Annotated in this window: 49 protein-coding genes and 1 other RNA gene (2 of these 50 only partly in view); 16 read left to right on the forward strand and 34 right to left on the reverse strand. The window is 60.0% G+C overall.

All coding sequences use genetic code 11. The annotated features are described in order from the left end of the window. The 16 genes from ftsZ to BLW36_RS06210 form a co-directional block, all read right to left on the reverse strand. Positions 1–467: the 5' end (the start) of a cell division protein FtsZ gene (gene ftsZ, locus BLW36_RS06135; RefSeq protein ID WP_091386166.1), read on the reverse strand. The gene continues 742 nt to the left of window position 1, outside the view; 467 of the gene's 1,209 nt are visible here — the first part of the coding sequence; its start codon is at positions 465–467; the stop codon falls past the left edge of the window. Positions 468–569: 102 nt separating this feature from the next. Beyond that, positions 570–1,805, reverse strand: coding sequence for a cell division protein FtsA (ftsA, locus tag BLW36_RS06140; RefSeq protein WP_091386168.1), 1,236 nt, complete (start codon positions 1,803–1,805; stop codon positions 570–572). A 114-nt stretch (positions 1,806–1,919) separates the two neighbouring features. Beyond that, positions 1,920–2,819, reverse strand: a complete 900-nt coding sequence (locus BLW36_RS06145) for a cell division protein FtsQ/DivIB (RefSeq protein ID WP_091386170.1) — start codon at positions 2,817–2,819, stop codon at positions 1,920–1,922. Continuing rightward, a complete protein-coding gene (gene murC, locus BLW36_RS06150; RefSeq protein WP_091386172.1) occupies positions 2,755–4,218 on the reverse strand; it encodes a UDP-N-acetylmuramate--L-alanine ligase in 1,464 nt (487 codons plus the stop codon). The genes BLW36_RS06145 and murC overlap by 65 nt, the downstream gene beginning before the upstream one ends. 18 nt (positions 4,219–4,236) lie before the next feature. Then, entirely contained in the window at positions 4,237–5,346 is a 1,110-nt protein-coding gene (gene murG / locus BLW36_RS06155; RefSeq protein WP_091386173.1) for an undecaprenyldiphospho-muramoylpentapeptide beta-N-acetylglucosaminyltransferase, read from the reverse strand. Beyond that, positions 5,346–6,569 (reverse strand): putative lipid II flippase FtsW, encoded by a 1,224-nt coding sequence (ftsW, locus tag BLW36_RS06160; protein WP_244506145.1) that lies wholly within the window; start codon positions 6,567–6,569, stop codon positions 5,346–5,348. The genes murG and ftsW overlap by 1 nt, the downstream gene beginning before the upstream one ends. Further along, on the reverse strand, positions 6,566–7,972 hold the full coding sequence (murD, locus tag BLW36_RS06165; RefSeq protein ID WP_091386175.1) for a UDP-N-acetylmuramoyl-L-alanine--D-glutamate ligase: 1,407 nt from the start codon (positions 7,970–7,972) through the stop codon (positions 6,566–6,568). Before murD ends, ftsW begins: the two co-directional genes overlap by 4 nt. Positions 7,973–7,997: 25 nt before the next feature. Then, the gene (mraY, locus tag BLW36_RS06170) at positions 7,998–9,083 is read right to left on the reverse strand and encodes a phospho-N-acetylmuramoyl-pentapeptide-transferase (protein WP_091386177.1); all 1,086 of its coding nucleotides are present in this window, start codon (positions 9,081–9,083) and stop codon (positions 7,998–8,000) included. Beyond that, positions 9,083–10,462 (reverse strand): UDP-N-acetylmuramoyl-tripeptide--D-alanyl-D-alanine ligase, encoded by a 1,380-nt coding sequence (locus tag BLW36_RS06175; RefSeq protein WP_091386179.1) that lies wholly within the window; start codon positions 10,460–10,462, stop codon positions 9,083–9,085. The genes mraY and BLW36_RS06175 overlap by 1 nt, the downstream gene beginning before the upstream one ends. After that, on the reverse strand, positions 10,459–11,997 hold the full coding sequence (locus BLW36_RS06180; protein ID WP_091386181.1) for a UDP-N-acetylmuramoyl-L-alanyl-D-glutamate--2,6-diaminopimelate ligase: 1,539 nt from the start codon (positions 11,995–11,997) through the stop codon (positions 10,459–10,461). The genes BLW36_RS06175 and BLW36_RS06180 overlap by 4 nt, the downstream gene beginning before the upstream one ends. Beyond that, complete coding sequence (locus tag BLW36_RS06185) at positions 11,994–13,754, reverse strand: peptidoglycan D,D-transpeptidase FtsI family protein (protein WP_091386183.1); 1,761 nt, start codon at positions 13,752–13,754, stop codon at positions 11,994–11,996. Before BLW36_RS06185 ends, BLW36_RS06180 begins: the two co-directional genes overlap by 4 nt. Before the next feature lie 41 nt (positions 13,755–13,795). Then, positions 13,796–14,047 carry a cell division protein FtsL gene (ftsL, locus tag BLW36_RS06190; RefSeq protein WP_244506146.1) on the reverse strand — a complete coding sequence of 84 codons (252 nt, stop codon included), beginning with the start codon at positions 14,045–14,047 and terminating at the stop codon, positions 13,796–13,798. Positions 14,048–14,067: 20 nt separating this feature from the next. After that, the gene (rsmH, locus tag BLW36_RS06195; RefSeq protein WP_091386187.1) at positions 14,068–14,994 is read right to left on the reverse strand and encodes a 16S rRNA (cytosine(1402)-N(4))-methyltransferase RsmH; all 927 of its coding nucleotides are present in this window, start codon (positions 14,992–14,994) and stop codon (positions 14,068–14,070) included. A 12-nt stretch (positions 14,995–15,006) separates the two neighbouring features. Next, a complete protein-coding gene (mraZ, locus tag BLW36_RS06200) occupies positions 15,007–15,450 on the reverse strand; it encodes a division/cell wall cluster transcriptional repressor MraZ (protein WP_091386189.1) in 444 nt (147 codons plus the stop codon). Between the two features lie 558 nt (positions 15,451–16,008). Next, the gene (locus BLW36_RS06205; RefSeq protein WP_091386191.1) at positions 16,009–16,455 is read right to left on the reverse strand and encodes an RrF2 family transcriptional regulator; all 447 of its coding nucleotides are present in this window, start codon (positions 16,453–16,455) and stop codon (positions 16,009–16,011) included. Between the two features lie 2 nt (positions 16,456–16,457). Continuing rightward, positions 16,458–16,943, reverse strand: coding sequence for a YbaN family protein (locus tag BLW36_RS06210; protein ID WP_091386193.1), 486 nt, complete (start codon positions 16,941–16,943; stop codon positions 16,458–16,460). A 128-nt stretch (positions 16,944–17,071) separates the two neighbouring features. Between BLW36_RS06210 and ytfE the strand changes: the two genes are divergently transcribed. The 3 genes from ytfE (at position 17,072) to BLW36_RS06225 (ending at position 21,436) form a co-directional block, all read left to right on the forward strand. Beyond that, a complete protein-coding gene (gene ytfE, locus BLW36_RS06215; protein WP_091386195.1) occupies positions 17,072–17,734 on the forward strand; it encodes an iron-sulfur cluster repair protein YtfE in 663 nt (220 codons plus the stop codon). A gap of 12 nt (positions 17,735–17,746) precedes the next feature. Beyond that, positions 17,747–20,035 (forward strand): nitric-oxide reductase large subunit, encoded by a 2,289-nt coding sequence (locus BLW36_RS06220; RefSeq protein ID WP_091386198.1) that lies wholly within the window; start codon positions 17,747–17,749, stop codon positions 20,033–20,035. Between the two features lie 210 nt (positions 20,036–20,245). Continuing rightward, entirely contained in the window at positions 20,246–21,436 is a 1,191-nt protein-coding gene (locus tag BLW36_RS06225) for a low temperature requirement protein A (RefSeq protein WP_091386199.1), read from the forward strand. A 290-nt stretch (positions 21,437–21,726) separates the two neighbouring features. On the opposite strand, the gene rnpB is transcribed toward BLW36_RS06225, so the two are convergent. Next, an RNA gene (rnpB, locus tag BLW36_RS06230) (RNase P RNA component class A) lies at positions 21,727–22,079 on the reverse strand. Positions 22,080–22,355: 276 nt separating this feature from the next. On the opposite strand from rnpB, the gene BLW36_RS06235 reads away from it, so the two are divergent. The 4 genes from BLW36_RS06235 to BLW36_RS06250 all read left to right on the forward strand — a co-directional run bounded on the left by BLW36_RS06235 (position 22,356) and on the right by BLW36_RS06250 (position 28,742). Beyond that, positions 22,356–23,354 (forward strand): helix-turn-helix transcriptional regulator, encoded by a 999-nt coding sequence (locus BLW36_RS06235; protein ID WP_091386201.1) that lies wholly within the window; start codon positions 22,356–22,358, stop codon positions 23,352–23,354. Positions 23,355–23,452: 98 nt separating this feature from the next. After that, positions 23,453–25,198 carry an amidohydrolase gene (locus BLW36_RS06240; protein ID WP_091386203.1) on the forward strand — a complete coding sequence of 582 codons (1,746 nt, stop codon included), beginning with the start codon at positions 23,453–23,455 and terminating at the stop codon, positions 25,196–25,198. Between the two features lie 209 nt (positions 25,199–25,407). Next, a complete protein-coding gene (locus BLW36_RS06245) occupies positions 25,408–27,531 on the forward strand; it encodes a TonB-dependent receptor (protein WP_170833137.1) in 2,124 nt (707 codons plus the stop codon). A 371-nt stretch (positions 27,532–27,902) separates the two neighbouring features. Then, complete coding sequence (locus BLW36_RS06250) at positions 27,903–28,742, forward strand: helix-turn-helix transcriptional regulator (RefSeq protein ID WP_170833138.1); 840 nt, start codon at positions 27,903–27,905, stop codon at positions 28,740–28,742. 59 nt (positions 28,743–28,801) lie between these two features. On the opposite strand, the gene BLW36_RS06255 is transcribed toward BLW36_RS06250, so the two are convergent. From BLW36_RS06255 to BLW36_RS06275, 5 genes are all read right to left on the reverse strand, one after another. Continuing rightward, positions 28,802–30,217, reverse strand: coding sequence for an NAD(P)/FAD-dependent oxidoreductase (locus BLW36_RS06255; RefSeq protein ID WP_211567141.1), 1,416 nt, complete (start codon positions 30,215–30,217; stop codon positions 28,802–28,804). 36 nt (positions 30,218–30,253) lie between these two features. Further along, entirely contained in the window at positions 30,254–32,587 is a 2,334-nt protein-coding gene (locus BLW36_RS06260; RefSeq protein ID WP_091386211.1) for a TonB-dependent receptor, read from the reverse strand. A gap of 195 nt (positions 32,588–32,782) precedes the next feature. After that, entirely contained in the window at positions 32,783–34,174 is a 1,392-nt protein-coding gene (locus BLW36_RS06265; protein WP_244506147.1) for an APC family permease, read from the reverse strand. A gap of 60 nt (positions 34,175–34,234) precedes the next feature. Further along, positions 34,235–35,662: an aldehyde dehydrogenase family protein gene (locus BLW36_RS06270; RefSeq protein ID WP_091386999.1), complete on the reverse strand. Its 1,428-nt coding sequence runs from the start codon at positions 35,660–35,662 to the stop codon at positions 34,235–34,237. Between the two features lie 143 nt (positions 35,663–35,805). Then, positions 35,806–36,768, reverse strand: coding sequence for a LysR substrate-binding domain-containing protein (locus tag BLW36_RS06275; protein ID WP_091386213.1), 963 nt, complete (start codon positions 36,766–36,768; stop codon positions 35,806–35,808). A gap of 133 nt (positions 36,769–36,901) precedes the next feature. On the opposite strand from BLW36_RS06275, the gene BLW36_RS06280 reads away from it, so the two are divergent. Both BLW36_RS06280 and BLW36_RS06285 read left to right on the forward strand, forming a co-directional pair. Continuing rightward, entirely contained in the window at positions 36,902–38,146 is a 1,245-nt protein-coding gene (locus tag BLW36_RS06280) for a Zn-dependent hydrolase (protein WP_091386215.1), read from the forward strand. Positions 38,147–38,320: 174 nt separating this feature from the next. Further along, the gene (locus BLW36_RS06285; RefSeq protein ID WP_091386217.1) at positions 38,321–39,232 is read left to right on the forward strand and encodes a dimethylarginine dimethylaminohydrolase family protein; all 912 of its coding nucleotides are present in this window, start codon (positions 38,321–38,323) and stop codon (positions 39,230–39,232) included. A 60-nt stretch (positions 39,233–39,292) separates the two neighbouring features. On the opposite strand, the gene rsmI is transcribed toward BLW36_RS06285, so the two are convergent. Then, positions 39,293–40,135: a 16S rRNA (cytidine(1402)-2'-O)-methyltransferase gene (rsmI, locus tag BLW36_RS06290; protein WP_091386219.1), complete on the reverse strand. Its 843-nt coding sequence runs from the start codon at positions 40,133–40,135 to the stop codon at positions 39,293–39,295. A gap of 50 nt (positions 40,136–40,185) precedes the next feature. Here rsmI and BLW36_RS06295 point away from each other — a divergent pair, with 50 nt between their 5' ends. From BLW36_RS06295 to BLW36_RS06310, 4 genes are all read left to right on the forward strand, one after another. Then, complete coding sequence (locus tag BLW36_RS06295; protein WP_091386221.1) at positions 40,186–42,105, forward strand: penicillin-binding protein activator; 1,920 nt, start codon at positions 40,186–40,188, stop codon at positions 42,103–42,105. After that, entirely contained in the window at positions 42,092–42,472 is a 381-nt protein-coding gene (locus BLW36_RS06300; RefSeq protein WP_091386223.1) for a YraN family protein, read from the forward strand. The genes BLW36_RS06295 and BLW36_RS06300 overlap by 14 nt, the downstream gene beginning before the upstream one ends. A gap of 68 nt (positions 42,473–42,540) precedes the next feature. Further along, complete coding sequence (locus tag BLW36_RS06305) at positions 42,541–43,131, forward strand: SIS domain-containing protein (protein ID WP_091386225.1); 591 nt, start codon at positions 42,541–42,543, stop codon at positions 43,129–43,131. Between the two features lie 3 nt (positions 43,132–43,134). Next, positions 43,135–43,725 carry a BON domain-containing protein gene (locus tag BLW36_RS06310; RefSeq protein ID WP_091386226.1) on the forward strand — a complete coding sequence of 197 codons (591 nt, stop codon included), beginning with the start codon at positions 43,135–43,137 and terminating at the stop codon, positions 43,723–43,725. 67 nt (positions 43,726–43,792) lie between these two features. Here BLW36_RS06310 and BLW36_RS06315 read toward each other — a convergent pair whose 3' ends face one another. After that, on the reverse strand, positions 43,793–44,983 hold the full coding sequence (locus BLW36_RS06315; RefSeq protein ID WP_091387001.1) for an acetyl-CoA C-acyltransferase: 1,191 nt from the start codon (positions 44,981–44,983) through the stop codon (positions 43,793–43,795). Positions 44,984–45,245: 262 nt separating this feature from the next. Between BLW36_RS06315 and BLW36_RS06320 the strand changes: the two genes are divergently transcribed. After that, positions 45,246–45,842 (forward strand): LemA family protein, encoded by a 597-nt coding sequence (locus tag BLW36_RS06320; protein WP_091386227.1) that lies wholly within the window; start codon positions 45,246–45,248, stop codon positions 45,840–45,842. A 3-nt stretch (positions 45,843–45,845) separates the two neighbouring features. Then, a complete protein-coding gene (locus BLW36_RS06325) occupies positions 45,846–47,798 on the forward strand; it encodes a M48 family metallopeptidase (protein ID WP_091386228.1) in 1,953 nt (650 codons plus the stop codon). A 71-nt stretch (positions 47,799–47,869) separates the two neighbouring features. Here BLW36_RS06325 and BLW36_RS06330 read toward each other — a convergent pair whose 3' ends face one another. From BLW36_RS06330 to zapE, 9 genes are all read right to left on the reverse strand, one after another. Beyond that, positions 47,870–48,484: a Yip1 family protein gene (locus BLW36_RS06330; protein WP_091386229.1), complete on the reverse strand. Its 615-nt coding sequence runs from the start codon at positions 48,482–48,484 to the stop codon at positions 47,870–47,872. 106 nt (positions 48,485–48,590) lie between these two features. Then, a complete protein-coding gene (locus tag BLW36_RS06335; protein ID WP_091386230.1) occupies positions 48,591–49,775 on the reverse strand; it encodes a GGDEF domain-containing protein in 1,185 nt (394 codons plus the stop codon). 135 nt (positions 49,776–49,910) lie between these two features. Continuing rightward, positions 49,911–50,306, reverse strand: coding sequence for a ClpXP protease specificity-enhancing factor (locus BLW36_RS06340; RefSeq protein WP_091386231.1), 396 nt, complete (start codon positions 50,304–50,306; stop codon positions 49,911–49,913). An 80-nt stretch (positions 50,307–50,386) separates the two neighbouring features. Next, positions 50,387–51,013 (reverse strand): glutathione S-transferase N-terminal domain-containing protein, encoded by a 627-nt coding sequence (locus tag BLW36_RS06345; protein WP_091386232.1) that lies wholly within the window; start codon positions 51,011–51,013, stop codon positions 50,387–50,389. A gap of 112 nt (positions 51,014–51,125) precedes the next feature. After that, a complete protein-coding gene (locus tag BLW36_RS06350; protein ID WP_091386234.1) occupies positions 51,126–53,327 on the reverse strand; it encodes a ubiquinol-cytochrome c reductase in 2,202 nt (733 codons plus the stop codon). After that, the gene (gene petA, locus BLW36_RS06355; RefSeq protein WP_091386236.1) at positions 53,324–53,923 is read right to left on the reverse strand and encodes a ubiquinol-cytochrome c reductase iron-sulfur subunit; all 600 of its coding nucleotides are present in this window, start codon (positions 53,921–53,923) and stop codon (positions 53,324–53,326) included. Before petA ends, BLW36_RS06350 begins: the two co-directional genes overlap by 4 nt. 304 nt (positions 53,924–54,227) lie before the next feature. Then, the gene (rpsI, locus tag BLW36_RS06360) at positions 54,228–54,620 is read right to left on the reverse strand and encodes a 30S ribosomal protein S9 (RefSeq protein WP_091386238.1); all 393 of its coding nucleotides are present in this window, start codon (positions 54,618–54,620) and stop codon (positions 54,228–54,230) included. 14 nt (positions 54,621–54,634) lie between these two features. After that, positions 54,635–55,063, reverse strand: coding sequence for a 50S ribosomal protein L13 (rplM, locus tag BLW36_RS06365; protein ID WP_073272498.1), 429 nt, complete (start codon positions 55,061–55,063; stop codon positions 54,635–54,637). A 125-nt stretch (positions 55,064–55,188) separates the two neighbouring features. After that, positions 55,189–56,292: a cell division protein ZapE gene (zapE, locus tag BLW36_RS06370; RefSeq protein ID WP_425286742.1), complete on the reverse strand. Its 1,104-nt coding sequence runs from the start codon at positions 56,290–56,292 to the stop codon at positions 55,189–55,191. Between the two features lie 183 nt (positions 56,293–56,475). On the opposite strand from zapE, the gene BLW36_RS06375 reads away from it, so the two are divergent. Then, entirely contained in the window at positions 56,476–56,934 is a 459-nt protein-coding gene (locus BLW36_RS06375; protein ID WP_170833139.1) for a Z-ring associated ZapG family protein, read from the forward strand. A 67-nt stretch (positions 56,935–57,001) separates the two neighbouring features. Here the strand turns inward: BLW36_RS06375 and sat are convergent, their stop codons facing one another. Continuing rightward, on the reverse strand, positions 57,002–57,671 hold the 3' portion of the coding sequence (sat, locus tag BLW36_RS06380; RefSeq protein ID WP_211567142.1) for a sulfate adenylyltransferase. 521 nt of this gene lie beyond the right edge of the window; only the last 670 of its 1,191 coding nucleotides appear in the window; its start codon lies off the right edge, out of view — the gene reads right to left on this strand; it ends in the stop codon at positions 57,002–57,004.

Raw genomic sequence — 57,671 nt, forward strand, 5'->3', positions numbered from 1 at the left:
TCGCGCAGCTCGAGAATCCCCTCTTCCGCCACTACCGAGCGCTTGCGGCCTTCGATCTTGAACGGGCGGGTAACCACGGCGACGGTCAGAATACCCAGATCCTTGGCGATCTCTGCGACGATCGGTGCACCACCGGTACCGGTACCGCCGCCCATGCCCGCGGTGATGAACACCATGTCGGCACCCTGCAGTACTTCCGCGATGCGCTCGCGATCCTCCAGAGCGGACTGACGGCCCACATCCGGATTCGCGCCCGCCCCGAGGCCGCGGGTGATGTTGTTACCCAGCTGCAGAATGGTGCGCGCCTCGATGTCTTTCAGCGCCTGGGCATCGGTGTTCGCGCAGATGAAATCCACACCTTCCACTTCGCTGATGATCATATGCTTCACAGCGTTGCCGCCACCGCCGCCGACACCGATCACTTTGATGACAGGTTTGTCCTGTACGCTATCGACTAGTTCGAACATCTCTGTTCCCCTTTTTTGCTCATGTCAAAATTTATAGTTCGGTCCCTAAAAATCCTGTTGAGGCTGTTTGTGCCCGCCCCGCGGCCCATCGATTAACCGTTTTTACAGATTGCCTCTGAACCAGTGCTTCACCTTGTCCCACCACTGGTTTTCTTCGCGCACCGGGCGCTGGCCGCTCTCGCCGGTTTCCTCCTGCTTCATCGCGTACATCAGCAGGCCGACGCCGGTGGAATAAATCGGGTTGCTGACGATGTCCGTTAGTCCGGCAACACCCTGCGGTACGGCCAGGCGTACCGGCATATGGAAAATCTCTTCGGCCAGCTCAACCGCGCCCTCCATTTTTGAAGAGCCGCCGGTCAACACGACGCCGGCCGCGCACAGGTCCTCGAATCCGCTGCGGCGCAGTTCCGCCTGTACCAGCGTGAACAGCTCGTCGTAGCGTGGCTCCACCACTTCCGCCAGGGCCTGACGGGACAGATCCCGCGGTGCGCGGTCGCCGACGCTCGGCACCTTGATGGTTTCCCCCTCGCGGGCCAGCTTCGCCAGTGCGCAGGCGTATTTGATTTTCAGTTCTTCCGCGTGCGGCGTCGGCGTGCGCAGTGCCATGGCGATATCGTTGGTCACCTGGTCACCGGCAATCGGAATCACGCCGGTATGACGAATAGACCCGCCGGTAAACACCGCGATATCGGTAGTGCCGCCACCGATATCGACCATGCACACGCCGAGTTCCTTCTCGTCCTCGGTCAGTACCGCGTAGCTGGAAGCCAGTTGCTCGAGGATGACGTCCTCCACTTCCAGGCCGCAGCGGCGGATACATTTCTCGATATTCTGTGCCGCATTGACCGCGCCGCTGACCAGGTGCACCTTGGCCTCCAGCCGCACGCCGGACATCCCCAGCGGCTCCTTGACGCCCTCCTGGTTATCGATCAGAAACTCCTGCGGCAGCGTGTGCAGTATTTTCTGGTCCGCCGGAATCGCCACTGCACGCGCGGCGTCTATTACCCGATCCAGATCCTGCTGCGTCACTTCGCGATCCTTGATCGCGACGATGCCGTGGGAATTCAGGCTGCGGATGTGGCTGCCGGCAATACCGGCGTAGACCGAGTGAATTTCGCAGCCGGCCATCAGCTCCGCTTCCTCCACCGCGCGCTGAATCGACTGCACGGTGGATTCGATATTAACCACCACACCTTTTTTCATGCCGGTAGATCTGTGTGAACCGATACCGACAATATTCAGCTCGCCATCGCCGGAGACTTCGCCGACGATCGCGACCACTTTGGAAGTGCCGATATCCAGACCCACGATCATGCGGTGATCGGATGCTTGTGTCATTTTTGTACCAACCTCGCTGAACTGTGCTCCGGATCGCATTCCCAATAACGGCCCAGGGCACAGCGTTCGCTTTTAAATTTTGTTGTTATCGCGGCCTTCGCGCCGCATTCACTATTACTCTTTATCGTTTTTCCACTGCACCGCCACTGCGTTGCCGTAGCGGGTATCGACACTGGCAACTTTTTCCAGGTGCGGAGCCAGCACACTCCGGCTCAGCTGCAGGAACCGGTTGACCCGCTCCAGCAGTTCGTCGTGCCCCAGGCGCAACTCCACTCCGGAAATCAATTCCAGGTGCCACCCTGCCAGGTCGTCAAAGGACAACCGTTTCACTTCCATATCCCGCGTGGTCAGCAACCCCGCGAGGGCCTGGTACTGCGACATGATGCGCTCGACCAGCTCCTCGTCACCCGCCAACTCCGGCAGGCGACCGGTATTCATCTGCGCTGGTCGCGGCAACAGCTCGCCGCTCGCCACCAGCAATTTGTCCTTGCCCCATACCGCGAGCGGCTGCGCCTCCTGCACCTCCACCTCGACCCCGCGGGGCCAGCGCCGATTTACCGACGCCGAAGTGATCCAGGAGTTCTCCAGTAGCGCCTCGCGCATGCCGCGGATATCCGCGGAGAAAAACCCTTCCTGCAAATACGGCAACAGTATTTCTTCGATCTGCCGCTGGGTCACCGCATTGAACGGCCCCTTGACCCTTACGTGCTCCAATGCATCGACCCGGCTGAGTTCCTGCACCGGCGTACGCTGCCACAACCACAAGCCGCCGTAACTCAGGCCGGCCAGGACAGCGACTGCCAGCACCGCCGGCAACAGCGGCCGCCAGTTGCGTCCGCCACCAGTGCCCTCAGCCTTGTCGGCAATCGGCCGCGCGCCGCGCACTGGTTTTTTCTTCTTGCGCTCCGTTTTTCGTTCTTTCCTGTCGGCTGCCGCTTTCACCGCGCTGTCAACCTTCTGCCGTTGTTTCGCCCAGGCGCCACTGGGCCAGCTGCTGTGCCAGCGCGCCCACATTACCGGCACCCTGCGTCAGCACGATATCACCGGGCTCCAGCAGATCCGCCAGGATCGGCGGCACCTGCTCAATTGTCTCGACAAAAATCGGATCCACCTGCCCGCGGTTGCGCAGACTGCGCGCCAGGGTGCGGCCGTCCGCGCCCGGAATCGGCGTTTCGCCGGCGCTGTATACGTCGAGCAGTATCAGTTTGTCTACCTGCGACAGCACCTGCACGAAGTCCTCAAACAGGTCCCGCGTACGCGTGTAGCGATGTGGCTGGTAAATCATCACCAGGCGGCGCTCCGGCCAGCCGTCGCGGACCGTCTTGATGGTCGCAGCCACTTCCCGCGGATGGTGACCGTAGTCATCCACCAGCATGACCTTCTCGGCACTGGCTTCGTCGCTGACGGCATAGTGACCGAAGATCTGGAATCGACGACCGACACCCTGGAAGCCCTCCAGTCCCTTGCGGATTGCCTCGTCGGCGATACCTTCGTCCGTCGCCACCGCGATCGCGGCAGTCGCATTCAGTACATTGTGAATACCCGGTGTGTTGACACACACTTCGAGCAATTTGCCATCCGGCCGCTGTACGCTGAAGTGGCTGCGCAGCGGTTCCTGCTTTACGTCGACGATGCGGAAGTCGTTCCCCTCTTCGAAGCCGTAGGTCACGATCGGGCGCGAAAACTTCGGGATCACTTCCTGAATATGTTCGTCGTCACCGCAGACAACCGCGAGGCCGTAAAACGGCAGATTGTGTACGAAATCGATAAAGATCTGCTTTACCTTTTCGAAATCACCGCCGTAGGTTTCCATATGATCCGCATCGATATTGGTGATCACGGTCACCATCGGCTGCAGGTGAATAAACGACGCATCGCTCTCGTCGGCTTCGGCAATCAGGTAACGGCTCTCGCCCAGGGCCGCATTGGCTCCCGCCGCATTCACCAGGCCACCGATCACAAAGGTCGGATCCTTCTTGTCCGCGGCAAATATCGACGCGATCAGGCTGGTAGTCGTCGTCTTGCCGTGGGTACCGGCGACCGCAATGCCGTAGCGGTAGCGCATCAGCTCGCCGAGCATCTCCGCGCGGCGCACCACCGGGATGCGTTTTTCGAGTGCTGCCACGACTTCCGGGTTATCGCCATGCACCGCGGAGGAATTCACTACCACGTCGACACCGGAGATATTTTCCTCACTGTGCCCGATCTGGACCTTGATACCCAGCTTGCGCAGCCGCTCGGTCACCGAAGACTCGCGCAGATCCGAGCCGGACACTTCGTAGCCTTGGTTCTGCAGTACCTCGGCAATACCGCTCATGCCGGCGCCGCCGACGCCGATAAAATGGATACGGCGGATTCGGCGCATCGTGGGTACGCTGTAACGCTTCTGTGTAGCCGTCAGTTCTGATGACATTCTCTTACCCCTTACCCACTATCTGGCCAGCGCCAGTTCTTCGCCGCAGGCCTTCAGTACCTGCGCCGTTGCATCTGTTTTGGCAACCCGCCGCGCGGCTTCGGCCATTGTCAGCAGTTTTTGCGGCTCGCCGAACAACTCTTTCAGCAACTCCGCCAGTTTTTCCGCATCCAGTGCATCCTGCTGAATAACAATCGCACCGCCGGCCTTCTCCAGCCATTCACCGTTCTTGGTCTGGTGATCGTCGATCGCAAACGGAAAGGGCACCATGATTGCGCCCACACCAGCCGCCGCAATTTCCGACACCGTCAACGCACCGGCGCGGCAGATAATCAGGTCGGCGTCGCTGTAGGCCGCCGCCATATCGGCGATAAACGGCACCACTTCGGCGTCCACATTCGCCAGCTTGTAGGCCTCACGGGCCACATCCAGGTGGCGCTTGCCGGCCTGGTGCACGATGCGCGGCCGCAGTGCCGGCTCCAGCAGAGATATGGCCTGCGGCACCAGCTCGTTGATTGCCACGGCGCCGAGGCTGCCACCCAGTACCAGCAGGCGCAGCGGCTGTTCCTTAGCAATGCGCGCCTGCGGTTCCGGCAGTTGCACAATCTCGTTGCGCACCGGGTTGCCCACCTGCTGCGCGCCTGGCAGCCCACTGGAAAATGCCTCCAGCACGCGACTGGCGATGCGGGCCAGCAGGCGGTTGGTGGTGCCGGCCACCGCATTCTGCTCATGAATAATCAGCGGCACGCCGCTCAAGCGCGCGGCGACGCCACCGGGGCCGGTGGCAAAGCCACCAAAACCGAGTACCGCATCCGGCTGCACCTTTTTCACCACGGCGCGCGCCTGTGTAATCGCGCGCAGAATCTGCAGCGGCGCTTTCAGTAGCGCCAGCTTGCCCTTGCCGCGCACACCCTCGACGGTAATGAAGTGCAGCGGTATATCCGCATCCGGAATCAGCTGCGCCTCGATACCGCGCTCGGTGCCCAACCACTCTACGGTCGCGCCCTGCTCCTCAAGTGCGTGGGCCACTGCCAGCGCCGGGAACACATGGCCGCCGGTACCACCGGCCATTACCAGAAACTTTTTGCCGGAAAACGGCGCTTTACTTACCTGGGTCTGGTCGGACATCAGGCCGCCTCCCCTTTCAATGTGCGATCTCCCACCTGGAGGGGATTGAAGATCGGCAACTGTCGAATAATTCCTGCATTCGGCTTCTCATTGTCCGCCTTTTCCCGCAGCTCAGTCTGCAGGCGCAGCGCCAGTGCAAACAGGGCACAACAGACCACCAGGCTGCTGCCGCCGGAGCTGACGAATGGCAGAGTCAGTCCTTTGGTCGGCAGCAATCCGGAGGCCACGCCCATATTGACGAATGCCTGACCGGCCAGCAGCACCGCAATGCCGAACGCCATCAGCGCGGCAAAAAACTTCTGCTGTGCGAGCGCGCCACGCACCAGGCGCAACAGCGACCAGGTCAGCGCGACGAAAAGCCCGATCACCACCAGGCCACCGGCCATACCCCACTCTTCGGAGAGGATGGCGAAAATAAAGTCCGTGTGTGCCTCCGGCAGATAAAACAGCTTCTGCACACTGTTGCCGAGGCCAACGCCAAACCACTCGCCGCGCCCGAACGCAATCAGCGACTGAGTCAACTGGTAACCACTGGCAAATTGATCTCCCCACGGGTCGAGGAAGGTCATTAGGCGCTGCAGGCGATAGGGACTCACCAGTGCCATCAGCGCCAGGCCACAGGCCGCTGCCCCCACCAGTAAAAAGGTGTGCGGCAGGCGCGCGCCGGCGAGGAACACCATCGCCAACACGGTGCCGGAAATTACCACCACCGAGCCGAAGTCCGGCTGTAACAGCAGCAGCATCGCGACCATACCCAGGATCACCACCGGCACCATAAAACTGCTCCAGTGGCGCAGCTGCTGGTTGCGGCGGGTAAGGAAGCTGGCGAAGAAAACCAGCAGGCAGAACTTCGCCACCTCCGCCGGTTGCACGGTAATGGAACCGAAAGCCAGCCAGCGGCGGCTGCCGTTCACTTCGCGGCCGATTCCGGGCACCAGTACGGCCATCAGCAGCAGGCAGGAAAACAGCAGCAGCGGCCAGGACAGGCGCGACCATACCGACAGCGGCACCTGGCTCACGACCAGTGCGGCCAGCGCGCCCACACCCAGATACATCAGGTGGCGCTTGAGGAAAAACCAGGGATCGCCATACACATCGGTCGCAAAGGCGATCGAGGCCGAGGCCACCATCACCACACCGATACTGACCAGGGCCAGTACGCAAAACGGCAGCAGCCAGTCGAGATTCTTGTCATCCTGCATCAGTGCCTGCACTTTGCTCACTCGGCACCTCCCGTGGTCGGGCTACCGGAGAGCGCCGCAACCGCGCGGCGGAAATCGTCGCCGCGCGCCTCGAAATTGCTGTACATATCGAAGCTGGCGCAGGCAGGCGACAGCAGTACATAGTCACCTTTCGCGGCCAGTGCCCGCGCCTGCGCTACCGCGTCCCCCATGGAGGCGGCGCGGTGAATCTCGGTTTTTCCCTCGAATACCTGTGCGATCTTGTCCCCGTCAACGCCGATGGTGACCAGCGCGCGCAGTGCGCCGGCGGATTCCGCCAGCGGCGCAAAGTCGGCGCCCTTGCCGTCGCCACCGGCGATCAGCACTATCTTGTTCGTTGCGGTTGCGAGTCCGTCCAGCGCGGCGCGCGTAGCACCGACGTTGGTGCCCTTGGAATCATTGACAAAGGTGACACCGTCCAGATCCGCCACCCGCTCGCAGCGGTGCGGCAGGCCGTTGAAACTACGCAGTACCGAAAGCATCGCGGCCATCGGCAGGTTCACCGCATTGCCCAGCGCCAGCGCCGCCAGCGCATTGGCAACATTGTGTCTGCCGACCATGGCCAGCTCGCCGACCGGCAACAGTTTTTCCATCCCCTGCACCAGCCACTCTTCCTGTTTTCCGCTTTCGCGGGTGCCGGCGAAGCTGCGCAGGCCGAACTGCTGTAGGTCCGGCTGATCCAGGCCGAAACTCCACTCGCGGCTGTCGCGGGACAGCGGTCCGCGTGTCAGCGGATCGGCACGATTCACCACCAGCTGTTTGGCATTGCGGTAAATACGCTGCTTGGCGCGGTGGTAATCCGCCAGGCTGGCGTAGCGGTCCATATGGTCCGCACTCAGATTCAGGATCGTCGCAACAGAGGGCGCCAGGGAATAGGTTGTTTCCAGCTGGAAGCTGGAAAGCTCCAGCACGAACAACTGCGGCAGAGCCTGAGCCAGCAGATCCAGCACCGGCACACCGATATTGCCACCCACCCGCACATCCACCCCGGCCTGCTCCGCCATCAGGCCCACCAGCGTGGTGACAGTGCTCTTGCCGTTGGAGCCGGTGATGGCGACGACTTGCGGCGGCTGTTCGAGGCGAGCCAGTTCGCGCGCGAACAGCTCGATGTCGCCGATGACCGGAATTCCCGCGTCGGCCGCCTGCTGCAGCGCCGGCTCTGCCAGTGCGATACCCGGGCTGGCGATGATTTCGCTGGCGGCGAGCATCGTTGCGGCATTCAGCGGCCCGGTTTCCACCGGCACCTCTGGGAATTCCTCGCGAAAGGCATCCAGCCCCGGCGGCTGTTGGCGGCTGTCAGCGACCACGGGGGAAAAACCGGCGCGCAGCAGGAAGCGCACTACCGAACGACCGGTAGCGCCCATGCCGATTACCACTTTTTTCTCCGAAGTCGCGATCAGGCTCATTGCTTTTGTTATCGCCGTTTTACTTTTATCTAAGTTTCAGTGTTGCCAGGCCGGCCAGTACCAGCACCACGGTGATGATCCAGAAGCGCACGATCACGCGCGGCTCCGGCCAGCCTTTCAGTTCAAAATGGTGATGCAGCGGCGCCATGCGGAAAATGCGCTTGCCGGTCAGCTTGAACGACGCTACCTGCAGGATGACCGATACGGTTTCCATCACGAAAACGCCCCCCATAATGAACAGCACGATCTCGTGGCGGGTGATCACCGCAATGATGCCGAGCGCCGCGCCCAGTGCCAGCGCACCCACATCCCCCATAAATACCTGGGCCGGATAAGTGTTGAACCACAGGAAGCCGAGGCCGGCGCCACCTAGCGCCGCACAGAAGACCGCGAGTTCTCCGGCTCCGGGGATCGACGGAATATGCAGGTAATTGGCGAATTCCACGTGGCCGGCCAGGTAGGCGATAACACCGAGGGCACCGCCGACCATGACCGTCGGCATGATTGCCAGGCCGTCGAGACCGTCGGTCAGGTTCACCGCATTACTGGAGCCGACCACAACGAAGTAGGTCAGCAGAATGAAGAACGCTGGCCCCAGGTCGATGGCGACGTCCTTGAAGAATGGCACGAAGAACTGCGTTTCCGCCGGGCTGGTGGCACTCATGAACAGATAGATAGCGGCACCCAGACCGGCGATCGACTGCCAGAAATATTTCCAGCGCGCAATCAGACCCCGCGGATTCTTGTGCACGACTTTCTTGTAATCGTCGACAAAGCCCACGGCGCCGAAAATAAAGGTCACTATCAGGGTTACCCACACATAGCGATTGCTCAGATCTGACCACAGCAGCGCCGAGGAAAAGATGGAGGCAAGAATCAGCGTACCGCCCATGGTCGGGGTGCCGGACTTGCTCAGATGGGTTTGCGGACCGTCATCGCGCACCGCCTGCCCCACCTGCAGCTGGTTCAGCCAGGTGATCATGCGCGGACCGACGATGAGCGAAGTACCCAGCGCGGTCAGTGCCGCCAGGATCGCGCGCACAGTCAGGTAATTGAACACCGCGAAGGTGCTCACGTGTTGTTGCAGTACTTCTGCCAGCCAGAGCAGCATTAGTTATCCTCTCCGTCGTTCCCGGTCAGTGCCTGCACGATCAGTTCCATGCGGGCACTGCGGGAACCCTTCACCAACACCGTGGTGTCTTTATTCAGTTCGTGAGACAGCGCCGCCACCAGCGGCTCTCTGTCCCGGTAGTTGTGCAGCGGCTGGTGCCGCCCCGCACTGAAGGCGACACTGGCGGCAGTCCCCAGGGGTCCCAGGGTAAACAGCGCATCCAGTCCGCGCTCCCTCGCCAGCTCGCCGATTTGGCGGTGCATCTCCTCTGCATCCGCACCCAGCTCGGCCATATCGCCGAGCACCAGGATTCTTTTGCCAGCGCGCTGTGCCAGCAGCTCAATCGCCGCGCCGACCGAGCCGGGATTGGCGTTGTAGCTGTCGTCGATAATCGTCGCGCCCTGCGGGCTGCGCTGCTCCTGCAGGCGACCGGCCACACCGCTCACGTTACCGAGGCCGCTGGCGATATCCGCCGCCGGCACGCCGGCGGCAAAGGCACAGCCGGCGGCAACCAATGCGTTGTGCACATTGTGCTCACCGAGCAGCTGCAATTTCACCGGATGCGCCAGGCCCTCGATCACCAGATCAAAGGACGGGCAGCCGTGTTCATCCATATCGATATTGTCGGCGTGAATCCCACACTGATGCCCCAGGCCTACTTCCAGGCTGCGCACGCCCTCCGGCATATGGTCGCGCCAGTAATCCGCATAACCGTCATCGGCATTGATCACCGCGGTGCCGCCGACTTCGAGGCCGGTGTAAATCTGCCCCTTCGCCTTGGCGATCGCCGCCACGGAGCCGAAGCCTTCCACGTGCGCGGGCATCACATTGTTGACCGCGCTTACCTGCGGCTTACCGATACTGCACAGGTAGCTGATGTCGTCTGGGCCGTTCGCGCCCATTTCCAGAATCAGCACGTCGTGATCCGCCGACAGCCCGAACAATGTCATCGGCAGGCCGAACTGGTTGTTCAGGTTGCCGCGCGTCACGCAGGGGTTGTGGCGCTGGGCAAAAATAGCGGACAACATTTCCTTGACCGTGGTCTTGCCGCAGGAGCCGGTAATCGCGATTACACGGCCCTTGAACTGCTCGCGGCACAACTGGCCGATCTGGCCGAGCGCGATGGTCGTGTCCGGCACGCGCCACTGCGGCAGTTTGCAACCGGGAATTTCCCGCTCGACTACCAGCCCCAGCACCTGCCCTTCCAGTTCTCCCACAAAATCGTGCGCATCAAAGTTTTCGCCCATCAGTGCAACAAACAGTGCCTGTGGATCCAGTTTGCGCGTGTCGGTGCATACGCGATCAAACTGCACCGAGCCGTTAACCAGCTCGCCGCCAAAGCGACCCTGTAACTGTTGCAGAGAAAGCGGACTGATCACTCGGCTTCCCCCTTGATTTCGCTGGCCTGCGCCTGTTTGCCGGCACGCCGCTGCAGTGCCGCTGTGGCCTGCTCGCGGTCGCAGAAGTGAATTTTTTCACTGCCGATAATCTGGTAGTCCTCGTGCCCCTTACCCGCAATCAGGACGATATCGCCGGGCTGTGCAGACGCCACGGCGCGCGCGATAGCAGCGGCGCGATCGATTTCCACTTCGATATTGCTGGCCGCGCCCTCGAGAATATCGTCGATGATTTTCTGCGGTTCCTCACTGCGCGGGTTGTCGCTGGTGACGATGGCGTGATCGGCCATCTCCGAGGCAATACGGCCCATAGGCGCGCGCTTGCCGGTGTCGCGGTCGCCGCCGCAGCCGAATACGCACCATAGTTTGCCGCGGCAGTAAGGGCGCGCCGCCGCCAGTGCCGCGCGCAGCGCATCCGGGGTGTGGGCGTAGTCCACCAGCACACCCACTTCTCCATTGGCATCCGCGCTATCGGCCTTTACCCGCTCCATGCGGCCGGGCACCGGTTTGATGGTCGGGAAAACCGCGAGAATGTCTGCAAACGGCATACCCGCGGACGCCGCCGCGGCCACCACCGCCAGCGCGTTGTGAATATTGAAATCACCGATCAGCGGCGCCTGCAGCTCGCCACTGCCCCAGGGCGTAGTCAGCTGTACGGAGAATCCGCCCTCGTGGCGACGCAAATCGGTCGCGTGCAGGTCACCCGCCTGCAGTCCATAGGTAATGACTTTCAGGTTGCGCAGCCGGCAGCGCTCAGCGAGTTGCGCACCGAAGGGGTCGTCGAGGTTGATAATGCCGCGCTTCAGCTTCGGCAGGCCGAACAGCTTTTCCTTGGCGGCACCGTAGGCGGCCATGTTGCCGTGGTAATCCAGATGGTCTCGCGACAGGTTGGTGAAGATCGCGGTATCGAAAATCAGCCCGTGTACCCGCCCCTGTGACAGGGAGTGGGAGGAAACTTCCATCGCCGCGGCGCGCACCCCCTGATCGCGGAAGGCGGCATAATCCGCCTGCAGACGCACCGGATCCGGCGTGGTGAGGCCGGTTTCCTGCAGCTCGATGTTGCCGTCGTTCCAGACGCCGTTGCCGATAGTGCCCATCAGCGCGGCGCTGCCGAAATGACGCGCCAGCAGCTGCGATGTCAGGTAGGCGCAAGTGGTCTTGCCGTTGGTACCGGTCACGCCGACCAGGTGAATCTGGTCCGTGGGGTTGCCGTAGAAACGCGCAGCGATTTCACCGACACGCTTGGCCAAGCCCGGCACGCTGACGACTTCGATACCGTCGCGGCTCTTGCATTCCAGCTTGTCACCGTCGGCCAGTACCGCACCGGCGCCGGCGGCAATGGCCGCATCTATATATTCACGCCCGTCGACGACGGTGCCTCGCAGGGCCATAAACACATCGCCCGGCTGCACTTGGCGGCTGTCCAGCGCCACGCCGGTCACCGCCACGTCGGGGATGCCGGCGTAGCCAGGGACAAGCTCCTGAAGGGAAATACTTTGTTGTTCGCGCTGAGTCACGATTTTTTACCTCTTTCGCTCAACTGCGCAGCCAGCTGCCGCTCTGCCGGCTGCAGCTCTGCGGGCGGCACCTGCAGCAGGCGCATGGCGCCGGCCATTACCGAACCGAATACCGGCGCGGCCACTTCGCCGCCGTAGTACTTTGCCCGACTCGGGTCGTCGATCACCACCACCGCGGCCAGGCGCGGTCTGTCGGCCGGGATAAAGCCCGCAAATACCGAGCGGTAGCGATTGTCGGCATAGCCGTCGCTGCCCACTTTGTGCACGGTACCGGTCTTGCCGGCCACCCGATACCCTTCGACTGCCGCGCGGCTGCCGGTACCCTGTTTGCTGATGACCGTTTCCAGCATCGCCGTAACCTGCCGAGCCAGCGGCCCTTCGACGACCCGCTCCGGCTCCGCCGCCACTTTATCGCCGGACAAAACCAAAGAAACCGGGCGCTTGAGCCCGGCGTTGGCCAGCACACTGTAGGCCTGGGCCAGCTGCACCCCGTTTACTGTTAAACCGTAGCCGAAGGCGAAGTTGGCCCGCTCGATAGGGTGCCAACGACCGCGGCTGGGCAGTATCCCCGCGGCCTCGCCAGGGAAGCCGCTGCCGACGCTCTCCCCCAGCCCCAGGCGGTAAAAGAGTTCCCGCAGCGAGTTTGGTTCCAGATCCAGGGCGATTTTTGTAATGCCGACCTGGCTCGACTTGGTGATCACCTTGGTCAGGTCGATCTTGCCGTAGTTCCGGTGATCCACCAGGGTCTTGCCGGGCAGGCGGATATATCCGGGGCTGGTATCGATCGGCGTATGCGGCTGATAGCGGCCGGTTTCCAGCGCCGCCAACGCGGTCAGTGGTTTGACCGTGGAACCCGGCTCGAACTGGTCGATCAGGGCGCGGTTGCGCATCGCTGCCACCTTGACGCCGCGGCGGTTGTTCGGATTGAACGAGGGCTGGTTGGCCATCGCCAGTACGTCACCGCTGTGGGTATCCAGGATCACCATAAAGCCGGAAGCGGCGCCATTTTCGCTCACCGCCCGCTTCAGCTCACGATAGGCCAGGTACTGCAGGCGCATATCGATGGACAGGCGCAGATCGCGACCCGGGCGCGCCTCGCGCTTGGTAGCCAGGTCCTGCACGGTGCGCCCCTTCAGATCCTTGACCACCTGCTGGGCACCCGGCTGACCGGACAGCCAGTCGTTGTAGGCCAGCTCCAGACCCTCCTGGCCGCGATCATCAATATCAGTAAAGCCCAGCAGCTGCGCCACTACCTCACCGGCGGGATAGAAGCGGCGATATTCCTTCTTGCTGTAGACACCGGCGGTATCCAGGCTCAACACCTTGCCCGCCTGCTCGGGCGACAGGTGGCGGCGCAGGTACATGAATTCCTTGTTGCGGTATTTGTCGAGGCGCTTGGCCAGGGCCCCGGGCTTCATTTCCAGCGCGGTAGCCAGGCGGCGCAGCTCATCGGCACTGGCTTCGCGCAGCAGTTGCGGGTTGGCCCAGAGGCTGTGTACCGGCGTGCTCACCGCCAGCAACTCGCCGTTGCGATCCACGATCGAGCCGCGATAGGCCGCGATCTCCTCGGTGCGGATGGTGCGGGCGCGCCCCTGATCCTGCAGGAAACGGTAGCCTCGCTCCGCTTCGGGCAGCACCTGCAACCGTGCCAGATGTAACACCAGGGCCAGGGCGAGCAGGCACAACAGGGCCGCCACCAGCGCGAAGCGCCAGCGGGCGATACCCGGTTGAACCTGCTCTTTCCTGACTGCGCCCATAACAAAGTCCCTGTGAGACTTATTCGATATATTCGTTAACGTTATTCTGTCGTCACCAGCACCCGCTCATCCGGTGCCGGTACATGCATATTCAGCTCTTCCCGCGCCACTTTCTCGATGCGGCTGTAGGCGGACCAGGCCCCCTTTTCGAGCAGTAACCGCTCCTGCTCGTAGCGCAACTCGTCGCGGGTCTTTTGCGCCTGCACCAGTTGTGCCGTCAGCTCCCGGCTACGCTGGGTGGTCTGCACCACTGCCAGGGCCGAGGCGATGGTGGCAAGCCACAGCAGCGCCACCACAAGTATCCTTTTCCCGCTCAACCCAGCTTCTCCGCGACGCGCATTACCGCACTGCGTGAGCGCAGGTTCTCATCCACTTCCACCGTGTCGGCCTTGACCGCCTTGCCGACGGAGCGCAGCGTCTTGACGATCTGGCTGTCCATCACTGGCAGCCCGCGCGGCAGCTTCGGGCCGCGTTCCTTGTCACGAATAAAACGCTTCACGATGCGGTCTTCCAGTGAGTGGAAGCTGATCACCACTAGCCGGCCGCCGGGGGCCAGCAGCTGTACCGATTTGTCCAGTGCCTGCTGCAGGTCGTCCAGCTCACCGTTGACATGAATACGGATCGCCTGAAAAACGCGGGTAGCCGGATGCTTGCCCTTTTCCCAGGCGGGATTGGCGGCCTTGACCACTTCCGCCAGATCCAGCGTGCGCTCGAACGGCTTCTCCGCCCGGCGCCGCACTATGGCGCCGGCCATACGGCGGGCGAAACGCTCCTCGCCGTACTCCTTGAACACCCGCGCCAGCTCCGCTTCCGCTTCCGTGTTGACCCACTCCGCCGCACTGATGCCGCGGCTGGTGTCCATGCGCATATCCAGCGGGCCGTCCTGCATAAAACTGAAGCCACGCTCGGCCTGATCCAGCTGTGGAGAAGAAACTCCCAGATCCAGCAATATGCCGGTCACCTGACCGGCCCTATCCGCTGCGGCCATATCCATATCGGCGAAGGAGCCGTGCCAGATCGAAAAGCGCTTCTCATTGGCAAAGCGCTCGCGCGCGTAAGCTATCGCCTGCGGATCCTTGTCCACCCCCACGAGGCGGCCATCTTCGTTCAACCGCTCCAGAATCGCCGCGCTGTGACCGCCGCGACCGAAAGTACCGTCTATATAAAAGCCGCCCGGGTCGGTGACCAGGGCGTCCACGGCCTCGCGCAACAACACACTGCGATGCAGTTCTTGAGACACCCTGTGTTCTCCTTATAAAGAGAGGGACGCCATCTCTTCCGGCATCTCACCCTCACCCTCACTGTCGTCGAGCCAGGCCATCCAGCGGTCCTCGCTCCACAACTCCAATTTTTTGCCCTGCCCAACCAGCATCAACTTCTTTTCCAGGCCGGCGTATTCGCGCAGGGTCGGCGGAATCAGTACACGGCCGTTGCCGTCCACCTGCAACTCACAGGCATAACCGATCAACAGCCGCTGGGCGCGGCGCGCCACTTTGTTAAAGCTGGACAGTGCTTCAATTTTTGGAAGAATTTCCTGCCACTGGGGTTCTGGATAAACCAGCAGGCAGCGCTCCTCGGTATGGGCAGTGACAACCAGGCGGCCAGCGCAGTCTTCCAGCAGCGTGTCACGGACCCGCGCCGGAATGGCCAGACGCCCTTTAGCGTCCATATTGATTGCGTGGCTGCCTAAATACACTGGATATTCGTGTGCGCTTTTTATGCACCTGCTGGTGCTGTGTGTTTTTTATCGAGCTGCTCTTTATCGATCTCTTATGGGGGGAAACTTTGCGCAATTTTCATCCGCGCGGTGTAAATACCCACTCACAACCACGGATGAACCACCAATCTCCACAAATTTCCACTTTTCCCCACTGCCGACACTATAAATCTGGACCGCACAAAGTCAAGGAAATCAACGCTAATCCAGCGCGAAAACCCAGTAATTTCGCGGGCTGCAGAGGAGAAAGATGAAAGAGAGGACGTTTTGCGGCACCACAATTACAAAACGAAGCAAGCACTTACTCTTCGAAGGTGAGAGATTACTTTAACTTCTGAAGGGAAAAGATTGAAACGAAAAATGTTAGCGGACACCAACAGTGATTGGCACAAACTTCGACAAAATGATGCCTCTGTCATGCGCCGCCTGCAAACTGGTGAAAATTTGAGCGGAACAAGTGAGCCGGAAGGCGAGAGGATCATGCTCGCCATCTGTATACAGTCGGCCGCCCGCGGCAGCAGACACTGGCGATTACGGTCAGGAGGCGTCCTTTATCGTCAGCAATTCCGCCAACTCCGACTTTTGCCTGCCACCGACGAGATCCGCCAGCGTGTAGGCGTCCAGGGTCGAGAAGAAGCTTTCCATCGCCTTGGCAAATATCTGCTTCAGCTGACAGGTTGGCGTAATCACGCACTGGTTGTTACCGCCAAAGCACTCGACCAACTTGCTCTCGTTCTCTAGTTCACGAACCAGCTTACCGATGTTGATATCGCTCGGCTCGGTGTTCAGCCTGACACCGCCATTTTTTCCGCGAATCGCCTGCAGATAGCCTTTGGCGTTCAGGTCCTGAACGATTTTCATCAGGTGATTCTTGGAGATGTCGTAACTCTTGGCGATATCGCTGATGGTGCAGAGCCCCTCATTGTTAACCGCCAGGTAAATCAAGACGCGTAGCGAGTAATCGGTGTATCGAGTGATATGCATGTTTATTCCTGTTCAGTCGCCAGCTTGCGGCGATTGCTGACCGCACCTGCCGCCCGATCCCGGGCCGCGGTCGGGATACGGCAGATAAATAGTATTACCCCACAGAAGACAAGCCCTGTGAGCGCCAGCACCGCGGGGCCGGCACCAATAAGCAGCAATACCACCCAGTTGGCGAGCAGCATTGCGACGACCAGCCGCTTGGTCGCCAGGGACAGGCTGCGCTCCCGCTGCCACTGCCGAATTGGTGGCCCGAACCTGCGGTGGTTCAGCAGCCAATCGGCCAAACCAGACTCGGCCTTGACGCTCAACCACAGGCTGGACAGCAAAAATGGTGTAACCGGCAACAGGGGCAGTATCGCCCCCAGCACAGCGAGCAGCAGACAGCACCAGGCCAACAGCAGGTAAAGGTGCCGATATCGGTTCTTGCGCCCGCCACCGAATGACATACCTCTCTCCATCAACCAGACCAGCAACTTATTAACATGCATACAGTTTACATCTTATTGGTGCCGGGAGTACAATCCCGCCCATAAAGATGCATTTCATATACCTCTTTGTACGTTCAAACACTTATCGCTGTGTTCAAACTTAGCCCCTCGGGGCAACGGGAGACAACATGGACCTATTAGACCTTCCTCTAGCCCGGCTGGCCCGGGAAATACCCGGCGCGACCGCCGTTTTCAACCGCCACGGCTTGAGCTTCTGCAGCGGGGGCGAGAAAACCCTGCGGACAGCCATTGCGAATGCACATCTCAACCAGCAGCAGATTCTGGCAGCGCTGCTCGAGCTGACCGGTCGGGCTGATGACAGCAGGGACTGGCGCGAAGCCAGCGACGGCGAACTGATCGAGCACCTGCTCGAGCGCTTCCACCAGGTACACCGTGAGCAACTGGCGGAACTACACCGCCTGGCGGAGCGCGTCGAGAACACTCACTACGGCAAGCCGGATTGCCCCCGCGGGCTGGCCGAGCACCTGCGCCACATGGCCGCGGAGCTCGAACAGCACATGCAGAAAGAGGAGCAGATCCTGTTCCCGATGCTGGCCCACGGACAGGGCGCCATGGCTGGCGGCCCCATCCAGGTGATGCTGCATGAGCACGACGAACATGCGGCGGCGATCGCCAGGATCGACGAGCTGACCGATGGCATTACCACACCGGAGGATGCCTGCAACAGCTGGCGTGCGCTGTATGCCGGCTTGCGCAGTTTCAAGGCCGATCTGGAGAAGCACATCCAGCTCGAAAACAACATTTTGTTTGCACGCAATCTCGCGGCATAAGAAGGGGGAATCATGAGCAAGTACTACAAGCTCTGGTGGACACTGATAGCCGTGCTGGCTGTCACTTTCGGTCTGCTGGGCTACTTCGGTAAAGAAGTCTATCGGGTAGCACCACCGATACCGGCGCAGGTCATGTCGGAAGACGGCGCCGTGCTGATGACCAGGGACAGCATCCTCGACGGCCAGAGCGCCTGGCAGTCGGTCGGCGGCATGCAGCTCGGCTCCATCTGGGGGCACGGCGCCTACCAGGCACCGGACTGGACCGCCGACTGGCTGCACCGCGAACTGGTCGCCTGGCTGGATCTCGCCGCCCAGGATAACTACGGCAAACCCTATGCCGAGCTGGATGCCGAGCAGCAGAACGCGTTGCAGTTTCAGCTCAAAAAGGCCTACCGGAAGAACAACTTCAATAAGGACGCCGATGCACTGGTCCTGAGCGAGCGCCGCGTACAGGCGATCCGGGCCACGGCCGATTATTACCACAAGCTGTTCGGCGATGCGCCGGAGCTGCAGTCCACCCGCAGCAGCTATGCGATGAAAGAGGCTACCCTGCCGAGTGCGGAACGCCGCGACCGCCTGACCGAGTTCTTCTTCTGGACCGCCTGGGCCGCGGCAACCGAGCGGGAACCCGGGGGCGCCACCTATACCAACAACTGGCCTCATGAACCACTGATCGGCAATGTGCCCACCGCCGAGAATGTCGTGTGGTCGATTGTCAGTGTGGTACTGCTGATTGCCGGTATCGGCGGCCTGGTGTGGGCCTGGTCTTTTATGCGCAACGAGGATGAGAAGGAGCCGGCGGCACCCGCGCGGGATCCGCTGACCACCTTTAATCTGACCCCGTCGCAAAAAGCCCTGGGCAAGTACCTGTTTATTGTCGTTGCCCTATTCACGTTCCAGGTGTTCCTCGGCGGCTTTACCGCGCACTATACGGTCGAGGGCCAGTCCTTCTACGGCCTGGAGACGTCCAAGTGGTTCCCGTACAGCCTGGTACGCACCTGGCATATCCAGTCGGCGCTGTTCTGGATCGCCACCGGTTTCCTCGCCGCCGGCCTCTTCCTGGCACCGATCATCAACGGCGGCAAGGACCCGAAATTCCAGAAACTCGGCGTCGACATACTGTTCTGGGCCCTGGTGGCCGTCGTTGCCGGCTCCTTCATCGGCAACTACCTGGCAATCGCCCAGATAATGCCGCCGGAATGGAGCTTCTGGCTCGGCCACCAGGGTTACGAGTACGTCGACCTGGGCCGCCTGTGGCAGATCGGCAAATTTACCGGCGTCGCCTTCTGGTTGGTGCTGATGTTGCGCGCGATAGTGCCCGCCCTGCGCCAACCAGGTGATAAGCACCTGCTCGCGCTGCTGACCGCGTCGGTCATCGCGATCGGCCTCTTTTACGGTGCCGGATTCTTCTACGGTGAGAAGACCCATATTTCCATCATGGAATACTGGCGCTGGTGGATCGTGCACCTGTGGGTGGAGGGCTTCTTCGAGGTCTTCGCCACCACGGCGCTGGCTTTCATCTTCTGCAGCATGGGTCTGGTATCCAAGCGCATGGCAACCATTGCCTCACTGGGTTCCGCATCGCTGTTCATGCTCGGCGGCGTACCGGGTACTTTCCACCACCTGTACTTCTCCGGCACCACCACACCGGTGATGGCGGTCGGCGCCACCTTCAGTGCGCTGGAAGTCGTACCGCTGATCGTCCTCGGACATGAGGCCTGGGAACACTACCGCCTGAAGAACCGCGCCGCCTGGATGCAGCAGGTCAAGTGGCCGCTGCTGTTCTTCGTCGCCGTGGCCTTCTGGAACATGCTCGGCGCCGGTGTACTGGGCTTCTCCATCAACCCGCCAATTTCTCTGTACTACGTGCAGGGGCTGAACACCACTGCCACCCATGCGCACGCGGCGTTGTTCGGTGTGTACGGTTTCCTGGCGCTAGGCTTCACGCTGCTGGTGCTGCGCTATATCCGTCCGCAGATGATCTTCGACGAGAAGCTGATGAAAACCGCCTTCTGGTGGCTCAACGGTGGCCTGGTACTGATGCTGTTCACCAGCCTGCTGCCGGTCGGCATCATCCAGTTTGTCGCCAGCGCCTCTGAGGGACTCTGGTATGCACGCAGCGAGAGCTTTATGCAGGGAGACCTGCTGCAGACATTGCGCTGGATCCGCACCATCGGCGACGTGGTATTTATCGTCGGTGCCGTGGCGGTCGCCTGGCAGGTAGTCAAGGGCTTGTTAAATATCGCGACGCAGAGCCTACCCGAGCCAGTGGTCAGCGATCAGTCAGCACTCTCGGACTAAACTCGAAAACATCACGCCGGGGAGCTACCCTCTCCCCGGCTGCTCCCCGAAAACATCTAAACTCAACATTATGAATCGCCCCCGGTTTGCTAGACGGCTCCTCGCCATGTAGAAACTCGCTGAAACCGAGGTATTTTCGAGCCACAGACTGGGGGCGCTTCAACTACACTCTTCCCGAATATACGCCCAAGAAAATTAGCCGCCAGCCCCATGAGTCTAAAAACTGATAACCCGGGTAAGCAACTGAGATTCCCTCTCTTGGATCGCGGCCACCGACAAGCCGATTGGGGTGAACTTTTCTACGACCTCGCTTATGTCGTAGTTGTTTCCCAGGCAGCACACCTACTCATAGAGCAACCAAGTTTTAACGGGGCATTCAACTTAATACTGGCCTTCGGGCCAATTTGGTGGTGCTGGATGAATCAGCTTTGGTACTCCACCAGATTTCACGTGCGAGAGGATCGCCCGTCAAGATTCTTCCTCTTTGTGCAGCTCATATTTATTATTATGGGTGGCGTACTTATATACGAAGGACTGGAAAAAAACCTAACGCTCTGTGTAGCTTGTTACATAGTCATCCGTATTTTACAGCTAACTTCTCTTTGGCGTGCAGGACGGCTTCTGCACTATGCGCGACCTTTTGTAAATTATTTCGTATTGTTCCACGGAATAGGACTATCAATTTGGTTTGCATCCCTGACCCTGCCGCCCCAGATACAGCTTTATGGATTTCTATGCGGATTTATCGTCGAACTCTCCTCACCTTTTTTCGGGGCGTCATTAATCAAATCATTCCCGCCGCATACATCGCATTTGCCTGAGCGAATCGGGCTTTTCATGATATTGATTCTCGGCGAGTCTTTTATTGGCCTTATTCAAGGCGCAGCACTTCAGGGCCCGTCTTTGGAGTTACTTTGGCGCATTGCTGTCGGAGTCTTTATAGTATCCGCCATTGCATGGACCTATTTCGATCGCCTAGACGTGCCAGCAATCGAAAACCTTGCCAAGGAGACGGTGATTACGCGCTATTTTATCTGGACCGGATCTCACTTCTTTCTCACCTGCGCATTAATTTTCGCAGGCGTCGGTGTTGAATTTCAATTGATTCGTGGGCATCAAATATATACAAACATGTTCGTTTCAAGTGTCCTCCCTATTTCGGTAGCGTTGTATTTATTGGTGTCAGCAATTATTTATTGGGCCGCGGATATTATTGGACCGACTGTCCAAGCCAGTAGACTTGGTCATTATCTGAGAATTGTAGTTGCGCTTTCATTGTTTTCATCTCAGTGGTTTATTCACGACCGGGATTCAATACTAGTATTAACCGCTGTGCATCTTTGGGTAGTAGCCACCATTGAATACGTTATGGAAAGGCGTACACCGCGCAATATTGTCTAAGGCAGATTCCGCTTTTTGCCCTCTGCGCACCGGTCAACAAGAAGGGGGAAGTTTCTTGCCGACCAGGGCCCTGACCCGAAGCAAGGGGCTGTCTCAAGATGGGACCGTATCTCGCCCGGGAAGGAGAAAGTCAGCTCCGCACATGAGACGGAGCGGGGAAGAGGAAGTAGTAGGTAGCGCCACGAAGGAGCAGGTAGCGCCAGTCAGTTTGTACCAGATTCTGTACCAAGGTCAGGCTCTCCAAGGAGGCGGACGCCCGTAACTCCCTGAAAAACCTGAACTTTTTGAATTTGTTGAGCTGGCCTGTAAGCCGGGTTCTGTCGAGGACAATCATTCATCTGGGATGCCTGTCACCAGACACCTCAAGCGACCTACCCGCCCTCAGTGCGGGTCACACCTATAGAGGGCCTATTTGGTCTTGCTCCGGACGGGGTTTACCATGCCGCGGACTGTTACCAGCCGCGCGGTGCGCTCTTACCGCACCCTTTCACCCTTACCTGTGCTTCCGAAGAAGCCATCGGCGGTCTACTCTCTGCTGCACTTTCCGTAGGCTCGCGCCCCCCAGGCGTTACCTGGCGTCCCACCCTATGGAGCCCGGACTTTCCTCCACCGCCTAAGCGACAGCGATTGTCCGGCCAGCTCGGGCGCAAGAGTAATGACCCGGTTCTCCTTTGGCAAGTGAAAGGCGAACCTTTGACACGCCCTCGGAAAGAAACCGGCCTGCAAGCAACCCAAGGTCACGCCAGGCCATGACCGGTTGTTCCCGCGGCGCGTCGGGCCGTATCCCCTAAATAGGGGATAGCGGCCAGTACCGGATTGTGGGTAGTCTCGGACAGACGAAAATAATGCTTCATGTTATTGACCAAAACTCGATGAACAGTCTCCACCTATCAGTCAGCAAAATTCGCCAGAGGCCCAGATGGACTTGAAATGCAGGCCTGGCGACAGCGGTCCGGATAACGAAAATCTGCCCTTCACGGATTTCGGTCGCTTTGAACTGGGTGCGGGACACTACTATATTCGCCGCGACAATGAGCTGGAGCTCGGCAAGGAAACGCTGTATCAGTTTTCATCCGGTGTCCTGCTGCGGGTCCTGGATCTGGTTAGCCGCACCGACCAACCGGTTGCGGCCGCCGATCCCGGCAAGCGACTGACCTTCGCCTTTAAACTGGCCGGTACCAATACCGTGGAAATGGAAGACGGTGAGTGCTACCGGCTGCACGAAGGTACGCAATTGCTTTCCTATTGCGACAACCCACAGATTGTCAATGACACTTGCGCTCAGGGAGATGATTACCTGCTTGTGCTGCTGATGCTGGATCCCGCCATCCTGTTGCGCCCGCCTTTTGATCTGCCAACGAGCGAACTGCCCGAAATAATCCAGGCTTCTCTGCGCGGAACCTCCAGCACCGGCGAGGTCTTCGCCATGACACCGGAGCTGATCCAGGCCCTGCGAGAGCTGCTCAAGGGCGACAGGCCTGACGCCGTCAATCGCGCGTATCTGGAAGCCAAGACTACCGAGCTCCTGTGTCTGGCCATACGCTCAGTGCTCGAGCAGGATCGACAGCAGACCGCCAAGTTGTCCGACCGGGAACAGCGGCAAATGCAAAAAGCGCGGAAGATCCTGCAGGAAAGCTGGCAAAACCCGCCGTCACTCGAAGAACTGGGACAAACGCTCGGCGTGGGCAAGAGCCGTTTAAAACAGTGCTTCAAGTGGATGTACGGCGAATCCATCGGGGCTTATGTGGCCCGCATCCGCATGCAGCACGCCCAGCAGTTGTTGAGCGACTCGACCCTGAATGTGAGTCAGGTGGCCTGGGAAATTGGCTACGAGCACTCCTGCAATTTCGTAACCGCTTTCAAGCGCCAGTTCGGAATCACTCCAAAAGCATTCCAGAAAATCATGATCGAGCGGTAAGAAAAACTTTTGCGGCTGTTGGCAAAACTACCAAATCACGGCTCCTGATAGCCTGAAAACTTCCCGTAATACCCCGCCAATGCGGTAGGAGAAGTTCTATGGCCACAACCTTTCGTCGGCGGCGCACCCAGTCGACCACCTCGCTCCACATTCCCATTTTCTTGAGTGCTGCAATCCTGGCAGGCTTTGCCCATGCCGCGCCGGAACGCATCTGGTTTAACGGCGACATTCACACCGCGGATTTGGCTTCCCCGGCAGCGCAGGCGTTTGCCATTGAAGACGGCAGGTTCTCCGCGGTGGGCAGCAACGCAGCCATCCGCTCTCTGGCCGATGAAAATACCGAACTGGTGGACCTAGCAGGAAAGACAGTAATTCCCGGCATTATCGACGGTCACTTCCACCTGTTTTCCTGGTACGAGATGAGTCGCGGCGTAAATCTGGTGGGCCTCAACTATATCCCGTCCTGGATCGAGCGGGTCAAGGCCAAGGCTACAGAGGTACCGGACGGTGGCTGGATAATCGGCGGGGGCTGGGACCACAATGCCGCCGGTGGCGAATTTCCCACGGCTGAGCAGCTGGATGCCATCGCCCCCAACCACCTGGTAGCACTGGGCGATATCGATCACCACACCATGTGGGTCAACAGCAGGGTCTTAGAGAAATTCAATATAACCGCCGATACCCCCAACCCCCCCGGCGGTGAAATCGTAAAAGACCCCGAAACCGGCAAACCCACCGGGATCCTGAAAGAAACCGCTGCGTTTATCGTGTGGGATTCCGACGCTTTTGTTCCAGTAAAATCCGAGCGCGAAAAAATCTGGCGCGAAGCCATCACCCACATGAACAGTCTCGGCATCACCGGCATGCACAACATGGGGCGCAGCGTCCGGGAACTGGAAGACCTGATGGAGCTAGTTGAAGCAGGAGAGTTCCCGCTGCGCATGTGGTATGGCGTCATGGTAAACAGCGGCGAAGAAGTAGAGCAATTGCTGCCGTTCTACCGAACATTCAACAAGCACGCCGCCCAGTTTCGACAAACCGGACCGCGACTGGAGTTCGGCTACTTCAAGGGCTTAACTGACGGAGTTCTGTCCAGTCGCACTGCGGCACTGGCAAGTGACTACAGTGACGCACCCGGCGAACGGGGCAAATTCTTTATCGAGCCATCCCACATCAACGACATAGTTCATATCGCCAATAGCGAAAATATTCCGGTCGCCCTGCACGCTATCGGCGACAAAGCCGTTCACGCCGCCCTGGATGCTTTCGAGCAGTCGCCGGTAAAAAGCGACCTGCCCAACCGCATAGAGCACATTGAAGTCATACAGCCCGGTGACCTGCCGCGGTTCGAACAACTGAATGTAGTGGCCTCGATGCAGCCACAACACGCCGTCGGCACCATAGATCCCTATATAGTGCAACGCATCGGCAAAAATCGCAGTTCGCTCGCCTATGTATGGCGCAAGATTCTCGACAATGGTGGCAAGTTAGCCCTCAGCAGTGACTGGCCCACCTCCCCTGCCAATCCCCTGGCTCAGATTCATGCTGCGGTGACTCGCCAGAGCTTGGACGGGACTCCCAAAGGCGGCTGGTACTCCGACCAGGCGCTGACGTTTGACGAAGCCCTGTACGCAATGACGCAACAGGGCGCAGCGCTCAGCGGCTGGCAAAAGGAAGTGGGCAGCATCAGTAAAGGTAAATGGGCCGATTTTGTGATTCTGGATCGTCCGTTACCAGAAAAGATGAACCTGGACCTACTACAGATGCAGGTGGAAAGCACCTTCATAGCCGGCGGTGCAGTGTACCGGAGCAGCACCCAACAGACTGCAGCACGAGAGCAGTAACAGCAAGTACAGACTCCAATAACAACAAATTTAAGCCCGTGACACCCGGAGATTTACTGAATGAATTCCTGCGGGCAACACAATTCCAATAAAAATAAAGAGAGGATCTTCAGATGACACCCTTTAAACCTGCCCTACTGGCAAGCGCTATCGCCGGCTGCCTACCTCTGTCAGCGCTGGCAGAAAGCACTACGCAAATTGAAGAAGTGATGGTCACAGCGCAAAAGCGTGCCCAATCCGCAGCCGATATCGGCGTCACCGTCACCGCCTTTGGCGGCAACGATATTCAGGAACTCGGCTTTCAGAAGGCACAGGATATAGCGGCTCACACGCCCGGGTTGTCCACCACTAACGCGACTTCCAGCGGCACACCCATCTTTGCCATTCGCGGCATCGGCCTGGACGATTTCAACAGCAATAACACCAGTGGCGTCGGTGTCTATATTGATGAAGTACTCGCAGCCTACCCGGTTTTTCTGAACGGCCAGTTGTTTGATGTTGAGCGGATCGAAGTACTCAAGGGGCCGCAAGGGACGCTGTATGGAAAGAATACCACCGGCGGCGCCATTAACTATGTATCGGTCAAACCCTCGGGCGAGACAGAGGGGTATATCACTGCGGGGCTGTCGCGCTGGAATACTTACCAGGTGGAAGGCGCAGTGGGCGGATCGCTTACCGACGGGGTAAACAGTCGTCTGGCGCTGTCCGCCAGCCGCGGAGACGGCTGGCAAAAAGATATTGATACCGGCCGCGAGTTCGGCGATACAGACCAGTTCGCAGCGCGCTCACTCACCAGTTTCGAATTGGCAGACAACGCCGAACTACTGCTCAATCTCCATTACAGCGACGACCAGGGTACGCCTGTATCACCACAAAATACCACAATCGATGCTGTGTTCGGGCTGCCGGCCGGCACATTCGGGGTGACCTCCTCCGATCCCCGAGCTGTGCGCGTCGGCGACCTGAACGTCGGTCGCGACGAGCAGGGCTACGGCGGATCGGCGACCGTGACTGTGGATTTCGAAGCCTTTACCCTGACCTCCATCTCTGCGGCGGACCTTTACCAGCGCGAAACGATAGACAATTACGAGGGGGTCGCAATCGCCACCGGCGATTTTAGTTTTACAGACGAATTCGAAGTCTACTCCCAGGAACTGCGCCTCACTTCCAACGGTGCGGACGGTTTCCACTGGGTGACTGGACTGGTGTTTTCAAAGGACGAAGTATCAGCGGTTACGACGGCTAACGTCGCGGACCTGTACGATGGCATCCTCGGGCCAGGTTTAGTGGATATTGCCCGTATCGCCTCGGACTATGTGCAAAACACCAAATCCCTTGGGGCCTACCTGCATACGGAGACCGACCTGTCTGATCAGCTGATGTTGACCGCCGGACTGCGTTATTCCAGTGATAAACGGGACTTTGCCGGCGGCTCGGTAGATGTCGACGGCTGGAATGCGTTGTTCGAAGGTGCCGCGGAGCCGGTGCCCGAAACCACCATTACAGCACTGGTCGACGACCGCAGCGAAGACAACGTCTCCGGCAAACTGGGGCTGGACTACACGCTGAATGAGGACTGGTTGCTGTATGGCAGCGCCGCCACCAGCTACAAGGCAGGCCTCTTCTACGGCGCCCCCGCAGGTGCGGCCGCAGCGCTGGCCTATATCGATCCGGAAGAAGTCATATCCTACGAACTGGGCTTCAAGGGTACATTGCTGGATGGCAGTATGCAGCTGAATGGTGCCTACTATCGTTACGATTACGATAACCGACAGTCGCTTGTCATCGTCGAAGACCCGACAATTCCGGGCTCGGTCTTTGCCACGCTGGGGAATATCGAAGAGTCGCAGATCTCAGGCGGGGAACTGGAATTGCGCTGGCTGCCAACCGAGGCGCTGGATATCCGCGCCGGTATTTCCTATATCGATGGCGAAGTCTCCAAGGCCCCCGCCGATATTCGCGGCTTGACGCTATTACTGCCCATCGAAGAGGGTGCAGATCTGGCTCAGGCACCGCAGTGGTCCTACAACACAATCGCGCGCTATGAGCGGGCGATCGCGGATTACCTGGTTGCCGCTCAGCTCCAGTACTCCTGGACCGACGAACAATACGCGAGTCTGGCCGACCCCCAGGCCCTGTACGGCGAAGTGGAAAACCTCGGCTTGCGCGCGAGCCTCGCGCCACCGTCGGAGCAGTGGGAAGTGGCATTCTGGGCCGACAATCTGCAGGACAACAGCGCCTCCACTTATTCATTCACGAGCACCGAAGGTGGACGCGCCGTTTACAGGCAAATGCCGCGCAACTTTGGGTTGGATTTCACCATTTACTACTGATTCGCCTGGTCGAAGTCGCGCTCTGTCAGCCGCAGGAAATCCCTGCCGGCTGTCGGAGCCGCCTCCACCTCCAACAGACAATCGATCCCGCCCTGCCCTTACCCTCGAACGTACTGAGAATACTGGTCACTACGCAATGGGAATGACGATCATTGCGTCGAAAACAAGTTGAATTTACTTCAACTGCACCGTTAATTAGTAATTTTTTTTACAAGCCGGCACGTTGGATTTTGCGGGCAGGAGATTCACCGAGGTGGGCGCCGAGCCGGTAGGAATGCCGCGCAAATAATCCGCAGAAACGCCAATTTTTGATACTATTGCAGACCATGTACCCCGGACTGGGGACGGATTTTAATGACCGAATAATAAAGATGATTACTGGCAGCAATCTCGCAAACTGGCATCAGACTGTTGCCAGGATATTCGAAAGTGAATCTGACTCAGAGAGCATCTACGAACTGCTGAAAGGGGTGGAAGCGCTGGTGCACGGCAACAGCAGTATGGCCATCCTCTACCCGAAAAAATCCACTCCGCAGGTTACCCACCACCGCCTGCTTGCCAACGAGAAACCCAGTGCTCAGGTCGGCCGCTATATCGACGGAGCCTACCTGCTCGATCCCTTCTTTCGCACCGCGATTGACGAATCCAGTGATGGCCTGTTTCTGCTGCGTGAAGTGGCCCCCGATGCCTTCGATCAGACGGAGTACTTTCGCGTCTATTACAGTGAGGCAAACCTCAGCGACGAGGCCTGCTACCTGGTTCAGGGTGAGGACGGCACTGTTGCCAGCCTGTCGATCGGGCGTGCGGCGGACCTGCACGGAGGAAGATTTTCGACGGATGAAGTCACCCTGCTGCGCTCACTGTTTCCGCTGGTAAAAAGCGTGTTGCGCAAGTGGATACTGGATCGCGACCGCGCGGAAACTGACACCTTCGGCAATCGCCTCGACAGCGCCCTGGAAAATTTCGGCAATTCCATCCTGACAAAGCGCGAATGCGAAGTCCTGCATATGACCATGCGGGGCCATTCAATCAAGTCGATGGCGGAAAGGCTGGATGCGAGTGTCGACACCATCAAGACCCACCGCAAGCATATCTACTCCAAGCTCGATATCACTTCACAGTCAGAGCTCTTCTATCTGTTCATCAGCGCATTGCGCCATCACTCCGAATCCGACAAGGATCCGCTGGTAAGCCTGGATCAGGCGAGCTGAAATCCTGAATAAAAAAACCCCGCAATAGGGATTGCGGGGAAAGATAGGCAACAGGTGGATTACTTTTGCGTGACCGGGAAACCCATGCGCTCTACCATGCGAATCCACGGTACGCGCCAACCGCCCTTTTCATCCAGCGTATCCAGGGCATACATGGTGATCTGTGCCCCCAGCCAGCGGAAGGGTTCCGGCGGAATATAATTGGGCTGGGAACTGGCAAATTTTAGTGTTCTCTCCGGCACATTTTTATCGTCGAGAATTGCCAGGCCCACGCGCGCGCCGAAACGCGTCGCGGTGACGCCGAAACCGGAATAGCCACCCGCATATAACATCCTGCCGCCGTGGTAATGTTGGTAGTGTACCGCCATGCGCGTTGTCAGGGCGATGGGACCACTCCAGGCGTGGGTAAAGCGGATACCGCGCAACATCGGGAAGGTGCGATAAAAATTGTCGACCAGCCGTACATAGGGCTCTGGAGTCTTGTCCTGCTCCGGATCAGTATTGTCTCCAAAGAAGTACGCCAGGCGGCCACCAAACAATATGCGGTTGTCCGCCGTCAGTCGCATGTAGTTGAGCTGGGTACGCGTATCGTAGATTCCCTGGCGGTTCTTCCAGCCAATCGATTCCATCTGTTCCGCGGTCAGCGGCTCGGTCACAACGATGCGGTCGCGAATCGCCGTGACCCGACGACGAATTTTTTTGCTGCCGTCCGCAAAGGCATTGGTGGCCAGTAATACCTTGTCGGCGTGAATGCTGCCGTCGGGAGTTTGCACAAACACACCGCCTCTTTTCTTGCGATTGCGCAGCATGGGTGTGTTCTCAAAGATTGCCACACCAAGCTCTTGCGCCACACGCTTGAGTCCCCAGGCAAGCTTGGCCGGGTGCACGGTGCCGCTGCGTTTTTTTGACCAGAGGCCGCCACTAAATAGCGGCGAGCTAATCTCCCGGCGAATGGCCGCTTCATCGAGCAGGTGCGCATCGTGACCGTAGCGGCGGTAGAGTTTATATTCCTTTTCGATATCCGGAATTCCCTCCGGCCCCACAGCTACGGTCAGCTCACCGCCCCACTCAAGATCGCAATCAATACCGTAGCGTTCGATGGTTGCGCGAAAGCCGTCGAGATTCTCCTTGCCCAGCTGTTCCAGTACCTCCATATCTTCCGGGTACAGCCTTTGCGCGTTTTCGAGACCGTGCATCACCGATGTGGACAGGATCGCCGCCGGGCGCCCGGAGGCGCCGATTGCGATACTGTTGGCCTCGATCAGAATCACCTCCCGCTGCGGATCTGCCTCCTTGGCCTGTACCGCCGCCCACAGGCCGGTGAAGCCACCGCCGACAATCAGCAGACTGCAGCGCACATCGCGCGCAAGCGCCGGCTCCTCCGCCGGCCGTTCGGATGAATCCAGCCAGTAGGGAAAAAACGTAGTGTCCTCTAGCGCCTCTAATGCCTGCGCCCTGATCTGTTCTTCACACATGATTACCTCACATCATCATTGAACCGTCGGCGCGGATTAGTAGAAGCTGTACTTGACCGATACGCCGTAGGTAGTGGGCATCTGGCGATAGAAGGAGCGGCCGGCGAAGCTGGAAAACGCATAGGTTTCCCCGTCTTCGTCACCGATGTTTTTCACCCAGGCACTGAAGCGCCACTGTTCGGCAGCGTCGCTCAGGGCGGCCTCGGCATCCCAGGAACTGACCGGTCCGGACAGCGCATTGGCATCCGCCAGCTGGGCCGTCATTTCGTCGCTGTGGCTGTAGCTGGTTTGCAGGCGCAGGTTCAGGTCGTTGCCGATGGCCAGATCGTAAGCGGCGAGGCCGTTGTAGCTCCACTCCGGCGACTGCGACAGCGCGGCACCTGCCGGTAAAGGCGCGGCCAATGCATCCACAAAAGGCTGGCTCACGCCGTCGGCCATGCCGTTGACGCTGGGATCGGCCTGGATGCCGCGCATGCCTGCGGTGGTAGGCGCACGGGTCACTTCACTGTCTAGATAGGCGAGGCCGGCCATCAGTGTCAGGTTGTCGGTGGGCAGCCACTGCATGTCCAGTTCGAAGCCCTGGGTCTTGGATTCCGGCACATTGACCAGGGTGGTATCCGCGACCGGGAACTGCAGGTAGTTGCTGAAGTCGTCGACGATGATGGTTACCAATGACTGGCGATCCGTGTAGTCGAGACTGAACACGGCACCGTTCAATTGCAGAGAGGCATCGAACAGTGTCGCCTTGAAACCGGCCTCGTAGGACATTACTTGCTCCGGCTCCACATAGGCCCAGCTGACATCGTCGAGAATCGCCGCACCGTAGTAGGCGCCACCCTTGTAACTGTTGGCCACGTTGGCGTAGAGCAGCAGATCGTCGTTCAGCTGCCAGTCGAGGCCGAGCTTGCCGGTCAGCGCGCTTTCGCTGCTGCTGTCATGTAGTTCTGCGACGGTGTCGTTAAACGAATAGACGTCATCGTGGTTGGTGGAGATGCCATCGAAGCTGCGCTTGTCACTGCTGTAGCGGACGCCAGCGATCAGGTTCAGGGAGTCGTTGAGCGCGGTTTCGGTATGCAGGTAGGCACCGTAGGATTTGGTCACCTGTTCGTAGGAGGCAGTGAGGAGATCCCAGCCCTGTACCGGCACGTCCGCCGGATTCAGTACAAAAGTGCTGGCCACGGAATCTGTCACGAAGAAGGAATCGTCGAAGCGGTCCGTCACGTCCACTTCGTCTTCGGAAATATTGATGCCGGCAATCCAGGTGACAGGGCCATCGCCGGTACTGATCACACGGAATTCCTGCGACCACTGGCTGATGTTGTTGTCCTGGTACAGGTCCAGAATTGCGGCGGCGGAACCTCCGTAGTTATCCACCACTTCGCGCTCGTAGCTGTCCACGGCGCTGATGGAGACAAAATCGAAGTTCTCGAATCCGTAACTCAGGTTCAGGGACGCACCGTGACCAGACTCGTCGCGGCCGACATCCAGATTCCCCACACTCACACGAGTGACATCCTCGGCGGAGTTGAGCGCCGCGAAAGACGGATCACCAAAAGATTCGGCCAGACCGCTAACCTGCGGCGATACCGGCGTGGATTTGTCGGAGGTGAAATAGACTTTGGCGATGGCTTCGCCGTTGCCGGCAAACGGGAAGATCAGTTGGCCACGCGCAGCCGCGCGATCAGTACCGCCGAACTCTCGCCCCGTCTCCACATCTTCCTGCCAACCGTCGGCCTTGGACATTTGCACGCTGACACGACCGAGTACCTCACCTGCCACCTCGCCACTGACTACACCGGTCAACTCCCTGGCGTTGTAGTTGCCGATACCGGCGTCCACGTAGGCTTCGAACTCACTGGTGGGCTTGCGGGTAATAAAATTGATCGCACCGCCGGTGGTATTCTTTCCGTACAGGGTGCCCTGAGGGCCCTTCAAAACTTCCACACGCTCAATATCGAACAGCTGGCCGCCGAGAAATGCCGGGTTGCTAGCGAAGACTTCGTCGGTATAGATACCCACACCGCTGCTGTTGTTGGGGCTGAAATCATCGAGGCCGATACCGCGGATGGCGAAGATCGGGGTGCCGCCAGAGGTGGAATTGACAGTAACCAGGCCGGGTGTGTGTGCCCCCAAGTCTACGGCACTATCTATGCCCAGGTTTTCCATCTGTTCGCCACCGAAGGCGCTGGCAGAAACGCCGATATCGTTTACGGATTGCTCGCGCTTCTGCGCGGTAACACTCACTTCCTCGATCTGGTTAGCGTGAGAAGCCGCGGAAAAACCCAGTCCGGAAAACAGGGCCCCGGCAATGGCAGCGGTCAGAATTTTCTTGTCGAAACAGAACAGGCTTGTTTCAGTTGGCGAACGCATGTCATTTCCTCTTCGTCGTTATTACTTTTATCGTTGAGAGGAATATAAAAATTGTCGCGCGCGGCAGCTATCACCTGATGGGGTGAGAAAACCGAATTGAAATTCGAAATTAGATTTTCGGCAGGGAACGCAAAAATCCCCGCAACCTTAACCGGCTGCGGGGCAATGAATTTGACTGATTGGCAAAGAATTAAATCAACAGACGGCCGGAGAAATTTCTGCCCTATTCTGTTTTTCCGCCCATAGGATTGCCACCTCGCCCAGCAAAACGGTGATCACCGAACCGATCAACACCGGCCACTGGATTCCCTCACCAGGGGTATAAGTGAATAGAACGATACAGATTACCAGCACTGCCACACAGAAAAGCGTAAGTATCGCAGCCACCGCATCACCGCCGGGCACGGCAAAAGGTCGTGGACGTGAACCATCGATGCGGCGCATTTTCAGGAAGGCCAGGAACATGCCGATATAGGGCAATAAAAATATCACACCACTGAACGCAAACAGGGACCAAAAAAGATCCTCATTGGAATTCACCAGGAATCCGTACAGCAGCAGGATCAGCGTACTCGCCACCCCCATCAGTACCGCGGCGCCAACCGGCGTATTGCGGGTCTCGCTCTTCAGGGCAAAGGCCCGCGGCAGTTCGCCCTCTTCTGCTGCTTCCGCCGCTGCACGGTTGCCACCGATAGCCCAGGTCACACCGTTGGAGAAAAACGTATAGAGTGCAGCAAGCCCCAGTAGTACGACGAAGGCTTCGCCCGCGCTTGAGCCACCGAAGAAGAGTCGCAGGGTATCCACCAAGCCTTCCACCAGATCGATATCGGCTGCCGGGATTGCCGCCAGTATCGCGGCGGTGCCGAGGGTGTAGAGAACGAGAATCACTATGCCGGAAACCAGAATCGACAGTGGTACATCCCGCCGCGGATTGCGCATCTCTTCACTGCTGGCGCTGATCAGTTCGAAGCCGAGCATGCCGTAGATTATCGCCGGCAGGTACTGCAGACTGCTGCCCCAGTCGGGCTTGATGCTGGCGAGGGATATCGGGTTGGCGAGACCGTTGTCAGCGGCGTAATAGCCGGCACCGACAATGATCGACAGGAAAATAAGAACTTTAAAGATCGCGCCGATGTTCGGTACCCACTTGCCCACATTCAGGGTCACCACATTGGCGGCCACCGCGATCCAGGTCAGCACTATGCCGATGGCGATCTGGTGGGCGACCGTCATCTGTGGAAAAAACAGCTGTTTCGCCACACCGGCAAACAGGATAAAGATCGCCGGCATCCAGATGGCCACGTTGACCCAGTAGCTCCAGCTGATACGCGAGCCCCAGCGGCCACCAAAGGCATCGCGTACCCAGGCGTAGATGCCGCCCTGTTCCGGGTAAGTGCAACCCAGCTCCGCTGATACCAGCGCGAAAGGTACGAAGAAAAACACCCCCAGAAACAGCCACCAGAAAATACTCGAAGTGCCGATGGCCGCGGTGGCGGCCAGGGTGTCCACGAGCAAAATTGCGGAGACGGTAAACAGGATCATATCCCGCTTGCCGAGGTTCTTTTTAATTGCTGCAAGCTCTGTCACGGTGACCTCCCGTGTTGACTATTGTTATTGATCGCCTGTCGCTCGATTTTTTACCCGGTATTACTCGGCCGGTTTGCCTAGCTGCACCGATTTGATTTCGGTGAATTCCTCCACCCCATGGGCCGAGAATTCGCGGCCGTTACCGCTCTGCTTGTAACCGCCGAAGGGCGCGCGGTAATTAAACTCGCCGCCGTTGACGAAACACAGGCCGGCGCGAATGCGGCGTGCAATGGCCAGCGCATCCTGTTCGGTGGCGGCATGGACGCCGGACGAGAGGCCGTAGGGGGAGTCGTTGGCGATGGCCACCGCCTCGTCGAGGTCCGAGTATGGAATCACACACAGTACCGGTCCGAATATCTCTTCACGGGCGATGCGCATATCGTTGCGCACGTCGGTAAAGACCGTGGGCTGCACGTAGTAACCGGTGGTGTGTCCGTCCGGCTTGCCGGGTCCGCCGCACAGCAGCGTGGCGCCCTCTTCGAGGCCGATACCGATGTAGTCCTGCACCTGCTGCCACTGGCGCAGCGACGATACCGGTCCCATAAAGGCGTCCTCGCCGGCGCCCACGGAAATCTCTTCCACCCGCGCGCGGATCAGCTCCGCCACTTCGTCAGTGCGCTCAACCGGCACCAGCATGCGGGTCAGCGCTGTGCAGGTCTGGCCGCTATTGATCATCACGTCGTCGACGCCGTACCGCACCGCCGCCGCCAGGTCTGCGTCTGCGGTAATGATGTAGGGGGATTTACCGCCGAGTTCCTGGGTAACCCGCTTGACGGTCGGCGCGGCGGCCTTGGCAATTTCCACACCGGCGCGGGTGGAGCCGGTGAAGGACACCATGTCCACCTGCGGGTGTTCACACAGCGCCTGCCCTACCTCGGCGCCGCGCCCGGATACCAGATTGAAGACACCGTTCGGCAGACCCGCCTCGAGCATAATCTCGGCCATCAGGAAATCCTGCAGCGGCGTCTGCTCGGAGGGTTTGACCACCATGGTGCAGCCGGCGGCGAGCGCCGCGCCGACCTTGCCAACGAACTGATGTAACGGGTAATTCCAGGGATTGATAAACGCGCAGACTCCGACAGCTTCGCGCCACACCAGCGAGTGGCCGGCCTCATTTATTTGCTCGGTGATACCGGTGTGCTCGGCGAACAGACGCATCGCTTCGATGGGCCCGTCCACCTGCAGCCAGGTGGCGATGTGTTGCGGGCAACCCATGCTGGCGGAGACGGCCGCGGTGAGGTCGGCCTTGCGCGCCTCCATCAGGTCGGCGATACGCAGCAGTATCGCCCGGCGATCGTCACTGGATTTACTGGACCAATCTTCAAAGGCGCTGCGGGCGGCGCGCACGGCGCGGTCTACATCTTCAGCGCTACCTTTCGGCACGCGGGCGATACAGGTTTCGGTCGCGGGATTGATGACTTCGAGATGGTCGGCGCCGGCAGGCTGCTGCCAACGGCCGTCGATAAAGAGCTTGTTATAGTTGTCCACCATGCCTCCGGGCTTTTATTGTCGGGCCCTTGAACGATTCGGCAATCCGGCCAACCCATCCAAACAGATCAAAGATTAACCGAAACCGAACATTCCGTCAGTATTTAGTATGCTGGGTTGCCGGTGCGGCCACTATCACCTGTTCAGGTGATGACGCCCTCCCCGCCCGCCGCAGCCAGCTCCCGCTGCAATTCCTCGGCCCCCGCCTGCAACGGCGCACCGCGGCTGCTCAGCCATTCAAAGATCAGTCCCAGCACCAGGCGGGAACGGGCATTGAGATCGGGGCCCCGCCCGCAGGCCAGGTAGAGGGATTGGCCGATGGTGAAGGGGCGCTCGATCACGGTCACAAGTCGCCCCTCCTTGAGATCCTCGCTGACCTCCTGGCGGTCCGCCAGCGCCAGCCCCATCCCCAGCCGCGCCGCCTCTATGGCCTGGTAGGCGTAGTCGAACTGCACTTCACCGGCGCCGGGTTCGTAGTCCACGCCCTGGCTGGTAAACCAGCTCGGCCATTGCTGCAGGGTGTCGTGCAGCAGTGGCAGCTGCAGCAGATCCCGGGGCCGGCCAAACCTGCGCTGTTGCAGCAGTTGTGGGCTGCACACGGGCAGGTAGTGCTCTTCATAGAGCGCCGTCACCCGCCGCTCTGGTGCCTCCGGCTCCCCCAGGCAGATGGCGATATCGATATCGCTGTGCAGGCGGCGCGCCCGCGGCTCGATGGTAGTCAGGCGCAGGCGGATCTCCGGATACCTGGCGCGCACCTCGCGCAGCAGCCGCAGCATCCAGCTCAGGGAAATGGTGGCGGTGGTGGCGATCACCACCTCGCCACTCAGGCTCTCCGGATCCAGGTACAGGAGCCCCTTTTCCAGCTGCGCGAAGGCATCGCTAACGACCCGATGCAGGCGCCGGCCGGCGGCGGTCAGCGCCAGGCGGTTGCCGCTGCGCTCGAACAGCGGCGTGCCCAGGCGCGCCTCCAGCTCGCGGATCTGGCGGCTGAGTGCCGGGTGGGACACGTGCAGCTCCTCCGCCGCGCGGCGCATATGGCAGTGGCGCCCCACCGCGTGGAAGGTACGCAAAGAAGTAAGGGACAGGTTTCTGAGCTGGGTGGCCATCGAACTCTCGCTTTTCGGTATCTAAAAGGCACCATAATGGCAATTAAAAGTTAATTGCCTGTAAGAAATCAAACCATAGACTCTTGTTTCTCACCCTTAGACCTGCGGATTAAGAACAACGGAGCCAGGCAAAATGACCGCCAGCAGTAACTTACGCGTAAATGGCCAGCGACTCTGGGATTCGCTGATGGAGATGGCCACCATCGGTGCCACCGCCAAGGGCGGCTGCAACCGCCAGGCACTGACCGACCTGGATCGCGACGGCCGCGACCTGTTCGTGCGCTGGTGCCGCGAGGCCGGCTGCAGCATCGACATAGACGCGATGGGCAATATCTTCGTCCGCCGCCCTGGCCGCAATCCGGATCTGCCGCCGGTGCTGACCGGTTCTCACCTGGACACCCAGCCCACCGGCGGCCGGTTCGACGGTGTCTACGGCGTACTGGCGGGGCTGGAAGTGATCCGCAGCCTCAACGACGCCGGTATCGAGACCGAGGCACCGCTGGAAGTGGCGGTGTGGACCAACGAGGAGGGTGCGCGCTTCTCGCCGGCGATGATCGGCTCCGGTGTCTGGAGCGGCGAGTTCGACCTCGACTACGCCTACGGCCGCACGGACAAGGACGGCAAGACTTTCGGCGACGAGCTGCAGCGCATCGGCTACCGCGGCGAGACTGAAGCCCGCGCGCGCCCGCTCGCGGCCGCCTTCGAGGTGCATATCGAACAGGGGCCGATCCTGGAACAGGAGCAGAAGCAGATCGGTGTGCTCAGCGGTGTCCAGGGCATGCACTGGTATGACCTGACCCTGACCGGCCAACCGTGCCACGCCGGGCCCAGCCCGATGGAGGGCCGTCGCGACCCCTTCATGGCGCTGCACCGGATTCTCGAGCAGCTGTACCGTCTGGCGGAGGACCACGGTCCCTGGGCGCGGGTGACTTTCGGCGATATCCGCGCCGAGCCCGGCAGCCGCAACACCGTGCCGGAACAGCTGGTCCTGGCCGTGGACCTGCGTCACCCGGATCAACAGGTGCTGAACGCGATGGACCACAGCTTTCGCGAAATCGCCGCCGCGGCTGCGGTAGAAGTGGGTGTGGAGGCTTCGATCCGCGACGAGTGGCGCTCGCCGGCGGTGGCCTTTGCCCCGCAGTGCGTCGCCGCAGTGCGCGAGTCGGTGACCGAACTCGGCTACAGCAACAAGGAGATGGTTTCCGGCGCAGGGCACGACTCGGTGTACATCTCGCGCGTCGCCCCCACCGGCATGATCTTCGTGCCCTGCGAAAAGGGGCTGTCGCATAACGAGGCAGAGAATGCGCAGCCCGAAGACCTGGAAGCCGGCGCCAATGTGCTGCTGCACGCGATGCTGAAGATAGCCACGCAAAGCTGACGAAGTAGATAAGCGCTAAGCGAAGGCCCGGTTACCGGGGCCATTCGCGGGACTGTCGGCCGGAGGGACCCGGCCGACAAGCCTACAGGGACGTATTCACGGCGTGTCCCGCATATGGCCCCGGCAATCGGGCCGCCCGAAAATTTGGTAGAACCCCATTTCTAGAGAACAGACATGACCGAATTCACCTTCAAATACCGCAACGACAGCGGCAACACCGCCCCCCTCAAGCGCTGGGGCATCAACTCCGAGTACGGCGTGCTCACCGACCTGCTGGTGGGCCCCATCGACCACTATACGTGGCAGACCGGCAACGCCGCCGCGCGCCGCTCCCTGCGCCTGGGTCGCCAGTTCGACGCCGAGGTGGCGCGCCGCCAGCACCAGGAGATGCTCGATGCCTACCGCGAGGCCGGCGTGACCACCCACCTGCTGCCGGCGGACTCGCACCTGCCCTACCAGCTGTACGCCCGCGACTCCAGCGTGATGACCCCCTGGGGGCCGATCGTCACGCAGATGTACAGCCCCTGGCGCCGCGGCGAATGGGTAGACGTGGTGAAGACCTACCAACAGCTCGACATTCCGATCTACGACGTCATCACCGCCGGCAGCCTCGAGGGCGGCGACTTTATGGTGCTGGAACCCGGCGTGATCCTGTGTGGCTATTCCGGCGAGCGCACCTCGCCCGAGGGCTTCGCGCAGATGAAACAGTGGATCGAGGCCGAGGGCTGGGAGGTTAAGGGCTACCAGTTCGACCCCTACTTCCTGCACCTGGACGTGCTGGTGGCCGCGCTGGCGGAGAAACTGGTTGCAATGTGTGTCGATGCGGTGGAGCCGGAGCTGGTGCAGTGGTTCAAATCACGCAACTTCGAGATCATCGACATTTCCTACCCGCAGGTCATGGAGCTGGGCGTCAACGTCGTCGCCCTCGGTGACGACCGGGTAATGCTGCCGTCCGACAACACCGAACTGAAAGAGAAGTGCCTGGCCCACGGCCTCAAGGTGATCGACCCGGATATCTCCATGATCACCGCCGGCGGTGGCGGCGTGCATTGCATGTGCCAGCCACTGGCCCGCCAGGCCGTTTAACGGCGATCATCAAAACCGGCTCCCCCGCTCGCGCAGTCCAGCGGGGGACCGGATATAGAGTTACTTCTGCTCCAGGCTCCAGTTGTACAGAGCCTTCTTGTTGACCCCGGTAATCTCCGCCGCCAGTGCCGCGGCCCGCTTCGGCGGCAGTTCCGCCAGCAGTAGCTTCATCACCCGCTCAGCCTCACTGTCTAACTCTGCACCCTGCTTGCGCTCGGCCCCGCGCACCAGCAGTACTATCTCGCCGCGCTGCTGATTGCTGTCTGCGCGCACCCATTTGGCCAGCTCGGCGAGCGGCGCCAGGTGGAAGGTTTCGAAAGCCTTGCTGATTTCCCGCGCGATTACCGCCTCGCGTTCAGCGCCGAAGATCCCCGCCATCGCCTCGACGGTATCCGCCACCCGGTGCGGGGCCTCGTAGAACACCAGCGTGCGGGTATCGGCGGCCAGTTCGCGCAGCGCCTTCTCCCGCGCGCCGGGCTTGGCCGGCAGAAAGCCCTCGAAGCTGAAGCGATCGCTGGGCAGGCCAGCGGCGCTGAGCGCGGCGACAAATGCACAGGCGCCGGGAATCGGCACCACTTGGATACCGCGGGCGCGGGCCTCGCGCACCAGTCGGTAACCGGGGTCGGAAATCAGCGGTGTGCCCGCATCCGAGATAAGCGCGACCGTCTGACCCTGCTCGAGTCGCTGCAGGATCTGCTCGGTACGCTTGTCGTCCGAGTGGTCATGGTACGCCATCAACGGCGTATCGATGTTGAAATGGGAGAAAAGCCTCTGACTGTGACGTGTGTCCTCTGCCGCAACCAGATCGGCGCATTGTAGAACTTCGACGGCTCGCGGTACCATATCGGCCAAATTACCAATAGGCGTAGCGACGATATAAAGCAGCGCCTGATCCGGCCCCATAATTCACGACCCCATAGTTCGAATAAAGTTAAATTTTGCGAGAGAAGAATATGTACGTCTCTTCCCGGCGCGTTGCCCCAGTCATCGCCAGAGTCGCCGCCAGTGCGCTGGCCCTGGCTCTGGCCGCCTGTCAGACGCCGGCCCAGAAGCCCGGCACACAGCTGCCGGTAACCGACAGCGCCTCCGGCCCCAGCCGCAGTGCCGCCGTGCAGCTGCTGCACACCGCCGAGACACTGCCTGCCCCGGAGCGGGATAAGCAGCGCCTGCAGGCAGCCGCCATTCTATACGAGCTGGGCGACAAGCAGACGGCCAAACAGGCTGTGGTCACCATTTCCCCCGACCAGCTGGACGACCCCCTCTACGCCCAGTACGCGCGGGTATACGGTGGCTTGCTCGCCGCTGAAGACGAGTTTTTCCAGGCTCTCGACCTGGCGACCGCGCCGCGTCTGGATCACGTGTGGACCCAGCTGCCCAGGGAAACCGCCCTGCCCCTGCGCGATCTGCGTGCCGACCTCTGGGGCCTGTTGGGCGACCTGGACAGCGCCATCGCCGAGCGGCGACAGATCGCCAATCTGGCGCAGAGCGACGAGGCCATCGCCGACAACAACGACGGCTTCTGGCAACTGCTGACCCAGCTGCCGTCCAGCGAGCTGCAGACCCGTGCCGCCGAGAGCAGCGACCGGCAGATGCGCGGATGGTACCAGCTGGCCCTGCTCGGTCGCGACACCCAGACCGATATCAGCTCACAGCTCACCGCACTGAGCCGCTGGCGCCAGCAGTGGCCTGGCCACAGCGCCAGCGTTCACCCGCCCCAGGCGCTGCAGCTGCTGGAACAGCTCGCCTCCCAGCGCGCTGATCGCATCGCGCTGCTGCTGCCGCTGTCCGGCCCCCTCGGCAGTGCCGGCCGCGCCATCCGCGACGGCTTTATGGCGGCACACTATACGGCCCTCACCGCCGGTGCCCCGACGCCCACGGTAATGGTTTACGACACCGGCACCGCGCAGCCGTTTGAAGAGATCTATCAGAGCGCGGTCGATGCCGGCGCCCAGGCCATTGTCGGCCCGCTGGACAAGCGCAAGGTGGCCAACCTGCTGGCCACAGAGAAACTGCCGGTACAGACCCTGGCACTGAATTATGGCGACGAGGGCCGTCTGACCAACGACCTGGTGCAGTTCGGCCTCGCCATCGAGGACGAAGCGCGCCAGGTCGCCCGGCACGCGTATCGTCAGGGACATCGCCAGGCGATGATTCTCGCTGCCGACGCCAGCTGGGGCCAACGCGGTGCGGAAGCATTCCAGGAAGAGTGGCAGCGTCTGGGGGGCAGCGTCAGCATCAGCAGGAGCTTCCGCGACAGCAGCAAGTTCTCCCAGCTGATCAGCGACGCCCTGCTGATCCCGGACAGCAAGGCCCGCGAGGCGGCACTGCGCCGCAGGCTCGCCGCACCTCTGGAGTTCACCCCGCGCCGCCGCGGCGATGTGGACATGCTGTTCCTGGTCGCGCAGCCGCAGCAGGCGCGTCAGATCAACCCGATGCTGACCTTCTATTACGCCAATGACCTGCCGGTGTACGCCACCTCGCATGTATTTGACGGCAACATCAATCCGGACCGCGACCGGGACATCAACGGTATCCGCTTTACCGCACTGCCGTGGCTGTTCGAGAACGACAATCAGACCAAGCGCAATATCGAAAAACAGGCGTCGCCGGCACCAGCCTTTGCCCGCCTCTACGCTCTGGGCGCCGACGCTTTCCGGCTCTACCCGCGCATTCCGATGCTGCGCCAGTTCCCGCAGCAGCGGGTACACGGCCTGACCGGGGCGCTGAGCCTGACCGCTGACGGCCGTATCGTGCGCGAACAGATCTGGGCGCGCATCGACAAGGGTGCCCCGGTACCTGTCACAACGGTAGTGGAGCCGGTATTGCCGCAACCCGAAAGCATAGAGCTGACCGGGACCAGTGAAGCTTTTTAAGCGCACTGCCGGCGCCGACAGCGTCGGTGCAAGGATGGAAGAGGCCGCGGCGCGCTATCTGCAAGCCGCTGGTCTGACCCTCATCGAACGCAATTTCCGCAGCCGCCGCGGTGAGATAGACTTGATCGCCCGCGATGAGGACACGGTGGTCTTCGCGGAAGTGCGCTATCGCCGCAGCGACCGCTTCGGTTCTGCCGGCGCCACCGTTGACGCGCGCAAACAACAGAAACTGCTCGCGACGGCACACAGCTATCTGCAGCAAAAGAAACTGGACTGCCCGTGTCGCTTCGACGTCATCGCCATTGATGGCGCGACGGACGGCGAGGGGCAAAACATCCAGTGGATAAAGAATGCCTTCGGAGCCTGAGGCAGGATATTGATTTTCTGCCTTGCTAAATAAAGGGTGAGCCTGGATTTCGCCCGCATAAGGAAACAATGGAACAGCGAGTTGTAACCCTTTTCCACCACAGTCTGGAAGCCACCATGAACGCCGGCGAAGTGCTGGCACCGCTGATCGCTGAGGCCAGCGAAATGGTGGTGCATACGTTGCTGGCGGAAAACAAACTGCTACTGTGTGGCAACGGCGTCAGCGGTGCACTGGCGCAGAGCTTCAGCGCACAGCTGGTCGGCGGATTCCAGCGCGAACGCCCCGGGCTGCCGGCTGTAGCACTGAACAGCGACGGCGTTTCCATCGGTACTATCGCGCGCAACCACGGCCGCGCCGAGTCCTTTGCGCGTCCGGTGCGCGCACTGGGCCAGCCCGGCGACCTGCTGGTGATAATCAGCAATGACGGACGCGACTCCAATCTGGTGCAGGCCATGCGCGCTGCGCGCGATCGCGATATGGGTATTCTCGCACTGACCGGTGGCGACGGCGGCGACTGTGCCGCGCTGCTGGATACCCATGATATTGAACTGCGCGTGCCTTCCGAGGTCGCAGCTGAAGTACACCAGGTACACCTGCTAACAATTTTCTGTCTGTGCGATTTGATCGACAACAGTTTGTTCGGTGGTTACGAGGACTGAACCATGAAAAAAAACCTAATCGCGCTGCATAAGCGCTTCTTTATCGCCCTGACGATGGCAACCGCCCTGACCGGCTGCACCACCGTGCTGGAAGCCACCCATGATGGCCCCATCCAGCAGGATCCTGGCAAGCGCTCCCTGGGCACCTATATGGATGACCAGAAGATCGAGACCGTCACCACGGTCAATATCAACAAGGCGCATCCGGACCTGAAAGCGGCCAATATCAATGTGAATGCTTTCAACGGCGTGGTGCTGCTCACCGGCCAGGTCGGCAACAACGATCTGCGCCTGCTGGCCGGGCGCACCGCGCAGCAGGTCAAATATGTGCGCCAGGTTTACAACGAGATTCAGGTGCGCGGCAAGGTGTCCTTCCTGGCCAGCAGCAGCGACGCCTGGCTGACCACCAAGGTGAAAAGTACATTGGTGACAAACGATGAAATCGACAGCAGCCGTATCAAGGTGGTCACCGAAAATGGAGTAGTCTATCTGATGGGACTGTTGACCCGCGCCGAGGCAGAGCGGGCTGCCGATGTGACCCGTAGCATCGGCGGGGTGCAGAAGGTGGTCAAGGCAGTGGAATACGTCAACTGACCACTCTTTGATGAGACATACATAAAAAAACGGAGGCAAATGCCTCCGTTTTTTTATTGGTTCGGGATTATACCCGCTCGATGGCGACCGCCGTGGCCTCGCCGCCGCCGATACACAGGCTGGCGATACCTTTCTTCGCATCGCGTTTTTCCAGCGCTGCCAGCAGGGTTACCAGAATGCGCGCGCCACTCGCACCCAGCGGGTGGCCGAGGGCACAGGCACCGCCGTTTACGTTGACCTTGTCGTGCGGCAGGTTCAGTTCGCGCATCGCCGACATGGTCACCACGGCAAAGGCTTCGTTGATTTCGAACAGGTCGACGTCGTCCGCAGACCAGCCGGTGTTCTCCAGCAGCTTCTGCATGGCGCCAACCGGTGCGGTGGTGAACCATTCCGGTTCCCGGGCAAATTGCGTCTGGCCGCGCAGCACCGCCAGGATCTTCAGACCGCGCTTATTGGCTTCGCTCTCGCGCATCAGTACCAGTGCAGCGGCGCCGTCGGAAATGGAGCTGGCATTGGCGGCAGTGACGGTACCGTCCTTGCGAAAGGCCGGTTTCAGTTGAGGGATCTTGTCCGGACGTGCAGCGCCCGGGCCCTCATCGACGGAGACTTCCACATCGCCGCGGCGGGAGGCGATGGTCACCGGGGTGATCTCGCGCTCGAAGGCGCCGCTCTCGATGGCGGCCTGGGCGCGCGCCAGGGATTCCAGCGCAAACGCATCCTGCTCTTCGCGGGTAAAACTGTACTTGTCGGCAGTGCACTCGGCGAAGGTGCCCATCAGCTTGCCGTCGTAGGCGTTTTCCAGGCCGTCGAGGAACATGTGGTCCTTGACCTCGCCATGGCCGAGACGCATACCTCCGCGCGCCTTCTGCAGCAGGTAGGGGGCATTGCTCATGCTCTCCATGCCACCGGCGACGATCACCTTGCCCTCGCCCACCAACAGCGCATCGCGGGCCATCATCACGGTCTTCATGCCGGAACCGCACACCTTGTTGACCGTGGTGCAGGGAGTACCTTCGGGAATGCCGGCACCGATGGACGCCTGACGCGCCGGCGCCTGACCGACACCGGCCGGCAAGACGCAGCCCATCAGCACTTCATCAACGTCCGCGGGGGCTACGCCCGCGTCCTCGAGTGCCGCGCGGATGGCCGCGGCACCCAGCTGCGGCGCGCTCAGCGCGGACAGGGCGCCCTGCATGGCGCCCATAGGCGTGCGCGCCATGCCGACAATCACTACCGGGTCTGAAGTTACATCGCTCATACTGGCTGCTCCCAATTCTGTGCCGGCGCTGTTGCCGGGATTCTTTATTTCGCGGCGCATTATACCCGAAGCGGGGCCCAACGCCGCCATCGGCCCTTGGCATGACTCGGGAGCGGATGCCGAAGCGCGACGCGAAAGCCCTGATGTCGACGCAGGGGGGCCACCACGACACTAGGCAAGGATTCCGACAAGTCCGCGGAGAAGCCACAAGCACCGTGTTACTATCGGCGCCAGTCAATTCACATAAACGGCGAGAAGTAATATGGAAATCTCAAGCATCGTCTGGCTGGTGGCCATTGCCGCACTGTTGTTCTACGTGGTCGGCATTTACAACAAACTGGTTTCACTGAAGAACCGCTATGAAAACGCCTTTGCGCAGATCGAGGTGCAGCTAAAACGCCGCTACGACCTGATCCCCAACCTGGTAGAGACCGCCAAGGGCTATCTGAAACACGAGCGCGAGACACTGGAAGCGGTGATCAGCGCGCGCAACACGGCCCTTGCCGGCCTCAAGGCCGCCGCCGCCAACCCGGGCAGCGCCGGCGCCATCGCCGACCTCGGCCACGCCGAAGGGGCGCTGGCCAATGCCCTCGGCCGCCTCAACGTCGTGATGGAAGCCTACCCGGACCTGAAGGCCAACCAGAACATGATGCAGCTGAACGAGGAGCTGACCAGCACTGAGAACAAGGTCGCCTTCTCCCGCCAGGCATTCAACGACGCGGTGATGACTTACAACATCTACAAGCAGAGCTTCCCGCCGGTATTTTTCGCCGGATTCTTCGGCCACCGCAACGACGGCAAGCTGCTGGAATTCGCCGATTCTGAAGCCATTCAGGCCGCACCCCGCGTCGAGTTTTAACCGATGAATTTCTTCGAGTACCAGGACAGAGCCAAACGCAACACAGGGCTGCTGGTGGGCCTGTTCGCGCTGGCTGTGGGGCTGTTGATCGGTATCACGACGCTGCTCGCCGCGGCGCTGGTGGCCTACTCCCGCGGCCAGGCGTTCTCACTCGTCAACATCGACCAGCTGCTCGGCTGGGATACTGTCGCCATGATTGCGCTGACCATCGCCGCGGTCATCTCGCTGGGCAGCCTGTACAAGCTGCGCCAGCTGGCCGCCGGCGGCCGTGCGGTGGCCGAGTCCCTCGGCGGGCGCAAAATCAATATCGCCCCGCACGGTGAAGCCGAACAGCGCGCGCTCAATGTGGTGGAGGAAATGGCCATCGCTTCGGGCACGCCGGTGCCCGATGTGTACCTGATCGAGGACGACGCCATCAATGCCTTCGCCGCCGGCTACAAGCCCACGGACGCGGTGATCGGCCTGACCCGCGGCTGTATCGAGAAGCTCAGCCGCGACGAACTACAGGGCGTAGTGGCGCACGAGTTCAGCCACATTTTCAACGGCGATATGCGCCTGAACATCCGCATCGTCGGCCTGCTAAACGGCATTCTGATTATCGGCTTACTCGGCTACTGGCTGCTGCGCGGTAGCCACTTCAGCTCCAGCCGTGACAACCGCGGCCGCGCCGCCCTTTTCGGTATCGGCGCGGGTCTGATGGTGATCGGCTATACCGGCACTTTTTTCGGCAACCTGATCAAATCCGCAGTCAGCCGCCAGCGCGAATTTCTCGCCGACGCCTCGGCGGTGCAGTTCACGCGCAACAATGCCGGCATCGCCGGGGCGCTGAAGAAGATCGGCGGCTATACCGCCGGCTCACAATTGACTTCGGGCAATGCGGCGGAGTTCAGCCATATGTATTTCGCCAGCGGGCTGAAGAGGTCCTTTGCCAACCTGTTCTCGACCCACCCACCGCTGGCGGAGCGCATCACGCGCCTCGATCCACAATGGAACGGCCACTATCCGAGTACCGCTAACGAACCTGCCGGCATATCGGTAACGTCTCAACAAGACGCGCAGGTTATGGGATTCGCCGCAGCGGTGAATCGTGAAAGCGCGTCTTGCCAACAGGTGATCGACGCGGTCGACAACAGTATCGGCAACCCCTCTGAGCAGCAGGTCAATTACGGCCGCCAGTTGCTGCAGTCGGTGCCGGCAACACTGCAGCAGGCCGCCCACGATCCGTTTGCCGCACGCGCCCTGGTTTATTACCTGCTGCTGCACAAGGGCGAGAACGAGCGCCGCGCACAGCGCGAGCTGCTGCAGCAGATCGCCCATCCGGCGGTCGTGCGGGAAATGCATAAGCTGGAACCGCAACTGCAGAGCCTGCCCGCCAGCGCGCGTTTGCCACTGCTGGATCTCTGTGTGCCGGCGCTGAAGGCGCTGGTCCCGCAGCAGTATCAGGTCTTCAAACGCAACCTGATCAAGCTGCTGCGCAGCGACGGGAAAGTGGAACTCTGGGAATGGGCCCTGTATCGGGTACTGATGCACGCGCTCGAAGGCACTCCCGACCGACAGCGGCTGTCGCCGAAGAAAGGCGCAGAGAGGGATGCGGCGCGCTTTATGCTCGCTGCCGTCGCCCATGCCGGCCATGCCGAATACCTGCCGGCTAAGCGCGCCTACGAGAGCGGCCTGAAGGCTCTGCAACTGGACATCACGCCCCTGCCCACGGCCACGGATATCACCCTGCAGCGCCTGGACAAGGCCATCGCGATTGCCGGCACCATCAGGCCATTACGGAAGCCGGCGCTGCTGAAGGCCATTGCGGCGACCATGAGCCACGATGGCGTCATCGAGGCCGAGGAGATCGAGCTGCTGCGTGCCATCGCCGATAGCCTCGACTGCCCTATGCCACCGGTTATCCCACCCTCCGAAATGACGGTCTCAAGCCATTCCCGGAATTCAGCCATCGCCTGATTCGGGCAAACGAAAAAGCCGGCTGTAACGCCGGCTTTTTCGTTTTGACCTTATTGAGCTAATGCATTGAGCTAATGCTGGTAAACCGGACCGATACCCATACTCCACAGGATCACCGACCCGATCAGCACCGTCACCATCATAATCAGCGCCACGGTAACCACCGCACAGGCATACAGGAAGGCGCGCTCCTTGTTCATGTTCATCAAAATCGGGATGCCTTCGAACATCAGGTAGATGGAATAGGTTCCGGCCAGACCGATAACCGCCACCGTCAGCCACAGATGCGGATAGAGCACGACGATACTGGCGAGAAAAATTGGCGTCGTTACGAATACTGCCAGTGCGGTGCCCTCGTAGTGCCGGGTGGGCTCGTCACCTTCTACGCCGTAGGATCTCGCCATCCAGTTGATAAACTCACCCAGCAGGTAGACGCCGATCAGCATGGCAAAGTAAGTCACTACCGCCAGCACTCCGGCACTTGCCGGCGTCAGCTTCGTCAGGTGCCCACCCAGCTCGAAACCGAAGCGGGTCACGCCTATGTAGCCGGCAATGGCGGGAATCAACGCCAGAATTGGCACATGACTGAGAAAGACCTGAACAAAGGAATGGCGGTCGGCCCGGATGGCCTTCCACTCTCTGTCGGGGTGGGTGAAGATTCCGATGGTATGGCTTAGTAATCGCACGCTGTAGCTCCCTTCACTGCTCTGCTTAGCAGTATCGGGGCCTACAGGCCGATTAACCAATGCAAATCAGCAATAAGGCGCCATTTTTCGCATCTACTGATCTATATCAATTGTGGGCACAGACTCGATTGCGCCCGCTGCGCTTGGCCTTGTACAGGGCGCGATCGGCGGCTCTCATCACCTCATCCGGTGATTTCAGTCCGCTGTCACTACTGGCCACACCGACGCTCACGGTCGTTTTGATCGTTTTACCGCCGCCCTGCCCGCGGCGGCGGCGTGCGCGATCGCTGTTGCCTCGCACCCTGGAGGAAGAGCGCAAGCGCATTGGATAAGCGCTGATTTCCTCTCGCATCCGCTCCAGTGAATTCCGCGCGCTGTCCCGGTCACGTCCAGGTATCACTACCACAAACTCCTCACCACCGTAACGGAAGGCACGGCCGCCGCCGAAACGGGCGATTTTACCCGCCACCATGCGCAGCGCCTGGTCGCCCACCTGGTGACCGTGGCGATCGTTCAGCTTCTTGAAGTGGTCGATATCCACAACCGCGATACTGAAGTGGCGCCCCAGTGTCAGCAGGTGGCGGCTGTAGGCACGTCGCGAGGGAATTCCGGTGAGCTCATCGCGAAATGCCAGTTCGTAGGCATTGCGCAGTACCAGCGCCACCAGCAGCAACGCCGCTGCGGCGGCGATAATATCGAGTCGAAGACCGAAATAACTACCGGCGGCCAGCAACAGGGTACACAGCAGCAACCCCCAGCCGGTGAAGTCGGGCCGGGTCAACAATTTAATCGTCGCCAGCAGTGCGCCAAAGCCGAACATAAGTGCCGCAAGGCTGACTTCCGCCCGGTGCCCGGGCAGCGGTATTTGCAGACTGAAGCCCAGCACAGGCGCACCGCAACAGCTCTGCAACAGATAAACCCCCGCCCCCTGCAGCAACAGCACGAACAACAGCAGAACTCCGAAAACGCTGACCACGCTTCGATCTCGGCTGAAGCTCACCAGCGCCATGTTCACCGCACCCAGCGCCAGGCAGAGTGACAGCAAATCTCCATGCAACCAATCCGCGGCTGCTGCACCAAGGTAGATAAGCAGAAGCAGTGCCGCCGCGAAAACCACACGGCTCGACTTGAAGAAAATCCCGAGAAACAGCGCAATCGCGAGCAAGCCGGTGGAGGATTCGGCTGACAACAGTGCGTGCAAATCGAGCCAGGATAGGTAGTGCGCACAGAGCAGTACCAGCAATAGACCCGGCAACCAGCTGTAGCGCAGCCACTGCAGAATAGGCGGCATAGTAAAGCGGATGTTGAAATTCGCTGCAGATTATACGGCGTTGGCAGGGCTGCCGAAGGGAATGGATCTCAGATCTCGAACATGACGTGCGATCGGTTCTTGCTCCGACCGCACGCCATTGGCATTGAATGACGGCTATTTGACCACGCGCAGCGCGGGCTTTTTCGCCGTTTTCTTACCCAGGCTTGTGGGTGGTGTCGGCTCGGGTGGTTCCGGCGTTTCCTCTGCCTCAAATACCATGCCCTGACCGTTTTCACGCGCGTAGATGCCGACGACCGCGCCAACCGGAACCTGAATATCGGTAGGTACGCCACCGAAGCGCGCATTGAACCTGATGGCGTAATTGTCCATGTTCAGGCCCGCTACCGCACTCTCCGAAATGTTCAGAACTATCTGCCCGTCGTCATTCACGTGCTGCTGCGGTACCAGTACGCCGGGCAGATGGGTATCTACGAGAATATAGGGAGTGCACCGGTTGTCGGTAATCCACTCGTAAAACGCCCGCAGGATATACGGACGATTGGATGTCATGGCCGGTTTACTCACCTATATTTCTCCTGGCTTCAGGCTGTATCTCCCCTGCTTCAAGGCTCATTCCCGTAAGGGACCTCTCAGCGCATTTCCCGCTCGTATTCGGTCAGGCTCTGCTGGAAGGCTTCGCGGCTAAACAGGCGATCCATGTAGTCCAGCAGCGGTTTGGCCTGTTTGGTCTTCGGCAGGCTGATTTCGAACTGCTCCAGGCGCCACAGCAGCGGGGCCATACAGCAATCCACCAGCGAGAATTCTTCGTTGAAGAAGTACGGCAGGTCCGTAAACATCGGCGCGATGCCCACCAGGCTGTCACGCAGATCCTTGCGCGCGGCGGCAGCATCTTTGCCCCCGGTGAGAATCTTGTCTACCAGCGGACACCAGTCACGCTCGATACGGTACATGATCTGGCGACTCTGCGCGCGCGCAACCGGATACACCGGTAGTAGCGGCGGATGCGGGAAACGCTCGTCCAGGTACTCCATCATTACCTTGGTTTCGAACAGCACCAGCTCCCTGTCCACCAGGGTGGGCAGCGAGTTGTACGGGTTGAGGTCAGCCAGTTCCGCGGGCTTATCGTCTGGATCTACGTCGATGATATCGACGGAGACACCTTTCTCTGCGAGCACAATGCGCACTCGGTGGCTGTAATGACTGCGACCATCGGAAAAGAAGGTCATGGAGGAGCGCTTGTTGGTCGGCACACCCATGTTGTAACTACCTCAAATAGTCGGCCGGCTACTGAGCCGACCTACGATCCAAAAACATAAAAAGGGTGGCGGAGTAACCCCACCACCCAGCAAAGAAAAATCGGCGACGGCCTCAGTGGTGTATGTCTTTCCAGTATTCGCGGTTCAGCAGCCAGGCGAAAACAAAGAACACCAGGATAAACGCCAGTACATAGAAACCGATACGCTTGCGATCTTCAGCCATTGGCTCAGCGATGTATTCCATAAAGTTCACCAGGTCGTACATCGCCTGATCGAACTCCTCCTCGCTCATGGAGCCTTTGACGTCGCCCACTTTCAGACTGCCGCAGTCGGCGTCCATAATCGGATTGCCGAGGTCATCGCGCACTATATGGCCGTGCTCGCGCTTCGGTCCGGGCGCACACTCCTGCAGGCCCTGCAGTTCCAGCAGCACGTGCGGCATAGCCACGCTCGGGAATACCTTATTGTTTACACCGGTCGCGCGGCTATCGTCCTTGTAGAAACTGCGCAGGTAAGTGTAGAGCCATTCCGGCGAGCGGGAGCGGGCAACCAGCGTGAGGTCCGGCGGCGCGGCGCCAAACCATACTTTGGAGTCGTCCGGACGCATGGAGATCTCCATCAGGTCGCCGATCTTGCTATCGCCCAGCACCAGGTTCTGCATCATCAACTCTTTGGGGATCTCCAGGTCAGTCGCCACCCGTTCCCAGCGGGAAAAGTTGGCGCTGTGGCAGCCCATGCAGTAGTTGACGAAGTACTTCGCCCCGCGCTGCAGGGACGGCTTGTCCTGCAGATCGATGTTGATATGGTCCAGCTCCACTTCGGCTTCGGCACCAACCGCCTTGATCGGCAGGAACGCCAGCAGTGCCACGACTATCAGGCCACCGAACAGCACGCCAAAGGTCTTGCCACCGGACGGGCTGGTTACCCGCTCGGGCTCCGGGTGCACCTCATCGCGCACGGTCAGCCAAGGCAGTGCCGCGAAGAATGCCGTCAGCAGCAAGGCCGCCACGCCGACAAACAGGCTCGCCTTGAAGTTGGTAACTGCCATCCACAGGAAAAGTACCGCGAAAATACCGCTCACAATCCAGGATGCCAGGCTCTTGCGCTCCTTCGGGTTGCTCCAGATCGGCATGGTCACGAAGAAGGCAAAGTAGAACAGGGTTGCCACCTGGGCCAGGAAGTTGCGGGCCGGGGTCGGGGATTTAACTCCCAGGTAACCCAGAATGATAAACACCGCGGCAAACACCAGCAGCAGAGCCTTCGGCATCCAGCCCTTGTAGCGGATAGAGCGCACTGGGCTCTTGTCCAGCCACGGCAGCACGAACAGGATCGCGATCGCCGCACCCATGGCCACCAGGCCGAGGAACTTTGCGGTCAGCGGGCCGATATCGATGGTCACCGCGCGCAGGATCGCGTAGAACGGCGTGAAGTACCATACCGGCGCGATATGTGGCGGAGTCTTCAGCGGGTTGGCCTCTTCGAAATTGGCATGCTCAAGGAAGAAGCCGCCCATTTCCGGGAAGAAGAACACCACGACACAGAAGATAAACAGGAATACCGCTATGCCGACCAGATCGTGCACGGAGTAGTACGGGTGGAAGGGCACGCCATCCAAGGGAATACCATTCGCGTCCTTGTTCTTCTTGATCTCGATGCCGTCCGGATTGTTGGAGCCCACCTCGTGCAGCGCGAGGATGTGCAGCACCACCAGCAGCACCAGTACCAGCGGCAAAGCGATCACGTGCAGGGAGAAGAAGCGGGTCAGGGTAATACCGGAGATCAGGTAGTCACCGCGGATCCACTGCACCAGGTCTTCACCGATGCCGGGAATGGCCCCGAACAGGGATACGATCACCTGTGCGCCCCAGTAGGACATCTGGCCCCACGGCAGCACGTAGCCCATAAAGGCTTCAGCCATCAGCACCAGGTAGATACACATACCGAAGATCCACACCAGTTCGCGCGGCGGCTTGTAGGAGCCGTACATCAGGCCGCGGAACATATGCAGATAGACCACCACGAAAAATGCGGAAGCGCCGGTGGAATGCAGGTAGCGAATCAGCCAGCCCCACTCGACATCGCGCATGATGTACTCGACAGAGGCAAAGGCGCCCTCGGCGGAGGGGTTGAAATTCATTACCAGCCAGATGCCGGTGAGTAGCTGGTTAACCAGAACCAGCAGCGAAAACACCCCGAAGAAGTACCACAGGTTGAAGTTTTTGGGCGCGTAGTACTTGCCCATGTGCCTGTCCCAGGCCTGGTAGATCGGCAGACGCTGGTCTACCCAGTCACCGAATGATGTTAGCCACTTCATGCGCTGCCCTCCTGATCCACGCCGATCACAATTACGTCGTCACCCTCATACGAGTAGGGCGGTACGTCCAGGTTGGTAGGTGCGGGGACACCCTTATAGACACGACCGGCCATGTCGTACTTGGAGCCGTGGCAGGGGCAGAAGAAGCCACCCATCCATTCGTCGCCGCCGAGATCGGTAGCGCCGACTTCCGGGCGATACATGGGCGCGCAACCCAGGTGGGTACAGAGACCGACCAGCACCAGCAGCTGCGGGTTGATGGAACGGTTCTCGGGATCGACGTAGGGGGGCTGGATAGATTCTTCCGAATTGGGGTCGCGCAGCAGCGGTTCCACCTTGGTCAGGTTTTCCAGCACTTGCTCGGTGCGGCGCACGACATAGACCGGCTTGCCGCGCCACTCAACAGTGACCATCTGGCCCGGTTCGAGCTTGCTGATATTGTATTTGACCGGCGCGCCGGCGGCCTTCGCCTTGGCACTCGGATTCCAGGATGCGACGAAGGGCACGGCTACTCCCACCGCACCCGCGCCACCGACAACCGAGGTAGCGGCGGTCAAGAAGCGACGCCGTCCTACGTTTACACCGTCATCACTCATGACGTAGTTCTCCCATCACAGCGTCCCCGGAGCACCCAGAGACTGACTGGCCCAAACCCAAAAAAATCTTGCAAGAAGTTCCGCCCGACGGACTGTCCGTGCGAATAAACCCCATAAATCAAGCGGATACAAATTCGCGCAATGTTAAAGAAAATGCCAATTTGATACAAGGCATGACGAAAGTGAACGTCGGTAATTGCGCGGCGAACTGGCGAGAAATTGAGCAGAAATGACCGGAAGCCTGCGGCGCCAGCCACTCTGGAGGACATAAAAAAGCCCGGCATAGGCCGGGCTTGAAAAAAGCTTAACGCTTGGAGAATTGCGGCTTCTTACGCGCTTTGCGTAGACCGACTTTCTTCCGCTCTACCGCACGGGCGTCGCGAGTTACGTAACCCGCGCCGCGCAGCGGCTGACGCAGCGCCTCATCGTACTGCATCAGGGCGCGGGTCAGGCCGTGACGGATAGCACCCGCCTGACCGAAAGAACCACCACCTTTAACAGTGACGTTGATGTCGAATTTTTCCACCATGTCGACCAGCTCCAGCGGCTGACGCACGATCATGCGCGCCACTTCGCGGCCGAAGTATTCGTCCAGGGTGCGGCCGTTAACGGTGATTTTACCTTCACCCTGCTCGATAAATACGCGAGCGGTGGAGGTCTTGCGGCGGCCGGTACCGTAGTATTGAGTAGTTGCCATCAGAGTATTCCCGTTTAGATCGCCAGTTCAATCGGCTGTTGTGCCGCATGAGGATGTTCGCTGCCGCTGTAAACTTTCAGCTTCTTGAACATGGCGCGACCCAACGGACCCTTCGGCAGCATGCCTTTAACGGCGCTTTGAATGGTGCGCTCGGGCGCTTTCTCGATCAGCTTCTCGAAGCTGATGGACTTGAGACCACCGGGGTAGCCGGAGTGGCTGTGGTAGATCTTGTCTTTGGCCTTGTTGCCGGTCACGCGGACCTTCTCAGCATTGATCACGATGATGTAATCGCCGGTGTCCACGTGGGGCGTATATTCAGGCTTGTGCTTGCCGCGCAGGCGGTGGGCGATCTCGGCGGAAATACGGCCGAGAGTCTTATCCGCAGCGTCGACAATGTACCAGTCGCGTTTTACCGCTTCCGGCTTGGCACTGTAAGTCTTCATGTTATAAACACCTGTAATGTGACCCCGGAAAAAAGGGGCCGTCCCACGAAAGAGCGCGGATAGTACATAAGCGCCACGGGCATTTCAAGGGATTTTGAGCAGATTTTAACCCCTTCCCAGAAAGCCTAATCCGGCCGGTGGGGTCGCGCCAGATACTCGTGCGACTGCATCTCCAACAGCCGACTGACCGTACGTTCAAATTCAAATCTGAGATGCTTGCCGCCGTACAACTGTTCGGCCGGCACCTCGGCGGAGATCACCAGTTTGACGCAGCGATCGTAGAACTCGTCTACCAGGTTGATAAAGCGCCGCGCCTGGGCCTCCATACGCTCGTCAAACCGCGGCACATTCGCCAACAGCACGGTATGAAACTCCCGCGCCAGCTCTATATAGTCATTCTGCGAGCGGGGGCCGTCGCAGAGGTCGCTGAAGTCGAACCAGGCCACGTCATCCGCCACCCGCAGCGCGCGAATGGGGCGCCCCTCAACTTCCAGGTTCACCTTTTCCCGCACCTCGCAACCTTCCACGCTGAGACTCGCGAAACTCCGTGCCAGGCTGGAATCCGCCGCGGCGTCCAGCGGGGAGTGGTACAGCTCCGCCATCTCCAGCGCCCGCAAGCGGTAATCCGTGCCGCCGTCGACGTTGACCACCTTGGTGTGCTCTTTCAGCAGGGCGATGGCGGGCAGGAAGCGGGCGCGCTGCAAGCCATCTTTATATAAGCCCTCCGGCTCGATATTGGAGGTGGTTACGAGGGTCACTCCACGGCGGAAGAGCGCATCCAGCAAGTTGGCGAGAATCATCGCATCGGTGATGTCGGAGACGAAGAACTCGTCGAAACACAACACCTGGGCCCGTGCGGCGATGCGATCCGCCACTTTCTCCAGCGGATTCTTCTCACCGGCATGAGATTTCAGCTCCCGGTGCACCTCGCGCATAAAGCGGTGGAAATGGGTACGCTGCTTCTGTGCAAACGGCAACGACTCATAAAAGGCATCCATCAGGTAGGTCTTGCCGCGACCAACACCGCCCCAGAAGTAGAGCCCGCGCTCCGGCTCCGCCTGCTCCCGCCACAACTTGCGGATGCGGCCGAACAGGCCGCCCCGCCCCGCCCTGTCGAGCAGGCGCAGATAGAGGTCCTGGAGCTCCTGCACGGCGGCCGCCTGGGCCGGATCGGCAACAAAATCCGGACGCTGCAGATCACGCTGGTAGCGCTCAATCGGTGAAAGCAATGGCGGATTAACTGGAGACATGACTGGGGATATGATCAACTGCCTGGTAGCGAGGGGCGCCACTCTATCAAATTAGCGGCGCAACCGCCTAGCGCTGCCGCCCGACGCAGCCGCGTTATTCGCGTATACTAGGGACCTGTCATGGATGGCGGTGCCATTTAATAAGTTGAGGAGGAAGTATCTGTGCACTCTACATCGGTCTTGATTCTGGTAGGTATCCTCGGTCTGGCGCTGGGCGCCCTGTTGGCGTTTATCGCCGTGCGTGGCCGCGGTGGCGTGGACCGCACCCAGGAGCTGGAGCTGCGCCTGCGCGAAGCCAACAACAAGCTGGAAGACTTCCAGCTACAGGTAAACGAACATTTTGACCAGACCGCACAGCTGGTCCACAACCTGACAGAGAGCTACAAGGAAGTGCACGAGTACCTGGCCAACAGCGCCGTGCGCCTGGCCAGCCAGGACATCAGCCGACAGATGCTGGAAGCCGGCAGCGGCAAGTTAAGTGAAAACGACGACAACCTGAAAAGCGTGGCACCGCCGCGGGACTGGGCCCCCAAAGAACCCGGGGCCAAGGGCACGCTGGCGGAAGATTTCGGCCTGGAAAAGGAAGCGCTCGGCGGAAGCGGAAGCGCGGCGAGCCGCTAGGCCGCCAGCAACAGGCACGAGAATAGACGGAAATAAAAAGGGCGGGTAAATACCCGCCCTTTCTTGTTTACAGATTCTGATAGTAATCCATCAGGATCTGCGCCACTTCCGGGCGGGAAAACTCTGGCGGCGGTGCAATACCGTCACCCAGCATTTCGCGCACCTTGGTACCGGACAGCAGGATAAAGTCCTCTTTGGTGTGATCCGGCACATCGCGCATCATCACCACCTTATTCAGCTTTTTTGAGTAGGCCGTGTGGTCCGCACGGAAGATCTCAATCTCCAGTGCCCCCTCCGGCACCTTCTCGTCGAAGATGCTCTGCGCGTCGAAGGCACCGTAGTAGTCCCCCACCCCGGCATGATCCCGACCGACGATCAGGTGGCTGCAGCCACAGTTCTGACGGAATACCGCGTGCAGCACCGCCTCGCGCGGGCCGGCATACAACATATCGAAACCGTAGCCGGTCACCATGACGGTATTGGCTGGGAAGTAGAGCTCCACCATCTTGCGGATGGACGCGTCGCGCACCGGCGCGGGAATATCACCCGGCTTCAACTGCCCCAGCAGCATGTGGATCAGGACAGCATCGGCGTCCACGCCATCCAGGGCCATCTTGCACAGCTCCTCATGGGCGCGGTGCATCGGGTTGCGGGTCTGGAAAGCCACCACCTTGCTCCAACCGCGCTCGATGAACTCGTTGCGGATCTCCACCGCAGTACGGAAGGTATCCGGGAAG

The sequence above is a fragment of the Microbulbifer marinus genome (genome assembly GCF_900107725.1).
In the GTDB taxonomy this organism is placed as follows: domain Bacteria; phylum Pseudomonadota; class Gammaproteobacteria; order Pseudomonadales; family Cellvibrionaceae; genus Microbulbifer; species Microbulbifer marinus.

Coding starts and splice junctions, on each gene's coding strand:
- BLW36_RS06350 (WP_091386234.1), bottom strand. CDS start 53,327: ATGAAGTGGCTAACATCATTCGGTGACTGGGTAGACCAGCGTCTGCCG.
- BLW36_RS06220 (WP_091386198.1), top strand. CDS start 17,747: ATGAGCAAGTACTACAAGCTCTGGTGGACACTGATAGCCGTGCTGGCT.
- BLW36_RS06335 (WP_091386230.1), bottom strand. CDS start 49,775: ATGCCGCCTATTCTGCAGTGGCTGCGCTACAGCTGGTTGCCGGGTCTA.
- BLW36_RS06340 (WP_091386231.1), bottom strand. CDS start 50,306: ATGACATCCAATCGTCCGTATATCCTGCGGGCGTTTTACGAGTGGATT.
- ftsA (WP_091386168.1), bottom strand. CDS start 1,805: ATGACACAAGCATCCGATCACCGCATGATCGTGGGTCTGGATATCGGC.
- BLW36_RS06345 (WP_091386232.1), bottom strand. CDS start 51,013: ATGGGTGTGCCGACCAACAAGCGCTCCTCCATGACCTTCTTTTCCGAT.
- BLW36_RS06225 (WP_091386199.1), top strand. CDS start 20,246: ATGAGTCTAAAAACTGATAACCCGGGTAAGCAACTGAGATTCCCTCTC.
- BLW36_RS06315 (WP_091387001.1), bottom strand. CDS start 44,983: ATGAGCGATGTAACTTCAGACCCGGTAGTGATTGTCGGCATGGCGCGC.
- ytfE (WP_091386195.1), top strand. CDS start 17,072: ATGGACCTATTAGACCTTCCTCTAGCCCGGCTGGCCCGGGAAATACCC.
- BLW36_RS06310 (WP_091386226.1), top strand. CDS start 43,135: ATGAAAAAAAACCTAATCGCGCTGCATAAGCGCTTCTTTATCGCCCTG.
- rsmI (WP_091386219.1), bottom strand. CDS start 40,135: ATGGGGCCGGATCAGGCGCTGCTTTATATCGTCGCTACGCCTATTGGT.
- BLW36_RS06325 (WP_091386228.1), top strand. CDS start 45,846: ATGAATTTCTTCGAGTACCAGGACAGAGCCAAACGCAACACAGGGCTG.
- BLW36_RS06285 (WP_091386217.1), top strand. CDS start 38,321: ATGACCGAATTCACCTTCAAATACCGCAACGACAGCGGCAACACCGCC.
- BLW36_RS06320 (WP_091386227.1), top strand. CDS start 45,246: ATGGAAATCTCAAGCATCGTCTGGCTGGTGGCCATTGCCGCACTGTTG.
- petA (WP_091386236.1), bottom strand. CDS start 53,923: ATGAGTGATGACGGTGTAAACGTAGGACGGCGTCGCTTCTTGACCGCC.
- rplM (WP_073272498.1), bottom strand. CDS start 55,063: ATGAAGACTTACAGTGCCAAGCCGGAAGCGGTAAAACGCGACTGGTAC.
- BLW36_RS06255 (WP_211567141.1), bottom strand. CDS start 30,217: ATGTGTGAAGAACAGATCAGGGCGCAGGCATTAGAGGCGCTAGAGGAC.
- mraY (WP_091386177.1), bottom strand. CDS start 9,083: ATGCTGCTCTGGCTGGCAGAAGTACTGCAACAACACGTGAGCACCTTC.
- murG (WP_091386173.1), bottom strand. CDS start 5,346: ATGTCCGACCAGACCCAGGTAAGTAAAGCGCCGTTTTCCGGCAAAAAG.
- BLW36_RS06295 (WP_091386221.1), top strand. CDS start 40,186: ATGTACGTCTCTTCCCGGCGCGTTGCCCCAGTCATCGCCAGAGTCGCC.
- BLW36_RS06275 (WP_091386213.1), bottom strand. CDS start 36,768: ATGGCCACCCAGCTCAGAAACCTGTCCCTTACTTCTTTGCGTACCTTC.
- BLW36_RS06305 (WP_091386225.1), top strand. CDS start 42,541: ATGGAACAGCGAGTTGTAACCCTTTTCCACCACAGTCTGGAAGCCACC.
- murC (WP_091386172.1), bottom strand. CDS start 4,218: ATGTCATCAGAACTGACGGCTACACAGAAGCGTTACAGCGTACCCACG.
- BLW36_RS06145 (WP_091386170.1), bottom strand. CDS start 2,819: ATGTGGGCGCGCTGGCACAGCAGCTGGCCCAGTGGCGCCTGGGCGAAA.
- BLW36_RS06280 (WP_091386215.1), top strand. CDS start 36,902: ATGACCGCCAGCAGTAACTTACGCGTAAATGGCCAGCGACTCTGGGAT.
- BLW36_RS06245 (WP_170833137.1), top strand. CDS start 25,408: ATGGTCACAGCGCAAAAGCGTGCCCAATCCGCAGCCGATATCGGCGTC.
- BLW36_RS06210 (WP_091386193.1), bottom strand. CDS start 16,943: ATGCATGTTAATAAGTTGCTGGTCTGGTTGATGGAGAGAGGTATGTCA.
- rpsI (WP_091386238.1), bottom strand. CDS start 54,620: ATGGCAACTACTCAATACTACGGTACCGGCCGCCGCAAGACCTCCACC.
- murD (WP_091386175.1), bottom strand. CDS start 7,972: ATGAGCCTGATCGCGACTTCGGAGAAAAAAGTGGTAATCGGCATGGGC.
- BLW36_RS06185 (WP_091386183.1), bottom strand. CDS start 13,754: ATGGGCGCAGTCAGGAAAGAGCAGGTTCAACCGGGTATCGCCCGCTGG.
- BLW36_RS06260 (WP_091386211.1), bottom strand. CDS start 32,587: ATGCGTTCGCCAACTGAAACAAGCCTGTTCTGTTTCGACAAGAAAATT.
- BLW36_RS06240 (WP_091386203.1), top strand. CDS start 23,453: ATGGCCACAACCTTTCGTCGGCGGCGCACCCAGTCGACCACCTCGCTC.
- BLW36_RS06250 (WP_170833138.1), top strand. CDS start 27,903: ATGATTACTGGCAGCAATCTCGCAAACTGGCATCAGACTGTTGCCAGG.
- BLW36_RS06235 (WP_091386201.1), top strand. CDS start 22,356: ATGGACTTGAAATGCAGGCCTGGCGACAGCGGTCCGGATAACGAAAAT.
- BLW36_RS06205 (WP_091386191.1), bottom strand. CDS start 16,455: ATGCATATCACTCGATACACCGATTACTCGCTACGCGTCTTGATTTAC.